Raw genomic sequence first — 57671 nt, forward strand, 5'->3', positions numbered from 1 at the left:
TTCGTCGCTTGCCCACTGCGCTGACCTGCCAGAACGAACGTTACACCCTCTTGCAAGGTGGCTTTCGTTACAATCTTCGACAGATCAGCACCGATAGTAACCAACGTTTGGGCAACTTCGGGATTGATCCCTGTCAACACCACCTGCGCCCCCAACAAACCAACCGCCTGAGCCGCCCGAATGATGGTACCGGCAACTTGCGTATCGACAACTTTGACACCGGTAATATCGATAATGGCAACTGTCGCCCGATAACGGCTCACCCCATCGAGCAACGTCTCAATCATTTGTTGGGCACGAGCGCTGTCAATTGCGCCAATCAGCGGCAACGCCACCACTCGATCAGCAATCGGCAGTAGTGGCGTACTCAATTCACGCAAGATCGCTTGCTGGGCTTCAATGACCTGCTCTTGCAACGCTAACGTTTGCCGTTCACGTTCGGCGCGTCGTTGTTCAGTGATGTCGCGCACGATCACCAGCACATTGTCGCCGCTCGCCGTCATCCGTGCTTCGTAATCGCGGAGGTCACCCTCGATCACCATCTGGTATTCGTAACGCTGCGGCTGACCGGTTTGCTGTAGCGCAGTGATATGCGAGAGCGTCAACTCAGCTAACTCCGGTGGCAGGACATCAGCCACGTGCCGGCCTAAGAAGAACTCAAGTGGTAGCGCGAGCTGATCGTTGCTATCGGCTTTGTATTGCAGAAAGACGCCATCTCCACTGAGAAAGAAGAACAAATCGGGCAACGCCTGCAAAATAGCGCGCTGTTGTTGTTCACTTGCCCGCAGCCGTTCTTCTACCCGTAACTGTTCAGTCACATCGTGATTGATAATCGCATACCCAATCAATACCTCGTCACGGTCACGCAAGGCTACGACTGTCAGATGGGCAGTGATAAGCGCGCCATCGCGGCGCGGATAGCGTAACATTGCCTGAGCATGGCCGGTTTGGTTGGCTTGTTTAACAATCGAAGGCAACTGATCGCGATCGTCAGGGTGAACAAGGTCAGCCCAGTTTGCATGAATGAGCGACTCGCTGCCTATCATGGCCGTAAACACCGAGTTCGCGTAGGAAATCTGCAAATCCGCATCGACGATCCCTATCCCATCGGGGGCATGGTCAACCAGCAACCGGAAGGTACGCAGACCTGTTTCCTGTTGGTGAAGGGTAGTAATGTCTTCATAAAAGCCAAGGACGCCAATCACCTCACCCTTGCGCCGCAACGGTAGTTTAGAGGTGCGAATGCGGATCGTCGATCCATCACCACGAGTAAAGGTCTCTTCAATATTCAACTTTGGGCCGGTTGCCATTACCACGCGGTCACTGTACTGGTAGAGTTTCGCCTTCGCACGCCACGGCAACTCGGCATCGGTCTTGCCAATCATATCCGTAAAATGAGCAAGACCGGCATCTTCCAGTGCGCGTCGATTGCACCCTAGAAAGCGCGACTCGCGGTCTTTCCAAAACACACCGATCGGTAAACTATCGATCACGAGGTGCAACATCTCGCGACTTGCAGCCAATTCTTGCGCTAATCGTTCTTGTTGCGAGATGTCGAGGCCAATCGAGGTAAAGCCGGTCACCTGCCGCTGATCGTCGTAGTGAATCGTCACCGACCAGAGAAAGGAGAAGACTGTACCGTTGCGGTGAATAATCCGATTCTCGCTGATCGCTGTCTGCAAACCAAGCTGAACCCATTCTGCAACCTGCTGTCGCAACCGCTCCCGATCGTCAGGGTGAGTCAGCTCTTGGATAGTCTTGCCAATGCATTCGGTTGGCGTGTAACCGAAGTAATATTGCGCAGCAGCATTTGCAAATGTGATCACCCCACGCGCATCGCCTTCCGTGATCAGTAATGACGCGCTGTTAACAGCAGTCAGCAGCCGTTGTATTTGAGCAGCGTCGGTGAGTTCGAGGGGGGAGAATTCCATGGTTCAGCTCCAATTGGTATGGGGCGCTCGTCAAAAACGAAACAAATGATTGAGTAAACCTACATGCTTTAGCGAGAGGGTTTATACATCGACACAATCGCTGCAGATGGCTACCTAGCGGCGTTGAGAGGCGGCAATGTAGCTAGAAACCTAACGGTAGTAGTGATAGTTTACCAAACATATTGTACACGGCAAAATCATACTAGCCAAAACGTGTTAACGTTTTCATAAGTTTTTATTATGATACGATTAAATTTCGCTCAAGAATAAAGATACTCTCGCATTGGCATTCACTCTTCACCCCTCCACCTCTGCGAGAGCGGGATATACCCCTTCCCGCAGAGGGAAAGCCGTAGCGACCTAGCACTGCTATATCCCTGTCCCTAACACCTCGCTCGCCACCGACCCTACCGCTCTGTCTCCCCAGTATGCGCTCTTTCACCGACCGGCGGACTGAAACCTATTATACCACACCACCCCACCCACCGCCCCCCCAGTATACGCTCTTTCACCGACCGGCGGACTGAAACCCTGCCTGAGCACAACTGGCGGTTGCAGGCGAAACGCTCGCGCCTCTAGCACGCACGTAACCCCTCCCCAAAAGGAGGAGGGGTTTGGAGTGGGGGAATTCACCACGCTCCTAAAACCGGGGATGCGTTTCGAGCTGTTGCACCAGCGCCTCGAACAGATCGCTCTCGGTGATAATGCCGATAACCCGGTTTTGATCGTCAACCACCGGCAAGCCACCGATCTTGTTCTCAATCATTAACAACGCCGCTTCACGCAAACCGGTCTCAGGCGTCACCGAGATCGGATTCTCAGTCATAACCTCGTACACTTTCACGTTACGCAGCGCCTGTGCAATATCAACCGGATCAAGCCCAGCGACTCGCATGACATCGGCGCCACGAATATCGCCCTGTGTAATGATACCGCGTAGTTCGCCGGTATCGACCACCACCGGCAAGCGCCGGATGTCGTGCTCGCGCATCAATGCCAGCGCCTCGCTCAGCGGCGCGGCAAGATTAATGGTGATGGCCGGGGTGCGCATCCAGTAGCGAATCTCTTGCTCGGCTGGAACAGCCTTTGGTTTGTTCGTCATGGTGCGCCTCCTTGCGCTGATGAGTCTGGTGAATCCTGTTTGCATTGTAGCAGATATTGCGCACGCTCATAATGAAAAGTTGCTGTATTGCGGTAATCATGCGACAACCGGATCGTGAGATTGCTCGTGATACTGATGCGGGGAGGACTTTTTACTCCTCCCCGATGAGGGAGCGCGGACCACTGACCCGCCGTTCACTCAGATGCTCAAGAGCAAGGACGGCAGTTGGTCTGCCGCACGCTAAAACAATAGCGATTCGCCGTTCAGCGCATCTGGTTAAAGGTGGTACAATACCTCTGCCGGTTCAATGTGAGGTGCCTATATGTGGTTCCGCTGGGTATTCTGGTTGGCAGGATTGTTGTTGTTAGCGGCTTGCGTGAGCTCACCCGCTAGCCCGCCATCGCCAACACCCACCGGCGCGGTGGTGTCAATCCCGCTAGCAATGGCGCCGGCCCAAACCGCTACGCCAACCCCGGCAACGGTGTCAATTCCGCTTGTAGGAGCTTCTGAACCCGCTCCGGCGCAGTCGCTGCCCTTGTTGCCCTACCGCGTAATCGCCGATTATCCGCACGATCCGCGCGCATGGACGCAAGGCTTGATCGTGGCCGGGCCGGGTCGTTTGTACGAAGGCACTGGCGATTACGCCAATTCCTCGCTCCGCGAAGTTGAGATAGCAACCGGTCAAGTTATCCGCAGTATCAATCTCGGCGATCCAACCTTGTACGGCGAGGGAATTGCTCACATCGATAATCAGATTTTTCAGTTGACGTGGCAGAATGGCCTCGGTTTGATCTACGATACTGCCACATTCGAGCGAGTTGGTACCTTTACCTACCCTACACCGCCGATGACGATGCCACGCGAGGGGTGGGGGTTAACTTACGACGGTACCCATCTGATTATGAGCGATGGCACCGCCACGCTGTATTTCATCGATCCGGAAGCAACCGTCGCTAGTGGCCAGTTGGCCGTTGTACGCACGGTAACAGTCACGATCGACGGTCAGCCGCGTGACCGCCTGAATGAACTAGAGTACATTAACGGTTTGATCTTTGCTAACGTCTGGTACAGCGATCAGATCGTGCTGATCGATCCGGCTGACGGCCACGTGATCGGCGTGCTTGATATGAGCGGCTTGCTCTCGCCGTCGGAGCGCGCTGCGGCTGATGTGTTAAACGGCATCGCTTACGATCCAATCAGTAACCACATCTTCATCACCGGAAAATATTGGCCGCGCTTGTTCACCATCGTGCTCGATCAGAATCTTTACCTGCCGCTGATCTCCGGCCCGGATGGTCAGTAGCGCCTTATTTTTTGCCCGCATGGGCCTCAACAGACAGGAGTGTACAATGACTACCCCTAGCGGCCTCCAGTATATCGAAGTTCAGGCCGGTCACGGCGAGCAGCCACAGCCCGGTTCGGTCGTGGCGGTGCATTACCGCGGAATGCTCGCCGATGGTTCGGTGTTCGATAGTTCTTACGAGCGGGGAGAGCCGATCCGCTTTCCGCTCGGCGTCGGGATAGTCATTCCCGGTTGGGATGAAGGGATCGGGCTAATGCGGGTAGGCGGCAAGGCGCGGCTGATTATTCCGCCCCATCTCGGCTATGGCGCGATGGGATACCCGCCAGTGATTCCACCAAATGCAACCCTCACGTTCGATGTTGAGCTGGTTGAGATTATGCCCGGCCCGCCGGATGCGCCGCAAAATGTGCCTGCCGATCACTATACTACGAGTGCGAGCGGCCTGAAGTTCGCCGATTTGACGGTCGGCAATGGCGCGACGGCGACCGCTGGCCGCACGGTGACGGTGCATTATACCGGTTGGCTGACTGACGGCAGTATGTTTGACAGTTCGCTCAGCCGCGGTGAGCCGTTTGAGTTTCCACTCGGAGCGGGACGAGTGATCCGCGGTTGGGATGAAGGTGTGGCCGGGATGCGCGAGGGCGGGAAGCGGCAATTGGTGATTCCGGCGGCCTTGGCTTACGGCAGCCGCGGCGCGGGTGGTGTTATTCCGCCCGGAGCCACCCTGATCTTCGAAGTGGAGTTGTTGGAGGTGCATTGATGCGGATCGAAGCCATCGAGTTACGGCGGATCAGGCTGCCGTACCGGTCGCCGTTTGAGACGAGCGGCTGGCGGGAAGAGGCCAATCACTCGGTGATCGTGACTTTGCACAGCGAGGGTGCAATCGGCTGGGGCGAAGCGCCGGTCGGTGCCGGGCCGTGGTACAACGAAGAGACGCAGGCCACGGCGTGGGTGATGATGCGCGAGATTCTGGCCCCGATGCTGCTAGGGCGCGATCTGAGCCGACCCGAAGAGGTGGACGCGACCTTTGCCCGTGTGCGCGGCAACCGCATGGCGCGGGCTGGCCTCGAATTCGCAGCGTGGGATCTGTTTGGCCGCGCACGCAGCGAGAGCCTGAGTACGATGCTTGGCGGTACCCGGCAACGGGTTGAAGTCGGCGTTAGCGTTGGCGTCCAACCCTCAATCGAAGCCTTGCTTGAGGTGGTTGAGGGCTATGTCAGCGCCGGCTACCAGCGGGTGAAACTCAAGATCAAGCCGGGTTGGGACGTAGAGCCGACCCGAGCGGTGCGCGAGCGCTGGCCCGATCTGCGCTTGCAGGTTGATGCTAATAGCATCTACACGCTTGACCAAGCGCCGCAACTGGCGCAGCTCGATGAGTTCGAGCTGCTGTTGATCGAACAGCCATTAGCCCACGACGACATTATCGATCACGCCAAGTTGCAGCGTCAATTGCGCACGCCAATTTGCTTGGACGAGAGCATCGTCTCGCCCGATCATGCGCGCTGGGCGATTGAGCTGCGCGCTTGCGGCGTGATCAACATTAAGCCGTCGCGAGTCGGTGGCTTCACCGCTGCTCGCCAGATTCACGATATGGCCCAAGCTGCTGGCATTCCGGTCTGGTGCGGCGGCATGCTCGAAACCGGTATTGGCCGCGCCGCCAACGTTGGGCTGGCCAGTCTGCCCAACTTTAGCTTGCCCGGCGACATCAGCGCCAACGACCGCTACTTCCACCAAGATATTGTCACGAACCCGTTCACGCTGAACCCTGACAGTACGTTGACAGTGCCCACCGGGCCGGGGAGCGGCGCCGAAGTTGATCTGGAACGGTTGCAAGCAGTGACGGTGGATTATGTGATGTTAAAGGCCTAGTGGTTGAGCCGGCAATGAAGCAACGAACGGTCAATTGGATTATCAGCAGCGTGATTGCCGTAGCCCTTGCAGGCTTGCTGCTGTTCATCAACAGCGGCTGGAACCAGCCAACGCCGGCGGTCACGCCGCTCACTCCTGAGCCGTGGCCTACCACACCTCCAACCTTCACGCCGTTACCTCCCACCGCACCACCGGCAGCGCCAACCCTCATCCCCCTCCCTGATCTACGCCGGATCGATCCGGCGATCGGCTTGTCGATCAAGTTTCCGGTTACAACTGTAACCACGGTGAGCGGCGCCCAGAGTTTCTTTGGTCGCGATGAAATTACGCTGAAGGTGACGGCTGAGGTGCGGTTGACGGTTGATCTGAGCCGGGCGCAGATCCAGCGCGATGGCAATACGCTGACGATCCGTTTGCCGCGCGCGGCCATCGATGGCGAACCCAACCCGATCGAGATTGAGGTGATCGGTGAGTCGCGGCGCTGGATCGGAACGCAGATCACGGCAGCCCAGAATCAGGCCCTCGCGCAGGCGCGAGCCGAGATTCGCCAGCGCGTGGCGAATGATCCTGAGTTGATGAGCATCGCGAGCGAAGTTAGCTATCGTCGCCTCGAACGGTGGCTCATCGATGAGCTGGGGTTTAGCCGGGTGGTAATCGAACCGCTGTCGTCGTAAGTTCCCGGAGGCGAGTGTGCGCACGCTGAAGCTGGTTTGGAACGGGTTGGCCATTGCGGCGGTGTTGTTTTTGGTCTGGAGCGTCGGGCAAGCGTTTCAGCATGCCTCAGCGCCACCCACTTCAGTCACAACCACCGTTGGCCCGCAGATTATCGAGGCGGTACGGCGGGTCAACAAGCAAATCTTCATCGAACATTACGCCGGGGTAGAAGTGCGCCATCTCGACGCGCCGGCAGGATGGGCATCGTTTCTGCGCAATCTGGGGGTACGGCAAGAGTTTCTGGTGTTGATTCGCGGGCGGGTGCCGGCGGGGATCGACCTCAGCCAACTACGGCCCGAAGACATCTGGGTGAGCAGTGATGGCCGGCGGGCGCAGATTACGCTCCCGCCGCCGCAAGTCTTTACCGATCAGGTATCACTCGATCTCGCTAACAGCCGGATCATCGAAAACACCGACTTCTGCCCCGGCTTTATCTGCCCGCAAACCAGCCTCGAAAGTTTTTTCCAATCGGTTGATACCGAAGCCAAAGCTGCGCTTGTGCAAGCTGCGATCGAAGCCGGCATTCTCTCGCAAACCGCCCGCGACGCTGAAGCCTACTACACCCAGTTGCTCAATAACCTCGGCATTGCTGAGGTGCGCGTGATCGTGCGCGGGTACAGCACACCCTAAACGACAAGCCTAGCGTTGGCTATGCCTGCCGCCATGCCTCCATCATTGCCGTAAACTGACCGAACAGATAGGTCGCATCGTGCGGCCCCGGCCCGGCTTCGGGATGATACTGCACACTAAAGCAGTGCAGTGCAGGATAGCTAAACCCCTCTAGTGTCTGGTCATTCAGATTGATATGGGTCAGCTCAACCCCTGCCGGCAACGAATCGGGATCGACGGCAAAGCCGTGGTTCTGCGAAGTAATTTCGACCCTCCCAGTCGGCAAATAGCGCACCGGATGGTTCGCGCCGTGATGGCCGAACGGTAGCTTGTACGTCCGCCCTCCCAATGCTAACCCCATCAGTTGGTGGCCGAGACAGATGCCAAAGATGGGTCGCTTGCCCAGCAAAGCGCGCAAGTTGGCCACCGCGTAATTCGCCGCCGCCGGATCGCCCGGCCCATTCGAGAAGAAGATACCGTCGGGTTGGAGTGCCAGCACATCAGCGGGTGAAGTGGTTGCCGGCACCACTGTCACCCGGCAGCCATGATCGACCAACCGGCGCAAGATGGTGCGCTTGAGGCCGAAATCATACGCTACCACGTGATAGGTTAGCTCTTGGGCCGGACCATTCGGGTAGGGCGGCGTAAACGGCACGCTATTCGTCGCCCAATGGTACGGTTCGGGGCAGGTCACCACCTGCGTCAGGTCTTGCCCCTCCATCGGCGGCGCAGCGCGGCACTTAGCTAGCAGCGACTCAATCGACTCACCAGTGGTCGAAATAATCCCACGCATCGCGCCGGCAGTGCGGATATGGCGGGTGAGCGCGCGCGTATCCACATCGCTAATCGCGACGATACCATAATCGCGCAGCAATTGGGCCAAACTGCCGCGCGCGCGCCACGAGCTGTAATGCTCGCTGTAGCTACGGACGATAAAACCAGCCACTTGGGGCTGGATCGATTCGGGGTCAAAATCGTTGACGCCGGTATTGCCAATATGCGGCGCAGTCATCGTCACCAACTGGCCGCAATAGGAAGGATCGGTCAAAATCTCTTGATACCCGGTCATACCGGTGTGAAACACCACCTCGCCGATGCGTTCGCCGGGTGCGCCAAACGAGCGACCGGGGAAGACACGGCCATCTTCGAGGACAAGCACTGCATCCATTGTCGTGTTCTCGTGGTGGGGCGTGGGCCATTGGCCGTTGCCTGCCTGATCATCGGCGGTATTGTAACATAAGCGGAAGGGTTGGCCGCAGGGAAGGACGCCATTTCGTTTACTGTAGAGAACGCAACGGGCGCGGAGGGATAGGGACTGCTGGCACGTCTTCGTCGCGCCAGTAGTCCCCTCCGAGAGAGGTATGAAACTCCCTCCCCCAGCGGGAAAGGGTTGGGGTGGGGGCCACCCCAAAACCACCTTTGCGCCCTTCGCGCGCTTTGCGTCTTTGCGTTACACGCCTCTGCATCTTTGGGGGGCCGGACAGTCGTCCGGTGCTACCGGCGTTACCCTACGTTTCAACCCTCAACCGCCAGCGCCACCCGATCAATCTCCCGCAGCACATTAGCCATCTCAATGGCGGCTAGCGCCGCATCAGCGCCGCGATTACCAGCCTTCGTTCCGGCCCGTTCAATCGCCTGCTCAATGGTTTCAGTCGTCAGTACACCAAACACAATCGGCACATCGGTCGCCAACGCCGTGGCCGCTATCCCGCCGGCAGCCTGCCCCGCCACATACTCAAAATGGCTCGTTGCGCCCCGAATAACCACACCGAGACAGATGATCGCATCGTAATACGGGCTATCGTCGGTCGCACTCTTGCGCTTAGCCATCCGCTTCGCGACGAGCGGCAACTCAAACGCTCCCGGCACCCACGCAATATCGATGTCATCGTGAGCGACGCCGTGCCGGGTGAGCGTCTCAATAGCGCCCCGTAGTAACTCGCGCCCAATCGTGTCGTTGAAGCGCGAGATCACGATCCCGAATCGCAAGCCGGTTCCAACCAGATGGCCCTCAAACGTGATACCCATTGTTGCCTCCAAACACACGTTCAGCGTCATAGTCAGGGAGCAGATGCCCTAATTTCGCCCGTTTCGTCGTCAAATAGCGCCGGTTAGCGTCGGTTGGCGCGATGTGCAGCGGAATCCGTTCACGTACAACCACACCGTACCGTTCGAGACCGGCGATCTTAGCCGGATTATTCGTCAGCAAGCGCACCTCTTCCATACCGAGACAACGTAGCATTTGAGCTGCAACACCATAATCGCGCGCATCAACCGGCAAACCTAATTGGCGATTGGCTTCGACCGTATCAAACCCGTGATCTTGCAACGCATAGGCGCGCAGTTTGTTGAGCAAGCCAATCCCGCGCCCTTCTTGGCGCAGATAGAGAATGGCTCCGTAACCTGCCTTGGCAATCTGCCGTTGCGCTTCGGCCAACTGCGCGCCGCAATCGCAACGCTGCGAACCGAGCGCATCACCGGTTAGGCATTCGGAATGCAGGCGCACGAGCGGGGAACGCCCATTAGCAGCGCCGAAGATCAAGGCGAGATGCGTTTCGGCGGTGAAGATATGCTCAAACGCAATCAGGCGAAACGTACCGTACTCGGTCGGCAAACTCGTTTCGGCTACTTGGCGCACCACTGTTTCGGTGCGGTAGCGATGAGCGATCAGGCTGGCGATGGACAAGATCGAGAGACCGTGATGAGCGGCAAACACTTCAAGGTCGGGCAGACGGGCCATCGTGCCGTCGGGGTTCATGATTTCGCAAATCACCGCTGCTGGGTAAAGCCCGGCTAGTCGCGCCAGATCAAGAGAAGCCTCAGTTTGGCCGGGGCGCACTAACACACCGCCGGCAGCAGCGCGGAGGGGAAAGACATGGCCGGGCCGAGCGAGGTCTTCGGGTCGGGTAGTCGGATCAATCAGAGTACGGATCGTGGTGGCGCGATCAAACGCCGAGATGCCGGTCGTTACTCCCCGCCGCGCTTCAACCGAAACGGTGAAGGCGGTACCGAAGCGAGTGGTGTTCTCGGAAGGCTGAACCATCAGCGGAATCCGCAGTTCATCGAGCCGCTCGCCGGTCATCGCGACGCAGATCAGGCCACGCCCCTCTCGCGCCATAAAGTTAATCGCCTGTGGTGTGGCAAATTCGGCGGCAATCGCCAGATCACCCTCGTTCTCACGGTCTTCATCATCAACAATGATCACAAACTTACCGGCTCGAACATCGGCGATAGCGGTTTCAACGCTCGCGAATGGCATAAGGCGCCTCCCCAAGGAATTTCTCCACATACTTGGCTAGCACATCCACTTCGAGATTGACGCGACTACCAACTGGCTTGCGCGGCAAGGTAATATGCTGTTGCGTGTAAGCGACCAGCATAAATGTGAACGCATCAGGCAGAACATCCACCACCGTAAGACTCGTACCATCAACCGCGATGTAGCCTTTCGGCACGATATAGCGCAGCAATGCAGGCTCAGCCTCGACCGTCACCCAGAGGGAATCGCCTTCTGGACGGAACGAGCGGATCACACCGGTGCCATCCACATGGCCCTGCACAAAATGCCCGCCAATCCGACCATTGACCGCCAGCGAGCGTTCAAGGTTGACCCCGTCACCGGGCTGCACCTCGCCAAGGTTCGTTCGGCGCAGTGTCTCTGGCGAGAGACCAACCGTAAAGCTACCGTCGGTCAGGGCCGTAACAGTGAGACACGCTCCATTCACGGCAATGCTGTGCCCTAACGCAGTGCCTTCTAGCACTGTAACGGCTTGTACCGTCAGCGACCAGCCGCCTTCGGCTTGGCTTAACTGTTCGACGATCCCTATCTCTTCGATAATGCCGGTAAACATCGTTACACCTCTGGATAGATCACATCGGCCTGAATCCACACATCAGGCGCTGAGGAAGCATCAGTTGCGATCGGTTCAAGCTGGAACTGACCCAAACGCACTGCCTGCGCAATCGTCGCACAACCCAACCCGCCAACCGGCCCCGGCGCGTCGCGACCGCCGATAATCATGGGCGCGAGAAAGACCCACACCCGATCGACCAATCGGCTTGCGAAGAGCGCGCCAAGGAGTTCGCTGCCCCCCTCAACCAAGAGGCTCGTGAAGCCACGCCGACCTATTTCCGCAAGCAATGCCGGCAGGCTTACCCGACCCTGTTCATCGGCGGGCAACACCCACACCTCAACGCCGCGCGCAGCTAGAGCGCAGCGGTGATCGGCAGATGCCTGCGCCGTCGTCGCCAGCACCGTCTGGCCGGGCAACACTGGATCGAACACTTTAGCAGACAGTGGCGTCCTCCCGCGACTATCGGCGATAATGCGTACCGGATGGCGAATATCGCGCGGCAAACCCGGTTGATCGCCGATCAAGCGCGTGGTCAGAGAGGGGTCATCGGCAATCACCGTTCCCGCCCCCACCAGCACAGCATCGGTGACATTCCGCAGCGCATGCACACGCTGGCGCGAGGCAAGATTACTGATCCAGCGCGATTGGCCGGTGACGGTGGCGATCTTGCCATCGAGACTCATCGCAAACTTTGCAGTCACGAATGGCTGGCCGGTGGTAATATGCTTGAAATACGCCCGATTGAGTTGGTAGGCCTCGGCAGCGCAGAGACCGTGATGCACGCGAATGCCGGCAGCGGCAAGTTGGGCATGGCCTTTGCCATTCACCCGCGGGTTGGGATCCCCGATGGCGTAGTAAACCTCAGCAATACCGGCGGCGATCAGCGCATCAGTGCAAGGTGGAGTACGACCATAATGCGCGCACGGCTCAAGCGAGACGTACATCGTTGCCCCGTGCGCGGCTTCACCAGCAGCGCGCAGGGCTTCAATCTCAGCATGGGGCGCGCCAGCCCGATGGTGATAGCCTTCACCGACGATACGCCCATTGTTCACTATGACGGCGCCGACCATGGGGTTTGGACTGGTACGGCCTTCTGCTTGCCGCGCAAGTTCGAGCGCGCGGCGCATGTAGATTTGGTGCTGCGCAGACATAACGAAACCCCAAAGGAACGTTCTGGCGAACCTTGTTCCTTCGGGGCAATGCGAATCAGAACGTTCGGCATGCTGGTCACAGCCGCGTTCAATCGAAAACCCCGAACAAACAATGTGTTCGGGGCATGCAAACTATGCGCAACACGGCCCTAAGAAAAGCACGTAGAGCACACGTTGCAACGAACCCTTCTTTCATCCCGACTATACGGTCGGCCCCGGAATTTCACCGGATCGTGCAGATTGCCGGTTACGACAATCCGCTCGTGGGCTATACCACCGATCGGGAATTGCCTGCTGTTCACGCGATGGCGAACCTCAGACTCACCCTGCCCCGAAGGTTACGTATTGAGTTGTTACTCTATTGTACACCAACTAGCAAGCATGCGCAGCAGGCGTGCTCCCCTTCTAAGGAAGAGTGAGGCTCACTCCGCCAACGGGGGAGGGCTGGGGTGGGGGCTACCCAACAACCCATGCGCGCCTTCGCGTCAAAAATCTCCACGTCTTGACGGAGCCAGACAGCCGTCCGGCTTTACTCACTTCGCACTTTGCGTCAATCGTCTTTGTGTGTATCATTCGCCCTATGCACATCTTGCAACTCTACAAAGATTACCCGCCGGTGCAAGGCGGCATCGAAGGCCATCTGCAACTGCTCAGTGAAGGGTTAACCTCCCGCGGCCACCGAGTCACAGTGCTTTACGTCGCACCGGGACGACAGGGCCGGCACGAATGGCGCAACGGCGTCGAACTGATCGCTACGCCACGTCTACTCACCCTTGCCCGCGCCCCCATCAGTCCGGCCCTGCTCTGGCAGGTAACCCGCTGCCGGCCCGACCTGATCCACTTCCACCACCCATATCCAGTTGGCGACCTCGCCCTGCTGGCCACTCGCGCGCCGCTCGTTGTCACTTACCATAGCGACATCGTGCGCCAGCGCGTGCTAGGTGCGCTCACGGCGCCGCTGATTCACCACACCTTGCGCCGCGCTGCTTGCATTATTGCCAGTAGCCCAGCGATCGTTCAATCATCGCTATGGCTGGCCCGCCACCGCGAACGAGTGCGAGTCGTGCCGTTCGGCCTGCCACCGCTGCCCTTGCCCGATCCGGCGCTCGTCGCCGCCTTGCGCCGCCGCTTCCCCGGCCCCAATGCGCTCTTCGTTGGCCGGCTGCGCTACTACAAAGGCGTTGATCGACTCGTGCGCGCGCTTGCGCTGCTCCCACGCGGCCATGCCATCATTGCCGGAGGGGATGCCACTGTGCGCGGCAGTGATCTCGCCCGCTTAGCGAACGAATTGGGCATAGGCGAGCGAGTGCATGTGCTCGGCGCAGTTGACAACGTGACGCTGCGCGCCCTCTACGCGATCGCTGATGTCTTTGTCTTGCCATCGGTTGCCCCCAGCGAAGCCTTCGGCATTGTTCAGATCGAAGCCCAAATGGCCGGGCTGCCGGTGATCTGCACCGAACTAGGCACCGGCACGAGCTATGTGACCATCCATGGCCGCACCGGTTTCGTCGTGCCGCCCGATAACCCGCCAGCGCTGGCCCGCGCTCTGGCCGAGCTGTTCGCCAACCCAGTTCGTGCCCGCGCATTGGGGCTAGCTGGACGGGAACGGGCGCTAGCCGAATTCCGCCTTGAACGCATGTTGGATCGGATCGAAACAGTGTACGCCGAAATCTGCAACCGCACGTAACCGCCATATTGCCTTATAATACCGGCGTGGAACCGAATATTGGACGGAGCAACTATTATGGAACGTTTTGCCGCCTACATTGACGCCAACCGGGAGCGCTTTCGCGTCGAATTGGCCGATCTGATTCGCTTACCCTCAGTTGCAGCCCAAAATCGCAACATTGCCGAAACCGCGGCGTTCGTTGCGCAGCGGTTGCAACAGCTTGGCGCCGAAACCCGCCTGCTCACTGCCGATGGCGGCAACCCCATGGTCTATGCCACAATCGGCAACGGCCCGCGTACCCTGCTGATCTACGACCACTACGATGTGCAACCGGCGGAACCGCTGGAGTTGTGGGACAGCCCGCCATTCGAGTTGACTGAACGTGACGGCAAGCTGTATGGGCGCGGCGTTGCTGATAATAAAGGTAACTTGATGCTGCGCATTCAAGCAATCGAGGCGTGGCTAGCGACCCAAGGCGAACTCCCGATCAACATCATCTTTGCCATCGAAGGCGAAGAAGAGACCAGCTCGCGCACCTTGCCGGCCATTTGCCGCGACTACGCCGATCTGCTGCGCGCCGACGGCTGTCTATGGGAAACAGGCGGGGTTGATTTAAGCGAGCGGCCCACCGTCACCTGCGGCGCAAAGGGCATTCAATATGTCGAGCTGGTCGCGCGCGGCGCCAGCTACGACCTGCACTCGTCGTATGCCACCTTTGTGCCCAACCCAGCGTGGCGGCTGACATGGGCACTCAACACGCTCAAAGGCCCCGATGGGCGGGTACGCATTCCCGGTTTCTATGATCGAGTGCGCCCCCCTTCAGCAGCCGACCTCGCCGCACTCGCCACTATTCCCTCCGGTGATGACGATGCCTTACTCGCCAGTTTTGGCTTGAGCGAATTTCTCGATGGCGTGCGCGGGATCGAGCGGCTGCGTCGCCATCTGTTTGAGCCGACCTGCACCATCTGCGGCCTCATCAGCGGCTACACCGGCGAGGGCAGCAAGACGGTGCTGCCGAATGAAGCGCGAGCCAAGATCGACTTCCGTCTTGTACCCGATATGGAACCGGCTGAAGTGTTACACCAATTGCGCTGTCATCTCGACGCGGAAGGGTTCAGTGATATTGAGATCATCGATCTCGGTGGTGAACATCCGGCCCGTGGCCCACTCGATGCGGCGATTGTGCAGGCCGCCGTCGCCTCGGCGCGTGAAGTGTATGGCAGCGAACCGATCCTCTATCCGACGATGGCCGGCACCGGCCCAATCTACCCGCTCTGCACCGCGCTCGGCACTCCGGTCGCCAGCGGCGCCGGCTGCGGCTACCACGGCGCCCGCGTCCATTCCCCCAACGAAAACATCCGCGTGGCCGATTATTGGCGTGCGATGCAATGGATGGGCAGCCTCATCAAACACTTCGCCCGGTAGAGGTACGGTAAGGGCACAGCGTTGCTGTGCCCTTACTGCCCCCGGAACCCCAACAACCGCATGCCGTTTAACGTCACTAACAACGATGCCCCCACATCGGCCAGCACCGCCATCCACATCGTGCCAAGACCGGCTAACACGAGCACAATAAACAGCAACTTAATGCCAATACTGAAAGTGACATTCGCCACAATGGTGCGCATCGTCCGCCGGCTCAACGCCACTGCAAACAGTAACTGGCGCAAATCACCGCCGAGCAACGTAATATCGGCGGTCTCCATCGCCTGCGTTGTGCCGCCAGCGTCAGCGCCGATCGCGATACCAACATCGGCGCTAGCCAGCGCCGGCGCGTCGTTGATGCCGTCGCCGACCATCGCGACCGCACCGTCAGACTGGCGCAACTCGCTCACCGCCTGCGCCTTGTCTTCCGGCAATAGGCCGGCGCGCACCTCATTGACACCGAGTTCGCCGGCAATTCGCTCGGCGGTCACCGGTTCGTCGCCGGTCAACATTACTACTCGCAAGCCCTGATCGCGCAAAGCGGCAATCGCGCTGCGGCTCTCTTCACGCACGGTATCAGCGACGGTTATCGTGCCACGATAACGACCATCAACCCCAACCATCAACGGCGTGCGCCCGAGTTGGCTATCGCGTTTCGCGGCAAGGCAGTGCCATTCATCGTGGGCCAATGTCTGATCAAACACTCGATGGCTTCCGATCATCACTTCGTTGCCGTTCACCACCCCCTGCACACCCTTGCCTACCAACGCCCGCACCTGTTCGGCTGGCGGCAAATCAAGACCGCGATTGGCAGCCGCGTTCACAATCGCGTGGGCCAATGGATGCTCCGAACGGCGCTCGACCGCACCGGCCAGCGCCAGTAACTCATCACAGGCCTGACAATGACCTACTGGCGCAGCATCAGGCGCGCTGCACCCCACCGTGCGCAACGCCACTACTGCCGGCTTGCCGGTCGTCAGCGTGCCGGTCTTATCCACCGCCACCGTCTTCACCCGCGCTAGCGTCTCAAGGTAAGTGCCACCCTTAATCAACACCCCGTGGCGGGCTGCGACGCTGAGGGCGCTGACAATGCTCACCGGGGTGCTGATCACGAGCGCACACGGGCATGCCACCACCAGCAGCGCCAGACCACGGTAGAGCCAGCCAAACGTATCGGGCGCAGGATTCCAGAACGGTTGACCAAACAAGAGTGGCGGCACCATCGCTACTAGCGCCGCTAGCGCCACCACCAGCGGCGTATAGTAACGGGCGAAGCGATCAACGAACCGCTGCACTGGCGCACGCCGCTCTTGCGCCTCTTGCACCAAATGGATCATGCGCGCCACCGAACTCTCGGCGGCAGGCCGCTCAACGATCACCTCAAGACACCCCTCCCCATTCATTGTTCCGGCAAACAGCGCATCACCCACACCCCGCTCGACCAACCGGCTCTCACCGGTCATCGGAGCCTGATTCACCAGTGAACTCCCGGCAGCCACCGTGCCATCAACCGGAATCCGCTCGCCGGGTTTAATCACAATCCGGTCGCCGGGACGCAACGCAGCCACCGGCACAACCTGCTCACCCGTAGCGGTGAGCAAGGTCGCCGTGGGTGGGGTCAACTCCAACAGACTGCGAATGGTATGGCGCGCACGGCTCGCCGTATAGCCCTCTAACGCCTCGCCGATCGCATACAGCACCATCACCAACCCCGCCTCGACATACGCGCCAATAATTACCGCGCCAACAGCGGCAATCGTCATCAGCGCATCAATGCTCACCTCGCGATTGGTGCGCAGCGTGCGCCACGCATTGCGCGCCACCAACGGCCCTACTAGCGCCAACCCACCTAACGCCAACCCATCAATCCACCACGCATCCCAACCTAACACCTCGTGTAACACCATACCCGGTAACACGAGCAGCAACCCGATCAGCGCTAATTGCGTCTCGCGCCGGCTGAGCATAAAGCGGAGAAAAGTCGGGGGAGGTTCAACCTTAGCTGTTGCCGCAGGCTCAGCTTCATACCCCAACTCGCGCACCCGCGCGATCACCGTTGCTGGGTCAACCTCACCGGTGACGTGCAACGTCTCGGTGGTGAAATTGAGGCTGCACAACCTCACCCCTTCCAGCCGGGCCACACCACGCTCAATCGAACGCGCGCAATCGGGACAATCCAAACCCTTAATCGTAAACTGCTGGTTGTTCATTGTAATACTTCCTCAGCAGTGCAAACATGCGGTTCATGCCCTCACTCTACTGCATTCAAGCACAAAGTCAAGGGGGATGAGTAAAAATGACACTATGTCTTAGGTATGAGGTGAGTGATACTTGAAAAGTAAGGCAGGACGTCCGTTGTATCGAGCTACGAAGTTGCAAAGGTGTTTATTTGGGTTACAAAATCTTTCGCACGAGAAAGTCAAAAGATCGTGGTTAAGCCACACTAATACAGAAAAGCCTAGCCTCTTGATCCACCCCATCTACACCCCTTTGCGCCCTTCGCGTCTTTGCGTTATGTATTATGATATACTTGCACATGCAACCAAGTCGCTATCCGCCAGAAAGGCGAGGGATGAAATGACAAACCCAACGATTCGCATCGGGGTATTGACCAGTGGTGGCGATGCACCGGGAATGAATGCGGCAGTTCGGGCCGTCGTGCGAACCGGAATTAGTCGCGGCTGCGAGGTATATGCGATTTACGAAGGGTATCAGGGACTCATAGAGGGCGGTAAGCTCATTCGACGCATGGATTGGAGTTCGGTCGGTGGAATTATTCACCGCGGTGGCACCATCATCGGCACAGCACGGAGCGCCGAGTTTCGTACCCGTGATGGCCGCCGCCGAGCAGCGGCTAATCTGCTCATCCTCGGTATCGACCGACTGGTAGTTATCGGCGGTGATGGCAGCCTAACCGGCGCCGACATCTTTCGCCGTGAGTGGCCGGAGTTGGTGGCCGAGTTGGTTGATGAGGGCGAAGTTAGTAGTGAGAAAGCGGAAGCGCATCCCCATCTACGGATTGTTGGAGTCGTGGGCAGCATCGACAACGACTTTTGCGGCACCGATATGACCATTGGCGCCGATACAGCATTGCATCGCATCACCGAGGCGATAGATGCCATTAGCTCGACGGCGGCCAGCCATCAACGCACCTTCGTCATTGAGGTGATGGGCCGCAATTGCGGCTATCTGGCGCTAATGGGAGCCATCGCCGGTGGCGCCGATTGGGCACTTATTCCAGAAATGCCGCCCCAGATGGACGATTGGGAACAGCATATGTGCGATGTGCTGCGGATCGGGCGCGAGCAGGGCCGGCGCGATAGTATTGTAGTAGTCGCTGAAGGAGCATGTGATCGTCACGGTAGGCCGATCACTGCCGCTTATGTGAAAAAAGTCCTTGAAGAACGACTCGGCGAAGATACGCGGGTTACCATCCTCGGTCACGTGCAACGCGGCGGCGCGCCGAGTGCCTTCGACCGCTGGATGAGCTCGTTGCTCGGCGCAACAGCGGTCGAAGAACTGCTGGCCGCTGGCCCTGAGGCTGAACCCAAATTGATCGGTTTGCGCGAAAACCGGGTGGTGCGGTTACCGCTGATGACGTGTGTGACCGATACCCGGCAGGTAGCGGAAGCGATCGCTCAACATGATTATGAACGCGCTATGGCGCTGCGCGGCAACAGTTTTGTCGAAGCATATCGCACCCTCGGCACACTCATCCAGTCACAACCATCACCACCCGATCGCTTGCAACGTGGCCATCGCTTCGCTGTGCTGCACAGCGGCGGCCCGGCACCGGGAATGAATACCGCAGTGCGGGCTGCTGTACGGATTGGGATCGATCGTGGCCATACCATCCTCGGTGTGCGCAACGGTTTTCAGGGTCTGATTGATGGCGACATCTTCGAGATGGATTGGATGAGCGTGAGCGGTTGGGCGACGATGGGCGGGGCCGAGTTGGGTACCAACCGCAAGATTCCGCAGGGCAGCGAACTGTACCAGATCGCGCGCAATATCGAGCGCTTCGGCATTGACGGCATCTTGATGATTGGTGGCTGGGCCGGTTATCAGGCCGCCTACAAGCTCTACAGCGAACGCCATATCTTCCCGGCCTTCAATATTCCGATCATCTGCTTACCGGCCACCATCGACAACAATCTGCCCGGCTCCGAGTTGAGCCTCGGCGCTGACACGGCGCTGAACAGCATTGTGCAAGCGATTGATCGAATCAAGCAATCGGCAGTCGCCTCGCGCCGCTGTTTTGTGGTTGAGGTCATGGGCCGCGACTGCGGCTATTTGGCCCTGATGAGCGGGCTTGCCACCGGGGCCGAGCGGGTCTATTTGCCCGAAGAGGGGATTAGCCTGCGCACTCTGCAAACCGATCTGGACGAGATGACGGACTGGTTCAGGCGCGGCAAACGGCTGAGCTTGATAATTCGCAACGAAAAGGCCAATCCGGTATATACCACCTCGTTTATCTGTTCGCTGTTTGAGGAAGAAAGCGGCAAGCTGTTCGAGGTGCGGCAAGCGATCCTCGGCCACTTGCAACAAGGCGGCGATCCATCACCCTTTGACCGTATCCAAGCCACCCGCTTAGCCGTGCGCTGCATCGACTTTCTGATCGAACACACCGACCGGCGCCAGCCGGTGGGGGCATTTATCGGCTATCGCGGCGGCAAGGTGCAGTTCCACCAGCTCGATGATATGCCGCGGCTGATGGATCCGGTCTATGCCCGCCCCCGCGAGCAGTGGTGGCTCGAATTGCGCCAGATGGCCCAATTGCTGACTACCCCGCCATCGCCGCGACGGGTGGCAGACTGATGGCCGAGCGCACCTACGTGGTAAGCCGCGCCGAGGATAAGGGTAAGGGCGGGTGGGCAACCCGCCTCGAGACCCTCCCCAGACGGCTTGCCCGTACAGTGTACTTGGCTATCTAGACGCCCCACTATCCCCCGCCCATGCGAGCAGTGGTGGCTCGAATTGCGCCAGATGGCCCAATTGCTGACTACCCCGCCATCGCCGCGACGGATAGAAAACTAACGTGTGCGCACAATAGCAACGCTAGCCGTGCAGAGCGCAGCGAGCAAGCGGATAGATATCAGCACAAGGAGGTAAGCGTGGATTGGTCAGGGCGAACCGTAAGGGCAGGCGGGTTTAAAACCCGCCCCCTTCCCGTCTCACCACTTAAAACGGAATATCTTCGTCATCCAGCGGCTGGGGCTGGTTACGGGCAGGCGCACGGTTGGCTGGCGGGCGCGCCGCAGGCGGATTGTTGTTCGCCGAGCGTGGGCTAGCCGGTGGCGGCGTGCGGCGTACCGGCTCGTCAACCGGCTCGTCATAGACCGGTTCAGCATCGGGTACCGGCCCGCGCTCGCCCTTGGCCGAGAGAATAATCATATCTTGCGCAATCACCTCGGTAGTGTAGCGCTCTTGGCCGTCGCGATCCGTCCACTTCCGAGTTTGCAGCCGCCCCTCGATATAAACGCGGGTGCCTTTGGTGAGATACTGATTGCAGATCTCACCCAATTTATCCCACGCCACGATGCGGAACCACTCAGTCTCTTCGTGGGAGTTACCGTCTTTGTCGCGCCACGTGCGGTTGCTCGCCACCCGGAAGGTCGTTACGGCGCTGCCTTGCGCAGTGTAGCGCATTTCCGGATCGGCGCCGAGATGACCCGTCAGTTGCACTTTGTTCAGATCCTTTGCCATCGTAACCCTCCTCGTCACTCGTGTGTCATCGTCCCAACAGTACCGAACCGAGCGAGAGCTTTCCCGCACGTTCTAGAACTATTGTGCGAATTATAACACCCGTTCTGCTGGCCGTCAAGCACATAGATTGCAGCTTGCTAACAATTATGATAAGCCGATGTCAAACCCGGCTTCAAGGTCGCGCCGCGAGTAGCGGCGAAAGGCGAGCACCGTCGTCGTGTGGCGCACTCCCGCAATGCGGGCAATGCCTCCCGGCACCGCCTCGTCGAGCGATTCGTAGTCGTTGACGCGCAACACCGCGATAATATCATAGTCACCCGTGACCGAATAGACTTCGGCAACATTAGGCAGTTCGGCAACCTCTTGGGCGATGTCGCTGATCCGTTGCGGTTCGCAGGTAATGAACACAAACGCTGTCACCATAAGCGCGCTCCTTTGCTCGCTGGCGGTTGTTTAGCTCCATCATACCAGATGAACGCGCCGGCTCAGTAGCATTTCAAAACGGCTCCGGTGGACGTGCGCGCCACAGCATTGGCGTGAGCCAGTACCAGAGCGTGTTGAGCAGTACCAACAGACCGACGATAAGTACGCTCAACCGCCCCCACCATCCTCGTCGCCAGAGTACGTCACAGGCAGCGGCAGCACCAATCGCGATTGCCCAGCCAAGCGCCATCAGGTAGCGCGGGCTATTTGAGATTTGGGTGATAAACGGCAGCGTCGCAAAGATGATCGCAACGACAAAACTCAATGCCATGAGACCGGTAGTGATCTGCCATCCTTGCCAACGGTTGAGCAGCCAAAGACCGCCTAGCGCGAAGGGCAGAGGAAAGAAGCCATAGTGGGCTATCAGACCGGCTTGCCAGAGCGTGCGCCAGAGTGTTTCACGACTGGCCGGTGCTCGTCCGGCGACAGCCGGGAGACCGCCACTGCGCACTCTTTCCAGTTGGTCGAGGAATATCGGTAAGTAGGCACTGTAGAAGAAGACTATCGCTATCAATGCACCGCAACCGATAGCAATTGTTAGCGGCCAACGCACCCGTTGCGCCCACGCTGTGCCACGCCAGCCGGCACCCCAAACGATGGCGATCAACAGGGCAAAGAGTGCGCCACTGCTGAGTAAGAAGCCAAAATGACCGAGAAAGACCATTGCACTGAGCGCAGCGATACCTAGCACCCATTCACGGCTGTATTGTCCAGCTTGCCAGTCTTCCCATGCTCGGATTACACCCCAGATCAGCAATAGATAGAGCGCCTGCGTGATGATGTGCGTATCGAATGACCACCACGTGGTGAGGTAGGTCGCCGCCGTGAAGATGTACACGCCCGCTGCCAACAGCGCCGATCGTGGCGGTAAGACACGGCGGGCAATGACGTAGATGATCAACCCGCTCAAACTATCGGCTAAAGCTGCACCGATCTGTAAGACGAGCGGTGTTTCAACGCCCAGTAGCCGTAGTGGCGCGAGCAGGAAGTAAGCACCCGGTGGATAGGGAAAGTCGATACCACGATTGTTAGAGACGATTGTTATCAATCCACCAAGCGCTTCATGGAATCGGTTGGTGTGAAAGCCGATGTCACCGGGCATACTGGTAGGATAGAAGCGGCCACCGATGCGTGTGGCAAAGGCAATCGCAACCATCGCAGTGAGTGTGCCGTCAATGCCGGCCGGCCATGATTGACCCCGAAGCCATATTTGCACACCAATGGCCAGCGGATAAGTCAGTGCGAGCGCCGCAAAGGCCGCTTCGGCCCCGAAAGCCCAACGGACTGGGTCAAACAGGATGGCAAGACTGAGCGCACCAATTGCCATTGCTAAACTCCAACCGGCCCACCGATCCAAGGTACGTGCGAGAGTCAGCCAGCCAAGCACAACAGCTCCGACCCACCACGCTAATCGATCAACCGCCGGCCACACCCAGCCTTGCGAAACTGTCGCAATGGTGATGTGTGCTAGTGGCAAACCGAGCCAGCGTGGGTCTTGGGGTGGTTGAAAGGTGTCGCTTACGATCCGGATGCGGAGATTGCCATCCGCCGCTGCCGGTACCAGCAGCCATTGCCGACTACCGCTGCGCCTGACCGGTATTTCGGCTAGCAGATGTTCGTTCTGCCACACCTGATATGTTGTTGGTGCTATCGAAACAATACGCTCATCGATCGGCAACCAGTGAAACTCGACGAGTGCCGCCTGTGTTCCAAAACCGGGTAGCGTAATCTTAGAGTTGCCGCCGCTCCAGCGGTAGCTGCCATACAGTCCTTGTTCAGCGGTATTGAAGTCACGCAGAAACGGGAGATCGGTATGACCAATCCCCTCTTCATACCCGACGTCAATCACATATTGGTGAGGTAATTGGGCTGAGAGCAGCGCTGCCGCGAGGAAGCAGGCCAGTGCTATCCAGAGCGCCGGCGCGCGCAATGCGCGCCATTCTTGGGCGATAAAGTTCATAATGACGTGATGCATAAACGGTACGGTTATCGAATACCTTGCCCTATTATGCAAAAAGTTGCAGCCTCGTGACAGGCAATCTGCTATCAGTGTAGCTCATATCGCCTGATGGCTAGGCACACCGCTCATTGCTGCGCCGCGCGTAGGGTCAGAACGGCGCAGCAATCTCCTCCAAGCACGGACGATGGCCGCTCACTCCGTGTCGCTCAGGTGGGAGATTGCTTCGGTTGGGCGGCACCCAACCCGGCTAAGTGCCGCCACCCCTCGCAATAACAGTGGAACTACGCCCTGCTTCCTCTTTGTCATTGCGAGCTGCGCAAAGGGGCACAGCATTGCCATGACCCGCGCGGTGCAACAATCCACCACGCGGGCGAGAGGCCCCCTGCCCGCCTTGGACATCGTCTTGCCGGCTCATCATGACCTTGCAAAACATCGCATCAGCCACAGCCGGAGACCGCTGCGGGCACACCACGCTCTCGCAACGGCAATCGCACACATCTCCTCCCCCGCCAAGTCAGCAAAAAGAGAGAAGGGCGCATGATGTCGCCCTTCCCCTCCGCTGCTACCGCCAATGGCGTCCCACTTCGCGCTTACGACAGCGAATCGCTCTCGCCGTCCTCCGGCTCGTCGTGATCGCCGTCGCCCGACAACAGCTCCTCCAGCCGCGCCCGCAACAGGGCATCGTTGTCGCTTTCCGGCGTCGCGTGACCGTTCTTGTCCGACAATTGGGCGGCGTGCGGCGCTTCCGCCGGCTTCTCTTCGGTCTGCTGCACCTCTTCGAGCATACGCGCCATTTCGCTGATCAGATCCTCGTGCGGACGTTCAAGCCGCTTCTCGATACCGGTACCGGCCGGGATGAGCTTGCCGATAACGACATTCTCTTTCAAGCCGCGCAGGTAATCGACCTTGCCTTGAATCGCAGCATCAGTCAGCACGCGGGTCGTTTCTTGGAACGAGGCCGCCGAAAGGAAGCTGTCAGTGTTGAGCGAGGCCTTGGTAATGCCCAGCAACACTGTTGCCGCCGTCGCCGGATCGCCGCCTTGACTGACGATGTCGTTGTTGAGACGGCGGAACTCGGTGCTGTCGATCAGCTCACCGGGCAGCAGGCCGGTGTCACCCGGCTCTTCGATCCGCACCCGGCGCAGCATCTGGCGCGCAATCACTTCGATGTGCTTGTCGTTGATGTTTACGCCTTGCGAGCGGTAGACCTTCTGCGCCTCGTTGACCAAATAGCGCTGCACCGCCTCGCGGCCCTGCAACTCCAACAGCTCTTGCGGATTCGCACTGCCGTCGGTCAACTGCTGACCAGCCATCACCCGCTCGCCATTTTCTACGCGAATACGAGCATTGTGCGGTACGACCAGCTCGCGTTCCTCGTGGTCTTCCTGACTGACCACAATCCGGTCAGACTGAATGAAGGCTTTGCCCGTGAGGCGAGCAACAATCTGCGCTCCACCCGGCCCTTCGGCGATCACCTGACCTTCATGCACCTCACTCTCGTGCTCGATAGTCGGGGTGAAGCCGCGCCCAAGCGGATACTCGTCAGTGTAGACATCGGTCGAGACAATACGGATCGTGCGTACACCCTCATCGTCACGGATAATCTGCACCACGCCATCGATTTCAGCGAGCAGCGCCTTACCCTTCGGCACGCGAGCCTCGAAGATCTCTTGCACACGGGGCAGACCCTGCGTGATGTCGTCGGCGGAAGCCACACCACCAGTGTGGAAGGTGCGCAACGTGAGCTGGGTGCCCGGCTCGCCGATCGACTGGGCAGCAATGATGCCAACCGCCTCGCCGATTTCGACCAGCTTACCGGTGGCCAGATTGCGCCCGTAGCACAGTCGGCACAGGCCATGCTCGGCTTGGCAAGTCAGCGGCGAGCGCACGAACACCGACTCTTGACCAGAAGCTATGATCGTAGCGGCCAACTCTTCGTCGATTTCAGTGTTGCGATCCGCAATTAGTTCGCCGGTCGTTTTGTGATAGATCGGTGCGGCGAGGATACGACCCAGCATTCGCACTTGCAGCTTCTCCATCAACTCGCTATCGTCGGCGCTGTGGAGCCACAAGCCCTCTTCGGTGCCGCAGTCTTCGATCGTGATAATCACATCTTGCGCCACATCAACCAAGCGGCGAGTGAGATAGCCGGCGTCAGCGGTGCGCAGCGCGGTGTCGGCCAAACCCTTGCGCCCGCCGTGGGTCGAGACGAAGTAGTCGAGCACCGAGAGGCCCTCGCGGAAGTTGGCCTTAATCGGCAGTTCGATGATCCGACCGGTCGGATCAGACATCAAACCGCGCATCCCAGCCATTTGCGAGATCTGGTTGATGTTACCGCGCGCGCCCGAGGTTGACATCATTGCCACCGGGCCGAAGGGGTTGAGATTCTCCTTCACGGCAGCAATCGTCTGCTTGGTCGCCTCTTGCCAGATTCGCACCACCTCTTGGTAGCGTTCCTCTTCGGTGATCAGCCCGCGGCGGAACTGCTTTTCAACATCGGCAACCAGTTGCTCGGCCTCGCGTACAATATCGTACTTCTTGGCCGGCACTTCGATGTCGTCAATACCGATAGTCATACCGCCGAGGGTCGCATAGCGGAAGCCAAGCGCCTTGATCCGGTCGGCCTGCTGCGCCGTCATCTCTGACCCGTAGATGCGGGCCAGCTCTTGCACGTGCTTATTGCCGTGCGAAGCGCGCACCTCATTGAGCTGCTCTTCGCTCAGATTGCGCAGATTGGTGTAGTACTGATAGCAATCGGCGATGATCTCCTTGAGACCCTTCTTGTCGATCAGGCGATTGCGGAATCGTAGCGGCTTTTGCAGCTCGTTGTTGAGCAAGACCCGCCCGATGGTGGTCTCGATCACCATGCGCGGCGTTCCGTCGGCAGCGGGAGGCAGCTCACGCACCGGACGGTCGCTCTTGCCAGAAATAGTGCCATTCATGCGGATCCAGATTGGCGCTTGGATATCGACCAAACCCTTCTCGTAGGCCAACATCGCTTCATCAATTGAGGCAAAACGCTTACCCGATCCCTTCGCACCATCACGCACCATGGTCAGGTAATAGCATCCCAGCACGATGTCCTGCGAGGGGGTGATAATCGGTTCGCCGTGGGCTGGGCTAAGCAGGTTATACTTGCTCAGCATGCGGGTGCGGGCCTCTTCCTGCGCCTTGCGCGAGAGCGGCACGTGTACCGCCATCTGGTCACCGTCGAAGTCAGCGTTAAACGCGGCGCAGACGAGCGGGTGCAGTTGGATGGCCGACCCCTCGATCAACTTGGCTTCAAACGCCTGAATCGAGAGCCGGTGCAGCGACGGCGCGCGGTTGAGCAGCACCAGATAGTCTTTAATCACCTCTTCGAGCGCATCCCAGACCTCAGGACGCACCCGCTCAACGGCGCGCTTGGCGTTCTTGATATTGTGTGCCACACCCCGCTCGACCAGCCGACGCATCACGAACGGCTTAAACAGCTCTAGCGCCATCTTCTTGGGCAGACCGCACTGGTGCAATTGCAGGTTTGGCCCGACCACGATCACCGAGCGGCCCGAATAGTCTACCCGCTTACCGAGCAGGTTTTGGCGGAAGCGGCCCTGCTTGCCCTTCAGCATATCGCTCAGGCTCTTCAGCCGATGCTTCCCTTTGCCACTGACGGCGCGCCCGCGGCGACCATTGTCAATCAACGCATCAACCGCCTCTTGCAACATACGCTTCTCATTGCGCACGATAATTTCAGGCGCATTGAGTTCGATCAGCCGCTTGAGCCGGTTGTTGCGGTTGATCACCCGGCGGTAGAGATCGTTCAGGTCACTGGTGGCAAAGCGACCGCCGTCGAGCTGCACCATCGGGCGCAGGTCGGGCGGAATCACCGGCAGCACGGTGAGGATCATCCACTCTGGGCGATTGCCGCTCTTGCGGAACGCCTCCACCACGCGCAGGCGCTTGGTCGCCTTCTTGCGGCGCTGGCCCTGTGAGGTTTGCACCTCCATTTGCAGTTCCTCAGCCAGCTTTTCGAGATTCACGGTGCGCTCGATCAATTCCCGCACTGCGCCAGCACCCATATCGGCGCGGAACACGCCGGGCGCAATATCGCGCAATTGGCGATACTCGGTCTCGGTGATAATCCGGCCCACTTTGAGATTATCAAGCTGTTCGAGCTTCTCCTTCTCTTCGCGCACGAGGTTATCAAGCTCGCGCTGGAGCCGCTCTTGCAACCGCTCTTGCTCTTGGGTCGCCTCATACGCCTTGCGTTCACGCTCGGCGTCGGTCAGCATCTCGGCATCGGCCAGATCGCGGCGGCGGCGCTCTTCGAGCACTTCCAGCTCTTGCTCAACCAATTCATCGAGCTGGTCGAGGGTATTGTCGTTAATCGGCTCACCCTCTTCGACCACGGTCACGCCACGGAAGATAATATCTTCGTCGGCGAGCGTGCCGCTCATCTCTTCCAACCGCTCGCGCAGTCGCTCGGCCTCGTTCGCGATCTCATCGCGCAACCGGCGGTACTCCTCTTCGATCTGGCGCTGGGTGCTGCGCTGAGCCGTCTCCATCCCGCCAAGGTCTTGGGTGAGCTGCGTGCTCAGTTCGATCCGCTTCTCTTCAGCTTGGCGCTGAATCTTCTCGCGGCGAGCGGCGTACTCCTCCTGAATCATCTCGCGCGCCACCTGCAACATGTCCTCTTTCACCTCGACAATGATGTACGAGGCAAAATAGAGCACGCGCTCGAGATTGCGCGGCGAGATGTCAAGCAACAGGCCGAGCCGTGACGGAGTGCCTTTGACAAACCAGATGTGGCTGACCGGCGAGGCCAGACTAATATGACCCATACGCTCACGGCGCACCTTAGCCCGCGTCACCTCGACGCCGCACTTATCGCAGACAACGCCCTTATAGCGCACGCGCTTGTACTTGCCGCAGAAGCACTCCCAGTCTTTGGTTGGGCCAAAGATGCGTTCGCAGAACAAGCCGTCGCGCTCAGGCTTGAGCGTGCGGTAATTGATCGTTTCAGGCTTGGTGACTTCGCCATGCGACCACGATCGGATATCCTCAGGCGAGGCGAGACTGATCCGAATGGCGTTGAAGTCGTTAATTTCCAGCATGTGGGCTTACTCCTGTAGCGGAAGCGTACCGCCAGACTCCACGCGCCCAGCGCGGCTAGCCCGCGTTGGCGCAGCTATTGGGTCAGATCCGTTTTGTTCGGCGTAGCCGGGCAACGGGATGTACCGTCGCCCGGATGAGGATTGAGTGGTTAGAACTCGCCGCGCTCCATGCCGCTCAGGTTGATGCCTTCGAGCGCGCCGATGTCGCTGTCGAGGTCATCGCTCAGCTCAACCGGCTTCTCATCGGCGCTCAACACCTCGACGCTGAGACCAAGGCTTTGCAGCTCCTTGATCAGCACCTTGAAGCTTTCGGGCACGCCAGCCTCTTGGATCGGCTCGCCCTTCACGATCGCCTCGTAGGTCTTGACGCGGCCAACCACATCGTCGGACTTCACTGTCAACATCTCTTGCAAGGTGTAGGCCGCCCCGTATGCCTCCAGCGCCCAGACTTCCATTTCACCGAAACGCTGGCCGCCAAACTGGGCCTTACCGCCGAGCGGTTGCTGAGTCACGAGGCTGTAGGGGCCGGTCGAACGGGCATGGATCTTATCTTCGACAAGGTGGGCCAGCTTAAGCATATACGCGTAGCCGACCGTCACCGGATGATCGAACTTCTCGCCGGTGCGTCCATCGTAGAGCGTCACCTTACCGTCGGCAGGCAACCCGGCCTGCACCAGCAGATCTTTGATCTGATCCTCGTGCGCACCATCGAACACCGGCGTGGCGACCCGAAAGCCGAGGCGAGCAGCGGCCCAACCAAGGTGGGTTTCAAGAATCTGGCCGATATTCATACGCGACGGCACACCAATCGGGTTGAGAATGATGTCCACCGGGCGGCCATCAGGCAAGAAGGGCATATCCTCGATTGGCAGCACCCGCGACACTACACCCTTATTGCCGTGGCGACCGGCCATCTTGTCGCCGGCGCTGATCTTGCGCTTCTGGCAGAGCAGCACGCGCACGGTCTGATTGACGCCGACCGGCAGTTCAGCGCCTTCGCTACGCGAGAAGACCTTGACATCGATCACCTTGCCGCGCACACCGTTAGGCACGCGCAATGAACTATCCTTCACCTCGCGCGCCTTCTCGCCGAAGATTGCACGCAGCAAACGCTCCTCAGCCGTCAGGTCAGTCTCACCTTTCGGGGTAATCTTGCCAACCAGAATATCGTTGGGCTGCACCTCGGCACCGATGTAGATAATACCGCGCTCATCGAGATTGCGCAGGCTCTCTTGGCCAACGTTAGGAATATCGCGAGTAATCTCTTCAGGGCCAAGCTTGGTATCGCGCGCCTCCACCTCGTACTTCTCGATATGGATCGAGGTGAAGATATCTTCGCGCACCAGCCGCTCGCTGACAAGGATCGCGTCCTCGAAGTTACCGCCTTCCCACGGCATGTAGGCGACCAACACATTCTGGCCGAGGGCTAGTTCTCCTTGATCGGTGCTCGAGCTATCGGCGATCACCTCGCCGGCCCGCACCCGCTGCCCGCGCACCACTGCCGGACGCTGGTTAATGCAGGTATCTTGGTTGCTGCGCATGAACTTGCGCAAGCGATACTCGGTCTGCGTGCCGTCATCCTCTTCCACCACGATCCGGCTGCTGGTGGCGCTGACCACGACGCCATCGCGGCGCGCGACCACTACCTGACCGCTATCGCGGGCAGCGCGATACTCCATACCGGTGCCGACGATCGGCGCGTCGGGCCGCAGCAACGGCACCGCCTGCCGCTGCATGTTCGACCCCATCAGCGCGCGGTTGGCGTCATCGTGCTCAAGGAAGGGGATGAGCGAGGTCGAGACGCTTACCACCTGCTTAGGCGACACGTCCATATAGTCCACCCGCTCAACCCGCTCGGTGACGAAATCCTCGCCAAAGCGGCACGAGACGGTTGTTTCGAGGAAGCGGTTATGTTCGTCGAGCGGTGCGTTGGCCTGCACAATCACAAAGCGGTCTTCTTCATCGGCGCTGAGGTAATCGACCTCTTGCGACACCACCGGGCGAATCTTGATATGCTTGATCGGTAATGCGACGATCCGCTCGGCCAAGGCACGGTTAATCTCGGTGCCAGCCTCGGCGATCACCTCATCGGTATCGGGATCGACAATATCCTCGCGCAGAATCTGGCCACGCAACAAACCGATCGTAATCTGGCGGGCAATCTGGTCATCAACCCGCGTACCCTTCGCCGCAATCAGCTCACCGGTGCGCAGATCGCGCACATCGCGGAGCAGAATCCCCTTTTCTTTCCAGACTTGCACGTTATCAACGCTGTTATACACCTTGCGGTATGGCGTCTCAAGGAAGCCCATCTCGTTGACGCGGGCGAAGGTGGACATCGTGCCAATCAGACCGATGTTCGGCCCTTCCGGCGTTTCAACCGGGCAGATGCGGCCATAGTGCGAGTGATGCACGTCGCGCACTTCAAAGCCGGCCCGATCACGCGAAAGACCACCGGGGCCGAGAGCTGAGAGACGGCGCTTATTGGTCAACTCAGCGAGCGGATTCGTCTGATCCATAAACTGGCTCAACTGCGACCCGCCAAAGAACTCGCGCATCGCCGCCACCACCGGACGAATGTTGATCAAACCATTCGGAGTCGCACTAGCCGGCTCTTGCAACGACATGCGCTCCTTAACAACCCGTTCGAGGCGGAGCAGACCAACGCGGAACTGCTGCTGGATCAACTCGCCGACGGTGCGTACCCGCCGATTACCGAGGTGGTCAATGTCGTCAGGACGACCGTGGCCATTGTTCAGCAGAATGATCTGCTCGACAATGCGGAAGATATCGCGCGGCAGCAGCACCCGCACGCTCAGATCGGGCGCCTTCGCGCTATCGCGGCGGGCATCGCGCTCCCAGAGGTTCTTGTTCAACTTATAGCGGCCCACCTTCGCCAGATCGTAGCGACGCGGGCTAAACAGCAACGACTCGATCAGCGAACGCGCATTCTCAAGCGTCGGCGGATCACCGGGGCGCAAGCGCTTGTACAGCTCAAGCAGCGCCTCTTTCGCATTGCGCGACGGATCTTTATCGAGCGTCGCCTGAATATATGGGTGCTCGGCCACCGTGTCAATGTGGCGGAACAGCTCGATCAACTGGTCGTTGTGGCCATACTTGTCCAACTCGTTGTCTGGCGCCCAGCGCCCGCTGCCATCTTCTTCGGCCAACCATGCACTAATCGCGCGCAGCAGAATCGTGACCGGAATCTTGCGCTTGCGATCAACCTTGACGCTAATCACATCGCGCTTGTTGGTCTCGAATTCCAGCCATGCGCCGCGGTTCGGGATCAGCTTGGCCGTATGCAACGAACGTCCGCTGGTCGGATCCTTCTCATCTTTGAAATAGACGCCGGGCGAGCGGATCAACTGCGACACCACCACCCGTTCGGCCCCATTATAGACAAAGGTGCCATTGTCGGTCATCATCGGGAAGTCACCGAGAAAGATCTCTGACTCCTTAATTTCCCCGGTGGTGAGAATGCGCAATTCCACCCGTACCCGCAATGGCGCGGCATAGGTCAGATCACGTTCGCGGCACTCGAACTCGTCGTAACGCGGCTCGCCGAAGGTGTAGTCGCGAAAATGAAGCTCAAGGTTCTTACCGGTAAAGTCGGTAATCGGCGAGATCTCGTCGAAGAGTTCACGTAGCCCCTCGCGTTTAAACCACTCAAAACTCTTGAGTTGGGTTTCGATCAGCAACGGCAGATCGATCGTGTCCTTAATCCGGGCAAACGAACGACGTTCAATCCGGCGCGACCGGCGACCATCGGCGCCCGGGTCGATCGGGGCGATCAGCGGCTGAAGGACCACGCTCTCAATCAACGGGGGCATACGCACCTCTCTTCTATCACTTGCGGTTATGCTATCGGCGCTCCGTGGCAACCAGTTTCGTCAAAAAAACAGAAACAGCCGACCTGCCGCTCTCCCTTCAGCGGGTTACCGGCAGACTGGCACACTTCTCGTTCGCTGTTCAATATTCGTTACGCCCCGCACGGGGACTTCCTGCTATCGTGTTACTCACGCTTGTCGGCGCGCATCTTATAGATCGCGAAAGACAATGATACCACGTACTTACGAAAAGATCAAGGAGGTTTTTAGGCGAGTCTGTACCTTGTTGTAGGTAGTATACCATGAGTAGAGAGATTTGGCCCTCACCCCCACCCCCGCTCCCACTGGCTAGGCAACGGCGGGCAACGCACTGGCCGCAGAGGCTTTAACCGCACAGGCACCAAGTGTGCACCGGCCGCAGAGGGTTTTTGGGTTACCATTCAGCCCCTCTCTCACTGACGAGGGAGAGGGGGCCGGGGGGCAAGGGCCTGCCTTATGCTCACGCCAACGCCGGCTGGCGGCGACTGGCGTATTGCCGGCGCAGCCATTTCTCAAGCTCGATCAGGAGGTAACCGATCAAGGCCATCGTGATAATCTTCCCCCAAGCTTCGAGGCTGATCGGCGCGCTATACATAATCTGGTTCATCCACGGTAGATACGTGAAGGATAGTTGCAAGAGGATCATCACCCCAACCCCAACAAACAGCCAACGGTTGCTGAACACGCCAATCTGGAACATTGAATGGGTAAGTGAGCGGCAGTTCAGGAGGTAGCATAGCTCAATCATCACAATCACATTCACCGCCACCGTGCGCGCTTCGGCGAGGCTGGCGCCGGCTTGCAATTCCCATTCAAATAGCGTGAAGGCGCTGATGACGATCAGTAACCCGACCGCTAATGTGCGCCAGAGTAAGGTGCTGTCGAGGATTGGAGCATCAACCTTGCGCGGCGGACGTTGCATGATCCCCGGTTCTTTGCGCTCAGCCGCCAGCACCATGCCTAGCGCGGCAACCGTAGCCATATTCACCCACAAGATTTGCACCGGCAAGACGGGCAAGACCGATCCGATCAGGATGGCGGCCAGAATGACTAACCCTTCGCCGACGTTGGTAGGCAGCGTCCACGCAATGATTTTGGTCAAGTTATCGAACACGCCGCGCCCCTCTTCCACTGCCGCTTCGATGGTGGCGAAGTTGTCGTCGGTCAGTACCATATCCGCCGCCTCACGCGCGACATCGGTACCCATCAAGCCCATCGCAATGCCAATATCGGCCTGTTTGAGCGCCGGCGCATCGTTGACGCCATCGCCGGTCATTGCCACAATATGGCCACGCGCTTGCAGCGCTTGTACCAGTCGCAACTTCTGTTCAGGAGTAACCCGAGCAAAGACGGTGGTATGTTCGGCAGCGTCAATCAACTCTTTATCATTCAACACCTCTATGTCGCGTCCGGTCAATACCGACGGCTTACGACCTCGATCGAGACCGATCTGCTCGGCAATCACCGCCGCAGTGAGCGCATGATCGCCGGTAATCATCTTCACCCGGATGCCGGCCTCTTGGCAGGCCCGCACAGCAGTGATCGCTTCAGGACGGGGCGGATCAACCATGCCTTGCAGACCGAGGAAGGTTAACCCGCTCATCACATCGTGATGCGAGATCGAGTCAGTGCCGGGGGGCGGGCACCCGCGAGCAAACGCCAACACACGCAATCCTTGCCCGGCCAAGGCTTCAGCAGCGCGATGGATAGCGGCGGTGTCACATGGCACACAATGACCGTTCCTATCGAGCATCGTCGTGCAGCGGGCCACGATCGCCTCGACTGACCCTTTCACGTAGACGACCCGCTCGCGAGCGGGGCCGGCATCGTGCAGTGTCGCCATATACTGATGTTCCGACTCAAAGGGGATGCTGTCGAGCCGCGGTAGCCATTGCTCTTGGTGAAGGCCAGCTTTGTAGGCGACGACTAGTAGCGCACCTTCAGTCGGATCACCACGCACATCCCAACGGCCATCTTGCTCGATCAGTTCACTATCGTTGCAGAGCAGACCGGCGCGTAGGCATTCCGCCAACGCCGGATGCTCCGCCACTGCCACCGGCGCACCGTGAAGCGTGATTTCACCGTCTGGTTGGTAGCCTGAGCCGGTAGTGGCGAATGTTTCACCACCAGCGATAATCTGCTGCACCGTCATTTGGTTCTGAGTCAGCGTGCCGGTCTTGTCCGAACAGATCACCGTCGTGCTGCCCAGCGTCTCAACTGCCGGCAGCTTGCGAATGATCGCCTGCCGACGCGCCATGCGCACCACGCCGATTGCAAGTGTCACCGTGACCGCAGCGGGCAACCCTTCAGGGATGGCACTCACTGCCAGCGCAATCGCGGCAATCAAGGTGTCGATCAACGGCTGCCCGCGCATAAAGCCGATCACTATCGTCATCGCGGCGAAGCCGAGGATCACAAAGAGGAGCAATCGGCTAAACTCGGCGATCTTGCGGGTAAGCGGGGTTTGCAGATCGTGCGCGGTAGCGATGAGTTGCGAGATGCGACCTACTTCGGTTTGATTGCCGGTCGCGACCACAATCCCCATCCCTTGCCCATACGTCACCAAGGTTGAGGCATAAGCCATCGTCACCCGATCGGCCAGTGCGGTATCAGCTTCGAGGGCAGCATGGGCATCTTTGCTCACCGGCACCGACTCGCCGGTCAGCGCCGCTTCAGCAATCTGCAAATCGCGGGTATGGATGAGGCGCAGATCGGCAGGCACACGATCGCCGCTATGCAAGATCACGAGATCGCCGGGAACCAGCTCGGCGGCAGAGATGCGCATCGTCTTGCCATCGCGCACCACTGTGGCTTCCATCTTCATCGCGCGGGCCAATGCCTCGATCGCCTTTTCAGCCCGGCTTTCTTGAATGTAGCCGAGAATGACGTTCACAAGCACCGCACCAAAGATAATCGCGGCGTCAACCGGGTCTTTGAGCCACAGCGTGATCACGCTAGCAACCAGCAAAATGTAGAGCAGCGGATTATGAAACTGCAACAGAAAACGCATCAACGGACTTTTGCCGCCTTTGGCCGTGATCACGTTCGGTCCGTACTGTTTGAGCCGACGGGCTGCTTCGTCAGCGCTAAGACCGTGGCGATCGTGGCTGGCCAGCGTTGCCATCACATATTCTGGCGACTCGCTGTGCCACAGTTGGTTGGGAGTGACGTGAGTCGGTGGAGCAACCATGCCTTCTCCTTTCTCCAACAGATGGTTAAGAAGCAAGACTGCTCAATACCTAACCAGTCAACCGTTTACCGGAAAGCATTGACAGAGACTGTCCCAGCGCTTTGAACAGCGCCGAAAGCAAGAAGGAGCTTGCTTTCAGTATATACCGCAAGCTGATGCGGTATCATTGAGATTGCGTTATCGTTGGGTAACTGGGGACGGAGGGAGTTGGCGATGCTCTTGGGATTGTGATGAACAGTGAGCAGTCAAGTGGCGATTGCCGATACTGTGGGTTATCACTCCGGGATACCCTGACAATGTGGAGTATAGCAGTTTGACTGCCGCACTCCGCGCGAGCAAAGGCATGGACCATACCTGCCAATACGATCAATCTTCGCCATCGGGCCGGGTAGGTCAGCTATGCAATAGGGATGCCATAACGTCAACTGGAACAAAACGTTCTTGGCCGAGTATAAATACGCTGTCACAACAGGAGCCATAGGAAAGCGCGCATCAGCGTTCCATCGTCATGCAAGACTGATTGTGATCGCACATATCACGCATGATAGCGGTGATCGCTGTTTCTAGGACTGTTCGGTTTTGGGTTGCGGTCAGCTATACCGCAGCAAGATCCACGCTGAAATATTTAGATAAGTTTATCTCGCATGCCGGCAATATCTTTCCAAGGAACGTGCGGATAGCGGCCGCGTAGCTCGGGTGTAACATATTTCGCCGCTTCCTCGATAATTTCGAGCTGGCGAATGACACTATCTTGAACGAACGGCTGAGCCAAGCATACCGCTTCATCAAGTTGGGCGATGTAGCTTTCCACTTTAGCGATCGCATCAAGAACATGCTAAAGATAGATGGCATCATTGCGCTTCATACACTACCTGAAGGTCGCGCAACACCGCAGAGCGAAGATACGGATGCAATGACTGCTCGGTCACAAGATCGACCGGCGTTCCTAACGCTGCGGCAAGCTGCCATTCGAGGCCGACTAACGTCAGCAAACTCTTCGGTTTGGCAAAACGAACCAGCACATCAATATCACTGCTAGATGTAGCCTCGCCACGCGCAGTCGAACCGAAAACGCCAATCATAATGGCATCGTTCACCCGGCAAATATCGATCAGATGTCGCTTAACTTGCCGGCTGTTACGCCTACATAGCATGTGAGCGTGGGCCTACTCTTGTGTTTCCATGGAGGATCAAACACCTCGCACGTAGGCAATCCCACTCTCACCCCTGCCAGCGCACCCGTTCGCGCCGCGCCAGATGGGCCGGCCCCGTGACAATGGTGATGGCTAGGGCGATCAGGATCTGCGCCACGGCTAAGGCCACAATCGACCCACCGATCGCCGTTACAGCCGTATTGAACGCGATGTGAAACAGCGTCACCGGCAAGAGGCTGCCGGCGGTACCGTTGTAGAGCCACGTATAGATCACTGCACCGGAAATAGTACCTGCCAACCATGGAAAAAACGGGTAATTCGCCATCGGATTGCCGATCCAAAAAAATTGGCAAATGCCATAGCCCCCATAATCCACCAACGATCACGGTGGCTGCCAGCGCATTGTAGCGTTGCTGCCAGTGCGGTAAGGCAAACCCGCGCCAGCCAACCTCTTCCCACGGATTAGCCAACAGCGAGCTAATCAGCGCAGCGATGACCACCGCGACCCGTTCGTCTTGCGGTGCCAGCAGATCGTCCGGCCAACCTAACAGCGCGGCAAACGTCCTTGCCAACCCTGCGATCATCAGCGGCCCGCCAACCGCCGCCAGATACCAGATCGGCGCGACCCGCCATTGAAGCAAGGCCGCAAACAGCGCATTGGCCTGCGCCGTGCCATAGCTGCGCCGCGCCACCACACCGGCAGCCAGCGCCGGCGCCACCGCGGGCAAGATCAGCAGCACCTGCCAGACCGGCGCCGTAAAGGGCGTAATCCCGCGCGATCTGAGCGCCGCCGGGAGCCAACCCAGCCATGCAAGGCCAAAGGCGAGCAAGTAAAAGCGGAGGAGAGGAGAGGCGGTCATAGGGTGTATTGCTCAGCAATCAGATACCATTTCAAGCCATCGCAAGCGGGAATCAATCCCCGCCACAGGTTTATGATCATTGTGCGAGGAACGCTCTTGCTGTCATTGTGAGGGGCACAGCCCCCGAAACAATCTCTCGTTTCGGCGAGAATGACCACTGTATGAAAATATCACTCCAACGATGTCCTAAAGATACTCGATAACTCCTTGGCCGGCAAGAACGATGCGTGGCACGCTTTTGCTCTCCATCAAGTAATCGCCGCGCTATCGTGAGAGATGACTTCGCTCCGGGGCAGGGCTGCGCGCTGACCCTACCGCTCGCTATGACAGCGAAACGCAGGAATCACCGCATCAGGGTTGCGCATTGACGATCACCGGTTGGTTTACGGTCATCACGGACGGTGCAAACCCCGCCGGCAGCCGGAAACGCACCGTCGTGCCGCGCCCTAGCTCGCTTTCGGCCCAAATTTGACCACCGTGTGCTTCAACCAAGCGGCGAGCAATCGCCAGCCCTAACCCTGCGCCGCCGCTGCTGCGCGTGCGCGCCCGATCGGCACGGTAGAAGCGGTCGAAGATGTGCGGCAAGTCAGCGGGATTAATACCCGGGCCAGTATCGGTCACGCTGAAGACGATGCCATCCGGATCGGCGGCAACGGTCACGCGCACCACACCGCCAGCAGGGGTATGGCGCAACGCGTTGCTGATCAAGTTGCCTAAGACTTGTGCGATCCGTTGGGGATCAACTTCAATATCGGGCAAGCCATCGGCTGACCCAGCAGAGAGTTGGATCGCGCGCTCGGCGGCGCTCTGCGCGAATGAGCGTACCGCTTCGTTCACCAGCATCGTCGGCGCGACCGTTTCGCGGTAGAGCGGCAATTGGCCGGCATCAGCCAGCGCCAGCAGGTGCAGATCATTGATCAACCGTTCGAGCAGGGCAACTTCGGCCAGTAACGCTTCGATCTGCCCGGCGTCAGCCTCATACACTCCATCTTGAATGCCCTCTAACTGGCCTTTGATGATCGACAGCGGCGTGCGCAACTCGTGGGCAATGTCAGCAGTGAGTTGGCGGCGTTGCTGGTCGGCCTGCTGCAAAGCGGCAGCCATGCGGTTGAAACTCTCGGCCAATTCAGCTAATTCGCGCACATTGGCCGGTTTCACTCGGCTGCTATGGTCACCATCGGCAATCGCGTGCGCAGCGGCGCTGATCTGGCGCAATGGCGCGCTAATCCGGCGCGAGAAGATGGCAGCAATGGCAAGCAAGACGATCATCAGGCCGGTGCCAGCGCCGAACACTCCCCATAAAAGTGGCCGGCGATTGAGCTGACCAACCGGAAATGCCTCGTCGGTATCGAGCACTGAAATGACCAGCGTGCCAACCTGTTGACGATTAGCCACAATTGGAATACGTCGCACGGCTTCGTTACCGCGCACGATGAGAGGACGACGCTGCCCAGCGACTACGCGACCTTTTGTATCAAGCAGCGAAACGGCACCATCGATACCGCCAAACCCTTGGGGAAGCGGACCTAGTCGCTGTTCGACCTTGTGCCACGAGCCGGTGCGTTGATAGTAGGCAGCCAACTGCATTGCAAGGTCTCGCGCCGCTATATCAGCCTCCATCCAACGGATTTGCTCTGGCTCGTTCCAGCGCGTTACGATCCAGAACGAAGCCACCATACCGCTGATACCAAGCACGATGACTAGTGCAAAGGCGGTGAGCATAAGATTGAAAATGCGCGGCGGACGCATACGGAACCTTATTGATCAATACCAAGACATGCCAATGCTTGATTATCGGCCTTCACGTTCATCGTTCTCGGCAAACTTATACCCAACGCCGTAGACCGTCAAAATCAGGCGCGGCGGGCCATTCGGATCAGGCTCGATCTTGCGACGCAGATTTTTGATGTGGGCGTCGATGGTGCGGTCAAAACCGGTGTAATCGGTATCGTACACCCGATCGAGCAGTTGGGCCCGGGTGAAGGGCCGGCCCGGCGCGCTGGCCAATACCGCCAGCAGGTCGAATTCGGTCGCGGTTAGTTCGATGGTCTCGCCGTCACGGCGCACCGTGCGCCGTTCGAGATCGATCACCAACCCGCCGGTTTGAAGGATATTGGCCGGCTGCAATGCCCCCTCACTGCGGCGCAGCACCGCGCGCACACGGGCGACCAGCTCACGTGGACTAAACGGTTTCGTGATGTAGTCATCAGCACCCAATTCTAGCCCAATCAGGCGATCAGTCTCTTCGACGCGCGCCGTGAGCATGATGATCGGCAACCGGCACGTGAGTGAGTCTTGCCGTAATGCCCGTGTGACATCCAACCCGTCCATACCGGGCAACATCAGATCAAGCACGATCAGCGCCGGGCGTTCTTGGCGGGCCAGCCGCAACGCAGTTGGCCCGTCGCCGGCGCTGATCACCTGAAACCCGGCCCGTTCGAGGTAATCGCGGGCAATTTTGACGATACCGGGTTCATCATCGACGACCAAAATCGTGCGTGCCATAGATCTGCCCGAGTTGCCATCAAGCGCGGCAGAGCCGCACGGACGTGCGGCTCTCAACATTATTTATTCGACGCGCGGGTCGTGACCGGCGGGGGTTAACGGCGGCGCAGGTGGCGCGGGCGGCGCGGGTGGCGTTTGGCGTTGGCGGAAGATACGGATGCCCAGCCAGATCAGCAAAGCTAGCGCCGCGAGCTTCAGCAGCCCATCAATCAGACCAAGCAAGCCGCTGAACCATCCCTTCCCACCTAGCATACCGGGCATTCGGTCACCCCACATCACGGGTGGCATCACCTGCCCCCGCTCACCCCATGTGCGCTCGCGCCGGGCGGGAGGGGTAAATGGAGGGGTAAATTGGCCACGCTCTTCCCGGCCCTGCCAGCCGGGAGGGAGATTTGGAATCGTCGGTAGATTGGCCCCCGCCGACGTTGCCCACATCGTCCACATTGCTCGTTGACTCATCGCGATGCTGCTCAAGGCAACCACGAGCGCTATCAACGAGATGCCTAGCGCCAGCCATGCCGGCCAGTTCACTCTTCGTTGTTCCATACGCTTCACTCCTGTATTGTGACTGGGTTGTATGATACCAGTTTCACCATCAAGATAGCCGGCAATTGTGAAGATGGTGTGAATGTGGCGTGGAGAATCTTGCACGCACGGTCGTGTTGCGGCAGAGCGATCAAGCGGATTGCCGCGCAAGAAAACTCTCGCCAAGAATAGCTTCTAACCGTTCGAGGAAAATGGTGAGTGCGGCGCGATCAAAGGTCAACGGCGGTCGAATCTTCAACACATTATCGAATGGGCCTTCGGTGCCGATCAGAATCCGTTCGGCGCGCAGGCGCTCTTTGAGATAACTGGCCGCTGCGGTGGCCGGCGCGCGGGTGGCCCGATCCGTCACTAATTCCACGCCAATAAATAAGCCCATCCCCCGCACATCGCCAATGATGGCATAGCGTTGTTGCAGGTCGCGCAATCCGGTCAACAGCTCGGCGCCGATCCGAGCGGTGTGAGCCATCAATCCTTCGTCGTCAATGATCCGCAGCACTTCGCGCCCGATCACGCACGACAGCGTGCTGCCGCCAAAGGTCGAGAAAAATTCGAGTCCATTGTCGAAGGCACGGGCAATCTCGGCAGTAGTGATGACCGCACCGATCGGATAGCCGTTGCCGAGCGGTTTGCCCAGCACTACGATGTCGGGCACGATGCCTTGGGTCTCGAAGGCCCAGTAGTGCGTCCCTAACCGGCCCAACCCGGTCTGCACTTCGTCGGCGATACAGACACCACCGGCGGCATGGATGCGACGATAGACCGCCGCCAGATAGCCGGGTGGCGGGATGATTTGCCCGGCCACACTGGGAAACGTCTCGGCGATGAAACCGGCCAGTCGGCCACCACGTGCCGCGATCCGTTCGAGCGCCGCGTCAACGGCAGCAGCGTACCGTTCGCCATCGTCGCCGTAAGGGCCACGATACGGGTCGGGTGCAGGAACAACTTGTACCCAATCAGGTCTACCGCTGCCGGCAGGATGGTTGAACTTGTAGGCTGAGATGTCGATTGCGCCGGTGGTGTGGCCATGGTAGCCATGATCAATCGTGATCATATCACGTCCGCCGGTAGCGGCCCGTGCCAGCCGCAACGCCAGCTCGTTAGCTTCCGAGCCAGAATTGACGAAGAAGCAGACGCTCAACGAGGGCGGCAGTTTGGCTAACAGTTCGTGAGCGAAAGCGATCTGGGCCGGGTGCAGATAGCGCGTGTTCGTGTTGAGCATCTGCAACTGCTGCGCCGCGATGGCCTGAATGCGTGGATGGGCATGTCCGACATGGGGAACGTTGTTGTAGGCGTCGAGATACGCCCTCCCCCATTCGTCGAACAGATAGTGCCGCCAGCCCCGCAACAGCGTACACGGCTCGGCGTAACTGAGGCGTAGGTTGCCGGCGAAATGGTGGCGACGCTCGCGCAGCAGGTCGACGGTATCGAGCGGACGGTAGGCAACGTAGGCGTCAGACAGATTGAGCAGCGCCGCTGGATTGGGGCACACTGCCTGCCACCAGTCCCCTTCTTCCGGGGCGGCCACGCCGGGCCAGTGGCTGGCCAACGCACCATAGTGCAAGATGAGTTGGAAATGGAGGTGAGGCTGCCAGCCACCGTTGTTGGCGCTGCTGCCGAGTGCGGCAAAGAGTTGGCCGGCTGCTAGTGCTTGACCAACCTTTAACTTGCGCATACATATCGGATCGAGATGACCGTACAGCGTGTAGAAATGGTCACCTTCCGGTGTCTGATGCTGCAACACCACCATCCCGCCATAGTCGAGCGGCGCAGTGCGATGCTCAAGCGCAACGATCACCCCATCGAGCGGCGCGCAAACCGGTGTACCGGGGGGCGCGAACAGATCGACTCCGAGGTGAATGGTACGCCGTTCGGCCAGCGGCGATAATTCGGCAAAAAACTCTGGCGCCGTGTAGATCAAGCGTGGTTCACCGTATCGACCGATCTGCACCGGGTTATCTGTGGCACTGGCTAACGCCATCACTTCCGTCGCACTCAACCCAAAAGGATCGCGCGGCAACGGCGTTTCACCGGCAGCGAGGCTCACTACCGGCGCATCACCGATCTCACGACCAAGCACTGGCGCAAAACGGCCACGCTGCGCATGTAACCAAGCCACTACTCGTGCCGCTGCATCGCTGATCGGCAACCCACAAGCAGCACGGAGCCGAGCAGCAACCAGTGCGGCATCCATCGCAGCAGTAGCTCTCAGCAAGCGCCACGCCGGTGCTTCCGAAATGGTCACGTATTCATCGTCAGGTCGCTGCTGTTTCATCAGCGCTGCATTGATCACACTGACTGTGAGCCGAGTGCGCACCAACGGCCAGATCAGATCAATCTCAGCGGCGCCGAGCGGCCAGACCGCATGATAACCGGTGACAATCTCGCTGAGCGCACGCAGCGGATTGGGTTGGTCGAGAATAGCATACGCGGCGGCGATCGCTACTTCGCACACGCGCGGCGCAGCGCAGAGATCGCCAAAATCGAGCAGACCGCTGATGGCAAACTGGCCGCGCCCATCCGCCGTCACCAGCAGGTTGTAGTCGTTGAGATCGTTGTGGATCGGGGTATGCGGCAACGCTAGCAAGGCCGGGCGAATCTGATTGTAAGCGGCCAGCGCCGCGGCGGCAAGCTGGCGCTGCTCGGCATCAGCAATCGCCGCTAACTCCGTCGTCGCCCACTCTGCCTGCAACAGATTCCACTTCAACGGGCGATCGAGCAGGGGGTGGGCAAAACCGGCCAGCGCCTGATCGAGCCGGGCGGCTTGACGGCCTACGTCAGCGCGCAACGCTGCGGTGTGTGGGCGAAAGGTGGCATACAGTTCACCGGGCACAGCCGTGATTAACCAGACCAACCGGCCCGCTTCAACCACGAATGGCTCGCCACCAGTCGAGCGCACTAATCGCGGCACCGGCAGCTCAGGCGCCATACGGCACAGATGCTCTAGCGCCGCGCATTGCATCTCCACTAGCGCCGGATCGCAATCCGGTCGCATCACTTTCAGCACATACTGAGCGCCGTCAGTGGCAGTGACAAGGAAATTCAGGTCATATTCGCCCGGTAATGGCGCGAGGGCGCCGTGAAGGTCATAATGGCGAGCGAGGGCGGTTTGCCATAGCATCATGCGTGCTCCGTATTATCAATAACACAGCGATCATACCATAGGAGCACCGGCCCAAACGTGGTATGATAGGCGGCGATAACAATCACGGAGGCGTTATGCGCGTCTTTATCACCGGCATTACCGGTCCGGTTGGCAGTTTTCTGGCCGACTACCTGCTGACCATCCCCGACCTCGACATTCACGCATTCAAACGCTGGCGCAGCGATCCGCGCCCGATTGCGCATCTGTTGGGCAAGATCACCATCCACGAGGGTGATATTGAAGACGCCTTCTCGGTTGATCGCGCCATCGCCGCTGCCCGACCCGACCGCATCTTCCATCTTGCCGCACAGAGCTACCCCAGCGCCTCGTGGGATGCGCCAATCCTCACGATGCGGGCCAACGTGGAAGGCACAATCAACGTACTCGAAGCGGCCCGCCGCCACGTGCCGCATGCCCGCATCCACATCGCCGGCACCAGCGCCGAGTACGGGCCGGTGCGCCCGGAAGATGTGCCGATCCGCGAAGATCACCCGCTCCGCCCGGCCAGCCCTTACGGCGTGAGCAAAGTTGCCGCCGAGCTGAGCGGTTTGCAGTATCACGCCAGCTACGGCCTGCACGTCGTTGTCACCCGTTCGTTCAACCACGTCGGCCCGCGCCAAGGCGACCGCTGCTCGATCCAAACCTTCTGCCGCCAGATGGCCTTGATCGAAGCGGGCCGGCAACCACCGGTGATGTACGTGGGCAATCTGGCGCCGAAACGCGATTTCAGCCATACCCGCGACGTAGCACGTGCGCTGTGGCTGCTGCTCGAACACGGTGCTCCCGGCGAGGTTTACAACCTCTGTTCCGGCCAAGCGGTGCGGATCGGCGATATTGTTGATATGGTGGTCGCGATGGGGCGCGTGCCGGTGAAGGTACAGGTCGATCCCGCTCGCCTGCGCCCGGTCGATGAGCCGATTTTACAGGGAGACAATCGCAAACTGCGCGCAACCACCGGTTGGCAACCTGAAATCGGCATCGAACAGATCGTGGCCGAGGTGTTAGATTATTGGCGGCAACAATTCGCCCTATAATCAGTAGAACCGCACGACGTGCGGCTCCATAATGCCCGGCGTGCGTCGCCATCACGCCCGGCAGTGCAGCGTGCGACAATAGGCTGGCCTGCCATGCGCTGCTGTAGCAAGTTATGCCCTGTGGCTATCGCACACCCTCCGCGTCCTCTGCGCTCTCGGCGGGAAGATACGAGGGCATGATCGCGATCAGCTATTCCGCGTCCTTGGCGGTAAAATACGAGAGCACTATCCATGGGCACCTTATATCTCGTCGCCACCCCCATCGGCAATCTCGAAGACATTAGCTTGCGCGCGCTGCGTGTCTTGCGCGAAGTGCGACTGATCGCTGCCGAAGACACTCGCCATACCCGCATTCTGCTGAACCACTACCAGATTACAACCCCCTGCATTTCTTACCACGAACACAACAAACTGGTTCGGCGCGACGAGATACTCGCTGAGCTGCAAGCCGGTGATGTTGCGTTGGTATCAGATGCCGGTACGCCGGCAATTTCCGACCCCGGTCAAGAACTGGTGCAGGCGTGTCTCGCGGCGGGGCACGCGGTGACGCCCATTCCCGGCCCCAGCGCGCCACTCGCCGCCTTGGTTGTGTCAGGCATGGAAACCAGCCGCTTTCTGTTCGTTGGTTTTCTGCCGCGCCAAGCGCGTGAACGACGCGAACTGCTTGGTGAGATCGCTGATATGACCGTCACCGTGATCTGTTTCGAGACGCCGCACCGTATCATCGAAACATTGCGTGACATCGCCGAAACACTTGGCGAACGACAACTCGCCGTCGCCAACGATCTCACTAAACGCTTCGAGGCCACTATTCGTGGCACTGCGAACGAGCTGATCGAACACTTTACCAGCCACCCTCCCCGCGGCGAGTTTACCATTGTCATCGCTGGCGCTACCTTAACCGGCGAACACAAACGTGACCGTCAACGCTTACGCCTACCAGCAGCCACAGTCACTCGTGACACCATCGCCGACTACCTCCGCCAACTCGCCGCCCAAGGGATCAGCGGTAGCACCGCCGTTCGCCGCGCCGCCCAAGCCTTGGGCGCGCCCAAAAATACGGTGTACGACGTGTGGCAAGAGGTGTTTGGGAAACAATGATGAGTTACGAAGCACTCCGCAATAGTGCTACCATGGTGCGGGCCCGTTTTGTATTCTCAGGCGATGATTGACCATCGGTTGCCCATTGATCGAGCAAAGCCAGTGCAATATGATAATCGTCACCGACTAGATTGCCACGTCGGTAACGCTCGCCGATATACTCAATAATCCGCTTGCGCGACTTCCAATACTTCGATCCGGCAAATGCCTGCAAAAGAGTAATTGTTTCCGGCTTGTTATATTCGGCATCGGCATCAGTAATTGCCTCTATCGCCAACCAGCGAATCAACCAGTAGCGATGATTGGCGATATTGGGAATAGTCAGGTAGACCGGATCAATGCGCTGCGCGCGGACGAAATCACCGGCCAGCTTGACTGCGTTTAATACCACATCTTGGTGCGAGTCGTTGAGTACGTGCAACAAGTCGTCTTCGGCTATAGGCACCTGATACTCTCGCATCATCTGCACGGTAAACTTACGCACGCTGGCATCAAAATCATGGAGCAACACACTGCACACATCAGCCCGTCGCTGCGTCGGAGGCGTTGCCCGTAAATACACCTCTAGCGCCATCATCCGTAGTTGCGGGTATTCTTTTCGCTCACGCATAAACGTGATCAGTGTGTCGGGAGTATGTTGCCCGTCCCCGTACCCTACCCGCTGTACTAATTCGGCAATCTGTTGCGAACTGAGATCATCACGCAGACGATCAAGCTTCGATCGAGCATAGGGATAGATTTCGTAACCACGAATGTGTTCGATTTCTTGGTATTCTGCCGGAGTGAAATCCTCTACTCCCATCTCACTCAATATCTGTCGAACGCGCAGCCGACTATCTAAACAACCCCAGATCAACAATTGACGCACGATTCGCTTAACATCCGCCGGTAACAACGGCTCTTTCCCGTGCAACTTGCGGCTGAGGGTCGCATTTGAGAGACCAATCGCCTCGGCCAATTCGGCATGAGTTCGATAGCGCCGGCCACGACGAGACTCCTCAGAAGGTATCGTTTTCAACTGTGTTTTCACAAATTCGGCGAAGATTGCCAAGCGATCGGCTGAGCGCTGGAAACCATGACGTGAGGCATTGTGCTGCTCGCAGCAACGGCGCAGCTCATACACTTCGGCGCGTAATTGCTCGATGTCGCGGCGTAATGAGTTGAGTTCAGCCTCGAGATCCATTGGCCGGTCGATATAAAAAAGAAGACCTCAAAATAACCGCAAGAAAGCTCAAAGATTTTGGGTATTTCGTACTCTATAGTATAGACATAAAGAATGAACCGATCAAGCTGTCTAATTACATGACGCCTGCTGGGTAGTTTTGAGACGTTCGGCGCCCAATATCAATCGCAAGGAAACTTACGATAGCCGTTTGGGATCGCTGTAAACCACCAACGCTCATCCTGCCTGCTAAGCGTTCGTCACGACGGTCGAAGAATTACGCCGGCGTCGGCGCAATGAACTGGCCCAGCAGCAACGTCCGCCGAGCCATTGGCAACACGAACCTTGGGCCTTCACCGACAACCAGTTTCGCGAGGTCTATTCGTCATGCCCAGCTCTCCGGTCCGGGAAGTTAAGAAACCGCCGTCACGCGATATCGTGATGACGATTGCCGATTACTTAGAATGCGATCTCACTGAAGGCAACCGGCTGCTGATGACCGCCCATCATGACCCCATTCAACCGTACCGGTCAGGCGAGGCATTAGCAACCTTCGTGCAGGTGGCCCGCAAGGTCATGCAGTTCGTTCCGCTGCCGGTATACACCATCAACCGCGATTGGGATGTGCTCGATGTGAACGAGTGTTTGCTCGCTGTAGCGAGTATCGCGCGCGCGGAGTATGAAGCGATACCGGCGGAAATGCGCAATGTGATACAGATGATGTTCGATCCGCGTTCACCGGTCTATCACCTGCTCTACCTTGATCACGAGCGATGGCGCTGTTTCGCTCAGCGGAACATTTACGGCTTTAAGGTGCAAAACGCTTATTGTGAACGTGAGTCATGGTATATCGAGCAGGTAGCGCGCTGGTGGGAATGACCCCATTTCAGCGAGTTGTGGGAGCATACTCCCGATGCTTACACCGCTCCTGCGAGCGACGCCGCACCGCCATTCTCTATCTCTGCTATGCGCACGGCAACCGGATAGATCATCCACTTCGGCTCGTTGTTTATCACTCTTGGCGATGAGATCGCTCCGCAGGTGGTGGCGCGGATGCCGGGAGGGAATGGAGGGGAGGGTGGCAGCTAGTCACCCTGCGCTTCGATCCAAAGAGTATGGCTGCGCCGCATAGCAAATGCAGCGCGATCCGTAAAGCTACTTCTTAGCTCTTAATCAACTTCGCGAGAAAAGCAAGCCAGTTATGCAATCCTCACTCTCCTTGACCCTGTTCACCATTCGCAATCCCACTGCCCAATTGCATTCCGCACAGCCAACATCGCTGCCAAATTCGGCCATTGTTGGCATTTCTTGATGTGAGCCAACCAAAACTGACTTCCGCGCAATAGTACGACCGCTCATCACAGAGATCGAAGGCCGGGCGAGCGCGCAGACAAGAACACGGCACCACCCAAGGAGACGACAATGCAGCCATCAGACTACTTTCTCGCCTCGATTGACGATCCGCGCTTACGCGCCGCCGTGCAACGAATCGCACCTCGGTTCGACCGTCTGTCGCACCACTTGCGCGAAATAGCCATGCAGCTTCACTTCACACCTGACCATCTTGCGCGCCAACGCAATTTGAGTGAGAGTACCGTGCGCAAATATATCGATAACCTCTACAAGGCGCTTGATGTACGCAACGACATCGATGCGAATGTGTTTGATCGCACGACCCTCATCTGCTTCGCCGCGCAGTATTGGCGCATGCGCCGCCAAGAAGACCAGAACGAGATGGATACGACGGGGTGGTAGTGGTACAGCGTGCTGTGCCTCAAGGGACGCAGCGGGCTGCGTCCCTACAACACGCCCACCGAACTGTTATCACCCAACATCAATCGGTACGCCTTGGGCCGCAGCGGGCTGCGCCCAATCTCGACATTACGCCCGATCAGACTGTCTTCTAAGCGGTGGGGCAACCCGCGGATGGTGCAATATTCCAGCACAATGCTATGCTCAATCTCGCACTCTTCGATGTGGCAGTGATGGTAAATCGAGGTAAACGGCCCTACATACGCATTCACAATTCGCGTATGCTCGCCAATAATCGCCGGCCCACGAATCGTGCTGTTGATAATCTCGGCCCCCGGCTCGATGATCACCTTGCCGATCAACTGGGAGTCGCGATCGACATAGCCCTGCACCGACGGCTCCATTTCGTCGAGTACCAGCCGGTTGGCTTCGAGCATATCGTCCTTCTTGCCAGTGTCGATCCACCACCCTTCATGGATGTAGGGGTAGACATTGTAGCCGTGGCTCACCAACCACTGGATCGCATCGGTAATCTCCAGCTCACCGCGCGCCGAGGGCCGGATCGCCTCAACCGCCTCGAAGACATGGTGATCGAACATGTAAATCCCGACCAGTGCCAGATCCGACTTCGGTTCACGCGGTTTCTCAACTAACCGGATGATACGCCCATCATCATCAAGTTCGGCGACGCCGAACGAGCGCGGATCGGCTACTTTTTTCAACACGATCTGCGCATTGTAGTCACTCCGCCCAAACTGCTCGATCAACGGGCTGATCCCGCCTTGAATGCAGTTATCGCCTAAAAACATCACAAATCGGTCATCGCCGAGAAAATCGCGGCTAATCTTGACCGCATGCGCCAACCCCAGCGGCGCTTCTTGCGGGATGTAGGTAATTTTGACCCCCCACCGCCGGCCATTGCCAACCGCTGCGCGGATCTCGTCGCCGGTATCGCCGATCACAATGCCGATGTCAGTGATGCCGGCATCGCGGATGGCTTCGATCACACGAAAGAGAACGGGTTTATTCGCTACTGGCACCAGTTGCTTGGCACTGGTATACGTAATCGGACGGAGCCGAGTTCCTTTGCCGCCGCTCAGCACAAGACCTTTCATAACCGCCTTCTTCACTGATAAGCTTGCTTGCCGCCGATTGATTCTACACCATGTGGCGCGGTAAGGAGACAGGGCTGTCTCCCTACTGATCTTGCTAAGTGTCATTGCGAGGGTCGGTCTAGGCAATGCGAAATATTATCTAGAAAACCCGAAGCAATCCCCTACGAACACGGACATGATCATCTTGTTGGGTGTCATCCCCAACGCATATCTTGTTTACGCAAAATGATATTAGTGGTAGATTCTACCAAATGCAATGATCAGGGAGGAGGAGCGGCTATGGCAGAGATTCAGGGCATTATCAGCGCAATGCTCACTCCATTCACCAGCGATGTCGGCCCGGTTGATTATGAATGGCTGCCGGGATATGTACAATTTCTGGCTGATGGCGGCATGCATGGCGTCCTTGCACTCGGTACTACCGGTGAAGGGCCATCGATGAGCGTCGCTGAACGCATACGAACGCTTGAGATCATTATGCAACACCGTAGTGAACTAAGCGTCATTGCCGGTACCGGCTGCGCGGCGCTCACCGATACGATTGCGCTGAGCCGGGCAGCGGTTGAGTTAGGGGTTGATGCGATTCTGGTGATGCCGCCATTTTATATTAAGCAACCGAGCGAGACCGGTATCTTGGCCTATTTTCGCGCTCTCTGCGACGCATTGCCGGCGGATGCGCGGGTCATGCTCTACCACATCCCGCAAGTGACCGGGGTACCAATCACGACCACAATTATCGATGGCCTGCTCGATAGCCATCCCGGCCAGTTCTTTGGCCTTAAAGATAGCAGCGGCGATTGGGAGCATTCCAAGATGCTGATCGACCGTTACCCGCAATTGCGCATCTTCACTGGCAGCGACCGCCTCATCGCCCGCGCGCTGGCCGATGGCGCCGCCGGCGCGATTACCGCTCTTTCCAGCGCTTTCCCCCGCCTTGCCCGCGCCGTGTTCGATGCTTACCACAACGGCGGTGATGTCTCGGCAGCCCAAGCTCGTCTCAGCGCTGTGCGCGACCTGATCGATCCGATCAATACCCCGACGGCGCTTAAAGCCGCGTTGGCTTGGACAAGCAACTTGCCCGAAACAGCGCTGCGCTTGCCGCTCATGCCGCTCAGTAATGAGGAAGCTGCTGCGCTGCGTGCCGCTTACGAACGCATTATGGCCGGAGAATAAATGACTATCGCAGAGAACACAGCCCCATCCCGCGCTGCGCGCTCGCTGCAATTCGCGGTATACTAGTACCGGCCATTTGAATACCAGACGCGAAGACGCAGAGGCACGTACCTCTGTCTTTGCGTTTTCTCTTAGTTAGCATACGCCCTATGAACCAGACGCCATTAGCAAACCTGCACGTCCGCGAATTGACGCCGTTGCAACCGCCGCGTGCGCTCAAGACCGAGTTACCCATTACCCCTACTGCGGCCCAAACCGTCGCCGAGGCCCGCGCCGCGATTCGCCGCATTCTGCGCGGCGACGACCAGCGTCGGATTATAGTCGTCGGCCCGTGCTCAATCCATGATCCCGAAGCGGCGCTCGACTACGCCCGTCGCTTGCAAGCCCTCCAACAGCCGCTCAGTGATCAGTTGCTGATCGTGATGCGCACCTACCTCGAAAAACCGCGCACGACCGTCGGCTGGCGCGGTCTGATTAACGATCCCCACCTCGACGGTTCGTTCGATATGGCAGCCGGCCTGCGCATCGCCCGCCAACTGTTGCTGGCGATTAATGAATTAGGTGTGCCAGTCGCCACCGAGATGCTCGACCCGATCAGCCCGCAGTACCTCGACGATCAGATCAGCCTCGCCACCATCGGCGCCCGCACCAGCGAAGCCCAAACCCACCGCGCGCTGGCCAGCGGCGTCTCGATGCCGGTCGGCTTCAAAAACGGCACCGATGGCGGGATCCAAGTCGCCGTCAACGCCTGCGTCTCAGCGGCGGTGCCGCACAGCTTCCTCGGCATTGATGAAGACGGCCGCAGCGGCGTGGTGCGCACCACCGGCAACCCCGACAGCTTCGTGATATTGCGCGGTGGTCGCCACGGCCCCAACTATCACCTTGAGTATGTCGTGCAAGCGACGCGCCTAATGCGCGAAGCTGAACTGACACCCGCAGTCATGATCGACTGTAGCCACGCCAACTCCGGCGGCGATTTCCGCCGCCAAGAAGCCGTCTGGCAGACGGTGCTCGGCTATATGGTCGAAGAGAATCTGCCGATCATCGGTATGATGCTTGAGAGTAATCTGTTCGAGGGTAAGCAACCACTCGTCGCCGACCGCAGCGCCCTCAAGTACGGCGTCTCGCTAACCGATGGCTGCGTCGGCTGGGATACCACCGAGCGTCTTCTTTACGAAGCGCATCTAGCGCTGAGCAGACGGTAATTCGGGACAGACACCGGCCACGTGGGGGAACGCCGCACCGCTGTGCGGCGTTCCGTTCCCACAATATGCGGGAGCCGTACCACCGTGCGGCTTTCCGAAACGATTCGTTACCCCTTTCGTTCATTCAGTCGTTTATTCGTTCCCCTCATTCGTTGTCACGAAAGCCCCATGCACCGCCCGCACCGCCTTATCGGCGTCTGCTTCTGAGACGACCAGCGAGATATTATTCTCGGTGCTGCCTTGCGCGATCGCGATCACGTTCACCCCCGCCGCGCCGAGCGCGCCAAACACCCGCCCGGCAATCCCCGGCGTGCCGCGCATGCCTGACCCTACTACAGCTACAATCACAACTGGCGCAATCGTGCCGATATGCTCGACATCATGGGCGGCAAATTCGCGATCAAGCTCGCAACGCAGCTCGTTGACCACTTTAGTCGCTTCGTCACCCGGCACTGCAAAACAGACGCTCTGCTCGCTGCTGGCTTGCGAGATCAGCAAAACATTTGCGCCAGCCCGCGCCACTGCACCAAAGATGCGCGCCGCCACCCCCGTGAGGCCCAGCATGCCCGGCCCGCCAACGGTAATCAGACTTAACCCTTTGATCGCCGTAATTGCCCGCACACTCTCGCCATCGCCCTCGGCGTCAATCAACGTACCCGGATGGCTGGGGTTGAAGGTGTTGCGAATGCGGATCGGGATGCGGCGATGCACCAGCGGCAGCACCGTCTTGGGGTGCAGCACATTCGCCCCGTAGTACGCCATCTCACCCATCTCAGCATACGAGAGCCGGGGCAGGGTGCGCGCTTCCGGTACGACTTTCGGATTCGCCGACAACACCCCGTCCACTTCTTTCCAGAACCATACCTCATCGGCATCGAGGTCGGCGCCGAGGATGGCGCAGGTGTAGTCAGAACCACCCCGGCCCAACGTCGTCGGTACGCCGGCCCGCGTCGCGCCGATAAAGCCGGTCACCACCGGCACCCGCTTCGCCGCCAGCAACGGCAACAACCGCGCCCGGCTGCGTTCGCGGGTGTCAGGTTCGATTGGTGACGCATTGCCATAGCGGTCGTCAGTTACGATCAACTCGGTGGCATCGATTGCCTCAGCGTCGATCCCAGCACTCCGCAGGGCCGCCGCAATCAGCCGCGCATTGAGCCGCTCACCCAACCCGCTGAACAGATCGAGCGCCCTCGGCGTCAGTTCGCCGAGCACCGCGATGCTACGCGACAGATCGCTCATGTAGTCAAGCATTGCCCGAATTTCTGGCTCAAGCGCCGCCCGCTCGGCCGGCGTCACCAACTCGGCGGCGACCCGCATGTGGAGTTCGAGCAACCGCGGCGCTACCTGCGCCGTGGCATCGCCATTGCCCGCCGCCGCTGCCTTCGCCGCCGCGATTAAGGTGTCGGTGGTGCGCAGATCAGGTGCGTTCATCGCCGATACCACTACCACCACCTCATGCTCGCGGGCATGCGTGCCGACAATCTCTGTCACCCGCCGGATCGCGTCGGCGCTGCCAACCGAGGTGCCGCCAAATTTCATCACCAGCCGCATAAGCTTGTCTCCTTCTTGCGCTAACAAAAAACGTCACGGCGCGCAATCTGCGCATCACCGCGACGTGGATACCGTTATGAATTCAAACGCAAAGACGCCACCCAAAGATGAGCCGTTTTTAGCGCGAAGACGCTAAGTATCTAGAGCTTAGCTCACTCTCGCACACCCTCTTAAAACCTCTGCGTGCTTTGCGCCTTTGCGTTGATCCCTTGCTACGGGATAAGCAACAGCTTCCCGCTCGTCGCCCGGCTCGCCAAGGCGATCTGCGCCTCGGCTGCCTCAGCCAGCGGATAGCGCCGGTCGATCCGCACCTGCAATTCACCTGCCCCGATCCACGTGAACAGATCACTCGCCCGCCAGCGCAATTCTTCTGGCGTCGCGATGTAGTGAAAGAGGGTAGGCCGGGTCATAAACAACGACCCCTTGCTGCTGAGCGTCAGCGGTGAAATCGGTGGCACCGGCCCGCTGGCATTGCCGAAGGTGACAAACATCCCGCGCGGGCGCAAGCTGTCGAGGCTGCCTTCCACCGTGCTCGCCCCCACCGAGTCGTAAACCACGTCAACCCCCCGCCCGTTGGTAAACGCCCGCGCCCGCTCGACAAATGACTCGCGCGTATAGATCACCACCTCGTCGGCGCCGGCAGCGCGGGCCAGCGCCGCCTTTTCTTCAGTTGAGACTGTACCAATCACCCGCGCCCCCAGCCGTTTCGCGATCTGGATCAGCAACAGGCCGACCCCGCCGGCAGCGGCATGCACGAGACACGTGTCACCCGCTTTTAAAGGAAACGTGCTAAAGGTGAGATAATGCGCCGTCATGCCCTGCAACAGTACCGCTGCTGCGGTTTCGAGATCAACATTATCAGGCACCCGCACCAGCTTATCGGCTGGCGCCAGCGCATATTCGGCATAGCCACCGAGAGCGGTCACACACCCCACCCGGTCGCCAACCGCCCACTCGCTGACACCTTCACCGACCGCATCGACCGTGCCGGCCACCTCCAGACCCAGCGTGAACGGTAACGGCTGCGGGTAGAGACCGCTGCGATGGTAGATGTCGATAAAATTGACTCCTGCCGCCGCCACTTTTACCCGCACTTGCCCCGGCGCTGGCGCCGGCGCTGGAATATCGACCAATTGCAACTGCTCTGGCCCGCCGGTCTGATGGATCTGGATTGCCCGCATGGTGGTACCTCACTGCAAGCTCGCCCTTGCGCTCGAATCAAAAACCGACCTATACTATAACATAGCGTCACTGCTCTGGTGTTGGCAGGTACAGACTGCCACAAATGGATTGCGCTAGCGGACCGGCTGCGCCCATCCCAGTTGTCCAAACGAGCAGACGTGCTTAACATTTTGCAGGTTTATCTCGAGAAGCTGCAACAGCCTAGCTGCTGTACACCGCTAAGGTTCTAGTTTGGACGGCTCAGATGCTGCATTCTACAGCTATCGTTATCGGTCAATTCACAGGCTGTAACCGTCTATTCGCTGCTCGCAGCAGCGGGTGATTAGCAATATCGCAAGATCACACCACCCGCTCGCAATGACTAACCAGATGGGGGCAATAGTGCGCCAAAGCGGTCTTCCACCTGAATACTTCGAGCGATACGATGAGAGCGATGATCGTCTTTTCTATCTCTACCCCCGTCTCACTGCTCATATTGATGAACTGGCCCGCTGCGCCGTGACACAGTTGATCCGCGAGGAACTGCCCCACGGCGGTTGCCTACTCGACCTGATGAGCAGTTATGTCAGCCATCTGCCAACTGATATTCCGCTGACCCGCGTGGTTGGACTTGGTCTCAACGAAGACGAGATGCGGCTCAACCCGCAGCTCCACGAATATGTCGTCCACGACCTCAACGACAACCCGCAGTTACCCTTTGCCGACGCCACCTTTGACGGTGTCGTTTGCACCGTCTCCGTCCAATATATGACTCGCCCGGTCGAGGTCTTCGCCGAGGTGGCCCGCATCCTCAAACCGGGAGGACCCTTCATCGTCACCTTTTCCAACCGCTGCTTCCCAAGTAAAGCAGTGCGAGTCTGGTTAGCCACCAACGACCGCCAACACATGGAGTTGGTGCGTTACTACTTCGAGCTGGCCGGTGGCTTTGAACAGATCCGGTGTCTTGACCGTTCGCCCCATCATTGGCTGAGCGATCCTCTCTACGCCGTTGTTGGGCGACGAGTGGTATAATCAGCGACGAACGAAATGGTAGACACTGGAGAAGATCAATGCCTTCGGCCCCTCCTCAACCGGTTCAACTCGCTTGCCCATCCTGCGGCACCCGCTTCCGCTCGCTGGTCTATACGATTGTTGATGGCGGCGAGCAACCCGAACTCAAAGCGGCGCTGCTCACCGGCCAACTGAATGTCGCCGTCTGTCCCGGCTGCGGGCTGGCCAGTATGCTCAGCGCGCCGTTGATTTATCACGATGCCGGTAAGCAGCTCTTTCTAGTGTACGTGCCGCAAGAGCTGAATAGCCAGCCCAAAGAGATTGAGCAATTCGTCGGCGATGCCTCGGCGTTTCTGATCCGTGCCTTACCCGCCGACGCGCCCCGCGGCTATCTGCTGGCGCCCCGCCGCTTTCTGACCCTACAATCGCTGATCGAAGCTATTTACGAAGCTGATGGCGTCTCTGCCGAAGACTTGCGCCGCCAAAATCGCTATGTTGAGATTTTGACTGAGCTGGTCAATCTGGTTGAAGATGACGCGCAGTTTACTGAGGCGGCCCAACGCTACACTGCCGAGCTTACGCCGGAGTTTTTTGCCACCCTCGATGCATTTATCAACGCCACCAATGACGCGCAAGCTCACATGCGTGCGATGTTGATCAAGGTGCGCGAGAAGCTGCAAGCGCATGTCGCCCGCGCCGCCGCCTTGGCCGCCGCCGAAGAGGTGAAGGCCGCTATCGAGCGTCTCCGCACCGTCAGCGACGACGAGCTGTCTGCCGCTGTCCACGAATTGCGCCCGCTGATCGATTACGGCTTTTTTGAATTGTGGACTGAGCAAATCGAGGCGGCAGAGGCTGCCGGCGATACCGCTACGGCCCAGATGCTCACCGCGCGGCGCGCGCGCATTCTTGAGCTGGTCGAAGAGATTGACCGCGCCGCTCAAGAGCTATTCGAGCGTGGCAGCGCCTTGATTGATGCCGTGCTGTCTACGCCTGATCCAGTAGCCGCTTTACGTGAACGGGCCGCTGAAGTGGATGAAGGCTTGCTGACAGTCATTTCGGCCAGTATTGCTGCCGCTCATCACGCCGGCAGTTTAGAACTGGTCGAGCAGCTTGAGAAGCTGGCGACCGCTGCGAAAGACATTATTGAGTCACGTCTCTCGCCCGAAGACCGCTTTATCAACGAGCTGCTCGCCCAAGAGACAACGGCTGAGGCCACGCGCTTGCTGCGCAAGAATGTGACCAAGATCACACCTGACTTGGCTCGCCGCCTT

General features: G+C 58.8%; 41 protein-coding genes and 1 riboswitch (1 of these 42 running past the window's edge). Of the genes, 16 read left to right on the top strand and 25 right to left on the bottom strand.

The window, feature by feature from the left end:
- Together Q1A59_RS09850 and Q1A59_RS09855 are read right to left on the bottom strand one after the other, a co-directional pair.
- On the bottom strand, positions 1 to 1931 hold a 1931-nt coding region (locus Q1A59_RS09850; RefSeq protein ID WP_299644924.1), incomplete at its 3' end, for a PAS domain-containing protein.
- Between the two features lie 640 nt (positions 1932 to 2571).
- A complete protein-coding gene (locus Q1A59_RS09855; protein ID WP_298406379.1) occupies positions 2572 to 3033 on the bottom strand; it encodes a CBS domain-containing protein in 462 nt (153 codons plus the stop codon).
- A 322-nt stretch (positions 3034 to 3355) separates the two neighbouring features.
- Here Q1A59_RS09855 and Q1A59_RS09860 point away from each other — a divergent pair, with 322 nt between their 5' ends.
- From Q1A59_RS09860 to Q1A59_RS09880, 5 genes are read left to right on the top strand one after another with little or no spacing between them, the layout of a single operon-like run.
- Entirely contained in the window at positions 3356 to 4336 is a 981-nt protein-coding gene (locus Q1A59_RS09860; protein ID WP_299644925.1) for a glutaminyl-peptide cyclotransferase, read from the top strand.
- Between the two features lie 46 nt (positions 4337 to 4382).
- Positions 4383 to 5096, top strand: a complete 714-nt coding sequence (locus Q1A59_RS09865; protein WP_298406375.1) for an FKBP-type peptidyl-prolyl cis-trans isomerase — start codon at positions 4383 to 4385, stop codon at positions 5094 to 5096.
- Complete coding sequence (gene menC / locus Q1A59_RS09870) at positions 5096 to 6205, top strand: o-succinylbenzoate synthase (protein WP_298482996.1); 1110 nt, start codon at positions 5096 to 5098, stop codon at positions 6203 to 6205. The genes Q1A59_RS09865 and menC overlap by 1 nt, the downstream gene beginning before the upstream one ends.
- A gap of 14 nt (positions 6206 to 6219) precedes the next feature.
- On the top strand, positions 6220 to 6879 hold the full coding sequence (locus Q1A59_RS09875; protein WP_298406373.1) for a DUF4230 domain-containing protein: 660 nt from the start codon (positions 6220 to 6222) through the stop codon (positions 6877 to 6879).
- A gap of 16 nt (positions 6880 to 6895) precedes the next feature.
- A complete protein-coding gene (locus tag Q1A59_RS09880; protein WP_298406372.1) occupies positions 6896 to 7549 on the top strand; it encodes a DUF4230 domain-containing protein in 654 nt (217 codons plus the stop codon).
- 19 nt (positions 7550 to 7568) lie between these two features.
- Here the strand turns inward: Q1A59_RS09880 and carA are convergent, their stop codons facing one another.
- The 5 genes from carA to ribD all read right to left on the bottom strand — a co-directional run bounded on the left by carA (position 7569) and on the right by ribD (position 12533).
- A complete protein-coding gene (gene carA / locus Q1A59_RS09885) occupies positions 7569 to 8696 on the bottom strand; it encodes a glutamine-hydrolyzing carbamoyl-phosphate synthase small subunit (RefSeq protein WP_298406370.1) in 1128 nt (375 codons plus the stop codon).
- A 347-nt stretch (positions 8697 to 9043) separates the two neighbouring features.
- Positions 9044 to 9556 (bottom strand): 6,7-dimethyl-8-ribityllumazine synthase, encoded by a 513-nt coding sequence (ribE, locus tag Q1A59_RS09890; protein WP_298406368.1) that lies wholly within the window; start codon positions 9554 to 9556, stop codon positions 9044 to 9046.
- The gene (locus Q1A59_RS09895) at positions 9540 to 10787 is read right to left on the bottom strand and encodes a bifunctional 3,4-dihydroxy-2-butanone-4-phosphate synthase/GTP cyclohydrolase II (protein ID WP_298406366.1); all 1248 of its coding nucleotides are present in this window, start codon (positions 10785 to 10787) and stop codon (positions 9540 to 9542) included. The genes ribE and Q1A59_RS09895 overlap by 17 nt, the downstream gene beginning before the upstream one ends.
- Positions 10768 to 11379 carry a riboflavin synthase gene (locus tag Q1A59_RS09900; protein ID WP_298406364.1) on the bottom strand — a complete coding sequence of 204 codons (612 nt, stop codon included), beginning with the start codon at positions 11377 to 11379 and terminating at the stop codon, positions 10768 to 10770. Before Q1A59_RS09900 ends, Q1A59_RS09895 begins: the two co-directional genes overlap by 20 nt.
- 2 nt (positions 11380 to 11381) lie before the next feature.
- Positions 11382 to 12533 carry a bifunctional diaminohydroxyphosphoribosylaminopyrimidine deaminase/5-amino-6-(5-phosphoribosylamino)uracil reductase RibD gene (gene ribD / locus Q1A59_RS09905; RefSeq protein WP_298406363.1) on the bottom strand — a complete coding sequence of 384 codons (1152 nt, stop codon included), beginning with the start codon at positions 12531 to 12533 and terminating at the stop codon, positions 11382 to 11384.
- Positions 12534 to 12713: 180 nt separating this feature from the next.
- A riboswitch (FMN riboswitch) is annotated at positions 12714 to 12876 on the bottom strand.
- Between the two features lie 237 nt (positions 12877 to 13113).
- On the opposite strand from ribD, the gene Q1A59_RS09910 reads away from it, so the two are divergent.
- Together Q1A59_RS09910 and Q1A59_RS09915 are read left to right on the top strand one after the other, a co-directional pair.
- Positions 13114 to 14220: a glycosyltransferase gene (locus tag Q1A59_RS09910; protein ID WP_298406362.1), complete on the top strand. Its 1107-nt coding sequence runs from the start codon at positions 13114 to 13116 to the stop codon at positions 14218 to 14220.
- Positions 14221 to 14277: 57 nt separating this feature from the next.
- On the top strand, positions 14278 to 15627 hold the full coding sequence (locus Q1A59_RS09915) for a M20/M25/M40 family metallo-hydrolase (RefSeq protein WP_298406361.1): 1350 nt from the start codon (positions 14278 to 14280) through the stop codon (positions 15625 to 15627).
- 32 nt (positions 15628 to 15659) lie between these two features.
- Here Q1A59_RS09915 and Q1A59_RS09920 read toward each other — a convergent pair whose 3' ends face one another.
- Entirely contained in the window at positions 15660 to 17837 is a 2178-nt protein-coding gene (locus tag Q1A59_RS09920; protein WP_298406360.1) for a heavy metal translocating P-type ATPase, read from the bottom strand.
- A 367-nt stretch (positions 17838 to 18204) separates the two neighbouring features.
- Between Q1A59_RS09920 and Q1A59_RS09925 the strand changes: the two genes are divergently transcribed.
- Entirely contained in the window at positions 18205 to 20445 is a 2241-nt protein-coding gene (locus Q1A59_RS09925; RefSeq protein WP_298406359.1) for a 6-phosphofructokinase, read from the top strand.
- A 363-nt stretch (positions 20446 to 20808) separates the two neighbouring features.
- Here the strand turns inward: Q1A59_RS09925 and Q1A59_RS09930 are convergent, their stop codons facing one another.
- From Q1A59_RS09930 to Q1A59_RS09990, 13 genes are all read right to left on the bottom strand, one after another.
- Positions 20809 to 21333, bottom strand: coding sequence for a single-stranded DNA-binding protein (locus Q1A59_RS09930; RefSeq protein ID WP_298406358.1), 525 nt, complete (start codon positions 21331 to 21333; stop codon positions 20809 to 20811).
- 144 nt (positions 21334 to 21477) lie between these two features.
- Positions 21478 to 21756, bottom strand: a complete 279-nt coding sequence (locus Q1A59_RS09935; protein WP_066782481.1) for an Lrp/AsnC family transcriptional regulator — start codon at positions 21754 to 21756, stop codon at positions 21478 to 21480.
- A 73-nt stretch (positions 21757 to 21829) separates the two neighbouring features.
- Positions 21830 to 23791, bottom strand: coding sequence for a glycosyltransferase family 39 protein (locus Q1A59_RS09940; RefSeq protein ID WP_298490663.1), 1962 nt, complete (start codon positions 23789 to 23791; stop codon positions 21830 to 21832).
- A gap of 575 nt (positions 23792 to 24366) precedes the next feature.
- On the bottom strand, positions 24367 to 28869 hold the full coding sequence (rpoC, locus tag Q1A59_RS09945; protein ID WP_299644926.1) for a DNA-directed RNA polymerase subunit beta': 4503 nt from the start codon (positions 28867 to 28869) through the stop codon (positions 24367 to 24369).
- 149 nt (positions 28870 to 29018) lie between these two features.
- A complete protein-coding gene (locus Q1A59_RS09950; RefSeq protein ID WP_299644927.1) occupies positions 29019 to 32702 on the bottom strand; it encodes a DNA-directed RNA polymerase subunit beta in 3684 nt (1227 codons plus the stop codon).
- Positions 32703 to 33198: 496 nt separating this feature from the next.
- A complete protein-coding gene (locus Q1A59_RS09955) occupies positions 33199 to 35928 on the bottom strand; it encodes a cation-transporting P-type ATPase (RefSeq protein WP_299644928.1) in 2730 nt (909 codons plus the stop codon).
- 625 nt (positions 35929 to 36553) lie between these two features.
- Positions 36554 to 36739, bottom strand: coding sequence for a HepT-like ribonuclease domain-containing protein (locus tag Q1A59_RS09960; RefSeq protein ID WP_366144883.1), 186 nt, complete (start codon positions 36737 to 36739; stop codon positions 36554 to 36556).
- Between the two features lie 40 nt (positions 36740 to 36779).
- Positions 36780 to 37010, bottom strand: a complete 231-nt coding sequence (locus Q1A59_RS09965; RefSeq protein WP_298402765.1) for a nucleotidyltransferase family protein — start codon at positions 37008 to 37010, stop codon at positions 36780 to 36782.
- Between the two features lie 29 nt (positions 37011 to 37039).
- Entirely contained in the window at positions 37040 to 37942 is a 903-nt protein-coding gene (locus Q1A59_RS09970) for a type II CAAX prenyl endopeptidase Rce1 family protein (RefSeq protein WP_298402764.1), read from the bottom strand.
- A gap of 351 nt (positions 37943 to 38293) precedes the next feature.
- Positions 38294 to 39691: a cell wall metabolism sensor histidine kinase WalK gene (locus tag Q1A59_RS09975; RefSeq protein ID WP_299644929.1), complete on the bottom strand. Its 1398-nt coding sequence runs from the start codon at positions 39689 to 39691 to the stop codon at positions 38294 to 38296.
- A gap of 42 nt (positions 39692 to 39733) precedes the next feature.
- Positions 39734 to 40447 carry a response regulator transcription factor gene (locus tag Q1A59_RS09980; protein ID WP_298402762.1) on the bottom strand — a complete coding sequence of 238 codons (714 nt, stop codon included), beginning with the start codon at positions 40445 to 40447 and terminating at the stop codon, positions 39734 to 39736.
- A 63-nt stretch (positions 40448 to 40510) separates the two neighbouring features.
- Positions 40511 to 40993, bottom strand: a complete 483-nt coding sequence (locus Q1A59_RS09985) for a hypothetical protein (protein ID WP_298402761.1) — start codon at positions 40991 to 40993, stop codon at positions 40511 to 40513.
- A gap of 130 nt (positions 40994 to 41123) precedes the next feature.
- Positions 41124 to 44114 carry an aminotransferase class III-fold pyridoxal phosphate-dependent enzyme gene (locus tag Q1A59_RS09990; RefSeq protein WP_299644930.1) on the bottom strand — a complete coding sequence of 997 codons (2991 nt, stop codon included), beginning with the start codon at positions 44112 to 44114 and terminating at the stop codon, positions 41124 to 41126.
- Between the two features lie 95 nt (positions 44115 to 44209).
- Here Q1A59_RS09990 and Q1A59_RS09995 point away from each other — a divergent pair, with 95 nt between their 5' ends.
- Positions 44210 to 45169 carry a GDP-mannose 4,6-dehydratase gene (locus Q1A59_RS09995; protein WP_298402759.1) on the top strand — a complete coding sequence of 320 codons (960 nt, stop codon included), beginning with the start codon at positions 44210 to 44212 and terminating at the stop codon, positions 45167 to 45169.
- Between the two features lie 231 nt (positions 45170 to 45400).
- Complete coding sequence (rsmI, locus tag Q1A59_RS10000; protein ID WP_298402758.1) at positions 45401 to 46270, top strand: 16S rRNA (cytidine(1402)-2'-O)-methyltransferase; 870 nt, start codon at positions 45401 to 45403, stop codon at positions 46268 to 46270.
- A gap of 4 nt (positions 46271 to 46274) precedes the next feature.
- Here the strand turns inward: rsmI and Q1A59_RS10005 are convergent, their stop codons facing one another.
- The gene (locus Q1A59_RS10005; RefSeq protein WP_298402757.1) at positions 46275 to 47453 is read right to left on the bottom strand and encodes a hypothetical protein; all 1179 of its coding nucleotides are present in this window, start codon (positions 47451 to 47453) and stop codon (positions 46275 to 46277) included.
- 366 nt (positions 47454 to 47819) lie between these two features.
- Between Q1A59_RS10005 and Q1A59_RS10010 the strand changes: the two genes are divergently transcribed.
- Together Q1A59_RS10010 and Q1A59_RS10015 are read left to right on the top strand one after the other, a co-directional pair.
- A complete protein-coding gene (locus tag Q1A59_RS10010; RefSeq protein WP_298402756.1) occupies positions 47820 to 48311 on the top strand; it encodes a hypothetical protein in 492 nt (163 codons plus the stop codon).
- A gap of 543 nt (positions 48312 to 48854) precedes the next feature.
- Positions 48855 to 49187 carry a hypothetical protein gene (locus Q1A59_RS10015; RefSeq protein ID WP_298402754.1) on the top strand — a complete coding sequence of 111 codons (333 nt, stop codon included), beginning with the start codon at positions 48855 to 48857 and terminating at the stop codon, positions 49185 to 49187.
- Between the two features lie 44 nt (positions 49188 to 49231).
- On the opposite strand, the gene Q1A59_RS10020 is transcribed toward Q1A59_RS10015, so the two are convergent.
- Positions 49232 to 50299 (bottom strand): glucose-1-phosphate thymidylyltransferase, encoded by a 1068-nt coding sequence (locus Q1A59_RS10020; RefSeq protein WP_298402751.1) that lies wholly within the window; start codon positions 50297 to 50299, stop codon positions 49232 to 49234.
- Positions 50300 to 50578: 279 nt separating this feature from the next.
- Here Q1A59_RS10020 and Q1A59_RS10025 point away from each other — a divergent pair, with 279 nt between their 5' ends.
- Together Q1A59_RS10025 and Q1A59_RS10030 are read left to right on the top strand one after the other, a co-directional pair.
- Complete coding sequence (locus tag Q1A59_RS10025; RefSeq protein WP_299644931.1) at positions 50579 to 51472, top strand: dihydrodipicolinate synthase family protein; 894 nt, start codon at positions 50579 to 50581, stop codon at positions 51470 to 51472.
- A gap of 149 nt (positions 51473 to 51621) precedes the next feature.
- Positions 51622 to 52677 carry a 3-deoxy-7-phosphoheptulonate synthase gene (locus Q1A59_RS10030; protein WP_299644932.1) on the top strand — a complete coding sequence of 352 codons (1056 nt, stop codon included), beginning with the start codon at positions 51622 to 51624 and terminating at the stop codon, positions 52675 to 52677.
- A gap of 132 nt (positions 52678 to 52809) precedes the next feature.
- Here the strand turns inward: Q1A59_RS10030 and Q1A59_RS10035 are convergent, their stop codons facing one another.
- Positions 52810 to 54228, bottom strand: a complete 1419-nt coding sequence (locus Q1A59_RS10035) for an aspartate kinase (RefSeq protein ID WP_298402746.1) — start codon at positions 54226 to 54228, stop codon at positions 52810 to 52812.
- 212 nt (positions 54229 to 54440) lie between these two features.
- A complete protein-coding gene (locus Q1A59_RS10040; protein ID WP_298402745.1) occupies positions 54441 to 55409 on the bottom strand; it encodes a quinone oxidoreductase in 969 nt (322 codons plus the stop codon).
- Positions 55410 to 55779: 370 nt separating this feature from the next.
- Here Q1A59_RS10040 and Q1A59_RS10045 point away from each other — a divergent pair, with 370 nt between their 5' ends.
- Both Q1A59_RS10045 and Q1A59_RS10050 read left to right on the top strand, forming a co-directional pair.
- A complete protein-coding gene (locus Q1A59_RS10045; protein WP_366144859.1) occupies positions 55780 to 56421 on the top strand; it encodes a class I SAM-dependent methyltransferase in 642 nt (213 codons plus the stop codon).
- A gap of 38 nt (positions 56422 to 56459) precedes the next feature.
- Positions 56460 to 57671: the 5' portion of a CpXC domain-containing protein gene (locus Q1A59_RS10050; RefSeq protein ID WP_298402742.1), read on the top strand. The gene runs 96 nt beyond the window's last position; 1212 of the gene's 1308 nt are visible here — the first part of the coding sequence; the start codon lies at positions 56460 to 56462; its stop codon lies beyond the right edge, outside the window.

The organism is uncultured Chloroflexus sp. (genome assembly GCF_937951745.1).
GTDB lineage: Bacteria > Chloroflexota > Chloroflexia > Chloroflexales > Chloroflexaceae > Chloroflexus.

Coding starts and splice junctions, on each gene's coding strand:
- Q1A59_RS09910 (WP_298406362.1), top strand. CDS start 13,114: ATGCACATCTTGCAACTCTACAAAGATTACCCGCCGGTGCAAGGCGGC.
- Q1A59_RS09930 (WP_298406358.1), bottom strand. CDS start 21,333: ATGGCAAAGGATCTGAACAAAGTGCAACTGACGGGTCATCTCGGCGCC.
- Q1A59_RS10025 (WP_299644931.1), top strand. CDS start 50,579: ATGGCAGAGATTCAGGGCATTATCAGCGCAATGCTCACTCCATTCACC.
- Q1A59_RS09860 (WP_299644925.1), top strand. CDS start 3,356: ATGTGGTTCCGCTGGGTATTCTGGTTGGCAGGATTGTTGTTGTTAGCG.
- Q1A59_RS09975 (WP_299644929.1), bottom strand. CDS start 39,691: ATGCGTCCGCCGCGCATTTTCAATCTTATGCTCACCGCCTTTGCACTA.
- Q1A59_RS09985 (WP_298402761.1), bottom strand. CDS start 40,993: ATGGAACAACGAAGAGTGAACTGGCCGGCATGGCTGGCGCTAGGCATC.
- Q1A59_RS09935 (WP_066782481.1), bottom strand. CDS start 21,756: ATGGTGACAGCGTTTGTGTTCATTACCTGCGAACCGCAACGGATCAGC.
- Q1A59_RS10030 (WP_299644932.1), top strand. CDS start 51,622: ATGAACCAGACGCCATTAGCAAACCTGCACGTCCGCGAATTGACGCCG.
- Q1A59_RS10020 (WP_298402751.1), bottom strand. CDS start 50,299: ATGAAAGGTCTTGTGCTGAGCGGCGGCAAAGGAACTCGGCTCCGTCCG.
- carA (WP_298406370.1), bottom strand. CDS start 8,696: ATGGATGCAGTGCTTGTCCTCGAAGATGGCCGTGTCTTCCCCGGTCGC.
- Q1A59_RS09915 (WP_298406361.1), top strand. CDS start 14,278: ATGGAACGTTTTGCCGCCTACATTGACGCCAACCGGGAGCGCTTTCGC.
- Q1A59_RS09900 (WP_298406364.1), bottom strand. CDS start 11,379: ATGTTTACCGGCATTATCGAAGAGATAGGGATCGTCGAACAGTTAAGC.
- Q1A59_RS09990 (WP_299644930.1), bottom strand. CDS start 44,114: ATGATGCTATGGCAAACCGCCCTCGCTCGCCATTATGACCTTCACGGC.
- Q1A59_RS09965 (WP_298402765.1), bottom strand. CDS start 37,010: ATGATTGGCGTTTTCGGTTCGACTGCGCGTGGCGAGGCTACATCTAGC.
- Q1A59_RS10010 (WP_298402756.1), top strand. CDS start 47,820: ATGCCCAGCTCTCCGGTCCGGGAAGTTAAGAAACCGCCGTCACGCGAT.
- ribD (WP_298406363.1), bottom strand. CDS start 12,533: ATGTCTGCGCAGCACCAAATCTACATGCGCCGCGCGCTCGAACTTGCG.
- Q1A59_RS09920 (WP_298406360.1), bottom strand. CDS start 17,837: ATGAACAACCAGCAGTTTACGATTAAGGGTTTGGATTGTCCCGATTGC.
- Q1A59_RS10005 (WP_298402757.1), bottom strand. CDS start 47,453: ATGGATCTCGAGGCTGAACTCAACTCATTACGCCGCGACATCGAGCAA.
- Q1A59_RS09895 (WP_298406366.1), bottom strand. CDS start 10,787: ATGCCATTCGCGAGCGTTGAAACCGCTATCGCCGATGTTCGAGCCGGT.
- Q1A59_RS09940 (WP_298490663.1), bottom strand. CDS start 23,791: ATGCATCACGTCATTATGAACTTTATCGCCCAAGAATGGCGCGCATTG.
- rpoC (WP_299644926.1), bottom strand. CDS start 28,869: ATGCTGGAAATTAACGACTTCAACGCCATTCGGATCAGTCTCGCCTCG.
- Q1A59_RS09855 (WP_298406379.1), bottom strand. CDS start 3,033: ATGACGAACAAACCAAAGGCTGTTCCAGCCGAGCAAGAGATTCGCTAC.
- Q1A59_RS10045 (WP_366144859.1), top strand. CDS start 55,780: ATGGGGGCAATAGTGCGCCAAAGCGGTCTTCCACCTGAATACTTCGAG.
- Q1A59_RS09970 (WP_298402764.1), bottom strand. CDS start 37,942: ATGACCGCCTCTCCTCTCCTCCGCTTTTACTTGCTCGCCTTTGGCCTT.
- rsmI (WP_298402758.1), top strand. CDS start 45,401: ATGGGCACCTTATATCTCGTCGCCACCCCCATCGGCAATCTCGAAGAC.
- Q1A59_RS09875 (WP_298406373.1), top strand. CDS start 6,220: ATGAAGCAACGAACGGTCAATTGGATTATCAGCAGCGTGATTGCCGTA.
- Q1A59_RS09865 (WP_298406375.1), top strand. CDS start 4,383: ATGACTACCCCTAGCGGCCTCCAGTATATCGAAGTTCAGGCCGGTCAC.
- Q1A59_RS10040 (WP_298402745.1), bottom strand. CDS start 55,409: ATGCGGGCAATCCAGATCCATCAGACCGGCGGGCCAGAGCAGTTGCAA.
- Q1A59_RS10015 (WP_298402754.1), top strand. CDS start 48,855: ATGCAGCCATCAGACTACTTTCTCGCCTCGATTGACGATCCGCGCTTA.
- menC (WP_298482996.1), top strand. CDS start 5,096: ATGCGGATCGAAGCCATCGAGTTACGGCGGATCAGGCTGCCGTACCGG.
- Q1A59_RS09955 (WP_299644928.1), bottom strand. CDS start 35,928: ATGGTTGCTCCACCGACTCACGTCACTCCCAACCAACTGTGGCACAGC.
- ribE (WP_298406368.1), bottom strand. CDS start 9,556: ATGGGTATCACGTTTGAGGGCCATCTGGTTGGAACCGGCTTGCGATTC.
- Q1A59_RS09995 (WP_298402759.1), top strand. CDS start 44,210: ATGCGCGTCTTTATCACCGGCATTACCGGTCCGGTTGGCAGTTTTCTG.
- Q1A59_RS09980 (WP_298402762.1), bottom strand. CDS start 40,447: ATGGCACGCACGATTTTGGTCGTCGATGATGAACCCGGTATCGTCAAA.
- Q1A59_RS09950 (WP_299644927.1), bottom strand. CDS start 32,702: ATGCCCCCGTTGATTGAGAGCGTGGTCCTTCAGCCGCTGATCGCCCCG.
- Q1A59_RS10035 (WP_298402746.1), bottom strand. CDS start 54,228: ATGCGGCTGGTGATGAAATTTGGCGGCACCTCGGTTGGCAGCGCCGAC.
- Q1A59_RS09925 (WP_298406359.1), top strand. CDS start 18,205: ATGACAAACCCAACGATTCGCATCGGGGTATTGACCAGTGGTGGCGAT.